General features: G+C 55.8%; 50 protein-coding genes (2 of these 50 cut by a window edge). 28 read left to right on the plus strand and 22 right to left on the minus strand.

Features of this window, described 5'->3' with window-relative positions; translation table 11 throughout:
- The 8 genes from CRO33_RS02340 to CRO33_RS02375 form a co-directional block, all read right to left on the minus strand.
- On the minus strand, positions 1–506 hold the 5' end (the start) of the coding sequence (locus CRO33_RS02340) for a serine/threonine protein kinase (RefSeq protein ID WP_097116835.1). The gene continues 916 nt to the left of window position 1, outside the view; the window shows 506 of its 1,422 coding nt (coding positions 1–506); the start codon lies at positions 504–506; the stop codon falls past the left edge of the window.
- 65 nt (positions 507–571) lie between these two features.
- Complete coding sequence (locus CRO33_RS02345) at positions 572–1,522, minus strand: hypothetical protein (RefSeq protein WP_034824256.1); 951 nt, start codon at positions 1,520–1,522, stop codon at positions 572–574.
- Positions 1,523–1,536: 14 nt separating this feature from the next.
- A complete protein-coding gene (locus tag CRO33_RS02350) occupies positions 1,537–2,313 on the minus strand; it encodes a PP2C family protein-serine/threonine phosphatase (protein ID WP_045816028.1) in 777 nt (258 codons plus the stop codon).
- Positions 2,310–3,425 (minus strand): type VI secretion system-associated FHA domain protein TagH, encoded by a 1,116-nt coding sequence (tagH, locus tag CRO33_RS02355; RefSeq protein ID WP_097116836.1) that lies wholly within the window; start codon positions 3,423–3,425, stop codon positions 2,310–2,312. Before tagH ends, CRO33_RS02350 begins: the two co-directional genes overlap by 4 nt.
- A 33-nt stretch (positions 3,426–3,458) precedes the next feature.
- Entirely contained in the window at positions 3,459–4,157 is a 699-nt protein-coding gene (gene tagF, locus CRO33_RS02360) for a type VI secretion system-associated protein TagF (RefSeq protein WP_034828605.1), read from the minus strand.
- Between the two features lie 13 nt (positions 4,158–4,170).
- Positions 4,171–6,285: a type VI secretion system membrane subunit TssM gene (gene tssM, locus CRO33_RS02365; protein WP_097116837.1), complete on the minus strand. Its 2,115-nt coding sequence runs from the start codon at positions 6,283–6,285 to the stop codon at positions 4,171–4,173.
- A complete protein-coding gene (icmH, locus tag CRO33_RS02370) occupies positions 6,285–7,499 on the minus strand; it encodes a type IVB secretion system protein IcmH/DotU (RefSeq protein ID WP_058960205.1) in 1,215 nt (404 codons plus the stop codon). The genes tssM and icmH overlap by 1 nt, the downstream gene beginning before the upstream one ends.
- A gap of 85 nt (positions 7,500–7,584) precedes the next feature.
- Entirely contained in the window at positions 7,585–8,076 is a 492-nt protein-coding gene (locus CRO33_RS02375) for an SH3 domain-containing protein (protein ID WP_176505716.1), read from the minus strand.
- A 480-nt stretch (positions 8,077–8,556) separates the two neighbouring features.
- Between CRO33_RS02375 and CRO33_RS02380 the strand changes: the two genes are divergently transcribed.
- The 10 genes from CRO33_RS02380 (at position 8,557) to flhE (ending at position 24,222) form a co-directional block, all read left to right on the plus strand.
- Positions 8,557–9,777, plus strand: a complete 1,221-nt coding sequence (locus CRO33_RS02380) for a nitrate regulatory protein (RefSeq protein ID WP_097116838.1) — start codon at positions 8,557–8,559, stop codon at positions 9,775–9,777.
- A gap of 267 nt (positions 9,778–10,044) precedes the next feature.
- Positions 10,045–11,298 (plus strand): CmpA/NrtA family ABC transporter substrate-binding protein, encoded by a 1,254-nt coding sequence (locus CRO33_RS02385; RefSeq protein WP_097116839.1) that lies wholly within the window; start codon positions 10,045–10,047, stop codon positions 11,296–11,298.
- 11 nt (positions 11,299–11,309) lie between these two features.
- The gene (gene ntrB / locus CRO33_RS02390) at positions 11,310–12,185 is read left to right on the plus strand and encodes a nitrate ABC transporter permease (RefSeq protein WP_097116840.1); all 876 of its coding nucleotides are present in this window, start codon (positions 11,310–11,312) and stop codon (positions 12,183–12,185) included.
- Positions 12,186–12,195: 10 nt separating this feature from the next.
- Positions 12,196–12,984: an ABC transporter ATP-binding protein gene (locus tag CRO33_RS02395; RefSeq protein ID WP_097116841.1), complete on the plus strand. Its 789-nt coding sequence runs from the start codon at positions 12,196–12,198 to the stop codon at positions 12,982–12,984.
- Positions 12,985–12,994: 10 nt separating this feature from the next.
- Positions 12,995–17,062, plus strand: coding sequence for a nitrite reductase large subunit NirB (gene nirB / locus CRO33_RS02400; protein WP_097116842.1), 4,068 nt, complete (start codon positions 12,995–12,997; stop codon positions 17,060–17,062).
- Positions 17,059–19,662 carry a nitrate reductase gene (locus CRO33_RS02405; protein WP_097116843.1) on the plus strand — a complete coding sequence of 868 codons (2,604 nt, stop codon included), beginning with the start codon at positions 17,059–17,061 and terminating at the stop codon, positions 19,660–19,662. The genes nirB and CRO33_RS02405 overlap by 4 nt, the downstream gene beginning before the upstream one ends.
- 11 nt (positions 19,663–19,673) lie before the next feature.
- The gene (gene cobA / locus CRO33_RS02410; protein WP_097116844.1) at positions 19,674–20,495 is read left to right on the plus strand and encodes a uroporphyrinogen-III C-methyltransferase; all 822 of its coding nucleotides are present in this window, start codon (positions 19,674–19,676) and stop codon (positions 20,493–20,495) included.
- An 87-nt stretch (positions 20,496–20,582) separates the two neighbouring features.
- Positions 20,583–21,734, plus strand: a complete 1,152-nt coding sequence (gene flhB, locus CRO33_RS02415) for a flagellar biosynthesis protein FlhB (RefSeq protein ID WP_097116845.1) — start codon at positions 20,583–20,585, stop codon at positions 21,732–21,734.
- Positions 21,727–23,814 (plus strand): flagellar biosynthesis protein FlhA, encoded by a 2,088-nt coding sequence (gene flhA / locus CRO33_RS02420; RefSeq protein ID WP_058960198.1) that lies wholly within the window; start codon positions 21,727–21,729, stop codon positions 23,812–23,814. The genes flhB and flhA overlap by 8 nt, the downstream gene beginning before the upstream one ends.
- A gap of 3 nt (positions 23,815–23,817) precedes the next feature.
- Entirely contained in the window at positions 23,818–24,222 is a 405-nt protein-coding gene (gene flhE / locus CRO33_RS02425) for a flagellar protein FlhE (RefSeq protein WP_097116846.1), read from the plus strand.
- A gap of 35 nt (positions 24,223–24,257) precedes the next feature.
- Here flhE and argS read toward each other — a convergent pair whose 3' ends face one another.
- Complete coding sequence (gene argS, locus CRO33_RS02430) at positions 24,258–25,988, minus strand: arginine--tRNA ligase (protein WP_045832925.1); 1,731 nt, start codon at positions 25,986–25,988, stop codon at positions 24,258–24,260.
- Between the two features lie 168 nt (positions 25,989–26,156).
- Positions 26,157–26,279, minus strand: a complete 123-nt coding sequence (locus CRO33_RS24710) for a hypothetical protein (RefSeq protein WP_007889544.1) — start codon at positions 26,277–26,279, stop codon at positions 26,157–26,159.
- 319 nt (positions 26,280–26,598) lie between these two features.
- Between CRO33_RS24710 and CRO33_RS02435 the strand changes: the two genes are divergently transcribed.
- The gene (locus CRO33_RS02435; RefSeq protein ID WP_337022417.1) at positions 26,599–27,153 is read left to right on the plus strand and encodes a VOC family protein; all 555 of its coding nucleotides are present in this window, start codon (positions 26,599–26,601) and stop codon (positions 27,151–27,153) included.
- On the opposite strand, the gene CRO33_RS02440 is transcribed toward CRO33_RS02435, so the two are convergent.
- On the minus strand, positions 27,150–28,289 hold the full coding sequence (locus CRO33_RS02440) for a MalY/PatB family protein (protein ID WP_097116848.1): 1,140 nt from the start codon (positions 28,287–28,289) through the stop codon (positions 27,150–27,152). The genes CRO33_RS02435 and CRO33_RS02440 overlap by 4 nt on opposite strands.
- Positions 28,290–28,374: 85 nt before the next feature.
- Here CRO33_RS02440 and cutC point away from each other — a divergent pair, with 85 nt between their 5' ends.
- Together cutC and CRO33_RS02450 are read left to right on the plus strand one after the other, a co-directional pair.
- A complete protein-coding gene (cutC, locus tag CRO33_RS02445) occupies positions 28,375–29,127 on the plus strand; it encodes a copper homeostasis protein CutC (RefSeq protein ID WP_097116849.1) in 753 nt (250 codons plus the stop codon).
- Between the two features lie 169 nt (positions 29,128–29,296).
- On the plus strand, positions 29,297–30,157 hold the full coding sequence (locus CRO33_RS02450) for a hypothetical protein (protein ID WP_034828634.1): 861 nt from the start codon (positions 29,297–29,299) through the stop codon (positions 30,155–30,157).
- A 41-nt stretch (positions 30,158–30,198) separates the two neighbouring features.
- Here the strand turns inward: CRO33_RS02450 and CRO33_RS02455 are convergent, their stop codons facing one another.
- Positions 30,199–31,296 (minus strand): glycerol dehydrogenase, encoded by a 1,098-nt coding sequence (locus tag CRO33_RS02455; protein WP_097116850.1) that lies wholly within the window; start codon positions 31,294–31,296, stop codon positions 30,199–30,201.
- A 175-nt stretch (positions 31,297–31,471) separates the two neighbouring features.
- Between CRO33_RS02455 and CRO33_RS02460 the strand changes: the two genes are divergently transcribed.
- Positions 31,472–32,092: a LysE family translocator gene (locus CRO33_RS02460; RefSeq protein ID WP_097116851.1), complete on the plus strand. Its 621-nt coding sequence runs from the start codon at positions 31,472–31,474 to the stop codon at positions 32,090–32,092.
- Between the two features lie 3 nt (positions 32,093–32,095).
- Here CRO33_RS02460 and cmoB read toward each other — a convergent pair whose 3' ends face one another.
- The 3 genes from cmoB to CRO33_RS02475 all read right to left on the minus strand — a co-directional run bounded on the left by cmoB (position 32,096) and on the right by CRO33_RS02475 (position 34,688).
- Positions 32,096–33,064, minus strand: a complete 969-nt coding sequence (cmoB, locus tag CRO33_RS02465; RefSeq protein WP_058960189.1) for a tRNA 5-methoxyuridine(34)/uridine 5-oxyacetic acid(34) synthase CmoB — start codon at positions 33,062–33,064, stop codon at positions 32,096–32,098.
- Positions 33,061–33,789: a carboxy-S-adenosyl-L-methionine synthase CmoA gene (gene cmoA, locus CRO33_RS02470; RefSeq protein ID WP_097116852.1), complete on the minus strand. Its 729-nt coding sequence runs from the start codon at positions 33,787–33,789 to the stop codon at positions 33,061–33,063. The genes cmoB and cmoA overlap by 4 nt, the downstream gene beginning before the upstream one ends.
- A 77-nt stretch (positions 33,790–33,866) precedes the next feature.
- On the minus strand, positions 33,867–34,688 hold the full coding sequence (locus tag CRO33_RS02475; protein WP_097116853.1) for a DUF72 domain-containing protein: 822 nt from the start codon (positions 34,686–34,688) through the stop codon (positions 33,867–33,869).
- Positions 34,689–34,920: 232 nt separating this feature from the next.
- Here CRO33_RS02475 and aspS point away from each other — a divergent pair, with 232 nt between their 5' ends.
- From aspS to ruvB, 6 genes are all read left to right on the plus strand, one after another.
- Positions 34,921–36,702 (plus strand): aspartate--tRNA ligase, encoded by a 1,782-nt coding sequence (gene aspS / locus CRO33_RS02480; RefSeq protein WP_097116854.1) that lies wholly within the window; start codon positions 34,921–34,923, stop codon positions 36,700–36,702.
- Complete coding sequence (gene nudB / locus CRO33_RS02485) at positions 36,702–37,133, plus strand: dihydroneopterin triphosphate diphosphatase (RefSeq protein WP_034828648.1); 432 nt, start codon at positions 36,702–36,704, stop codon at positions 37,131–37,133. The genes aspS and nudB overlap by 1 nt, the downstream gene beginning before the upstream one ends.
- Positions 37,134–37,374: 241 nt before the next feature.
- A complete protein-coding gene (locus CRO33_RS02490) occupies positions 37,375–38,118 on the plus strand; it encodes a YebC/PmpR family DNA-binding transcriptional regulator (RefSeq protein WP_034828649.1) in 744 nt (247 codons plus the stop codon).
- Positions 38,119–38,155: 37 nt separating this feature from the next.
- Complete coding sequence (ruvC, locus tag CRO33_RS02495; protein WP_038646509.1) at positions 38,156–38,683, plus strand: crossover junction endodeoxyribonuclease RuvC; 528 nt, start codon at positions 38,156–38,158, stop codon at positions 38,681–38,683.
- 207 nt (positions 38,684–38,890) lie between these two features.
- Positions 38,891–39,505 (plus strand): Holliday junction branch migration protein RuvA, encoded by a 615-nt coding sequence (ruvA, locus tag CRO33_RS02500; protein WP_034828652.1) that lies wholly within the window; start codon positions 38,891–38,893, stop codon positions 39,503–39,505.
- Positions 39,506–39,513: 8 nt separating this feature from the next.
- Positions 39,514–40,518 (plus strand): Holliday junction branch migration DNA helicase RuvB, encoded by a 1,005-nt coding sequence (ruvB, locus tag CRO33_RS02505; RefSeq protein WP_097116855.1) that lies wholly within the window; start codon positions 39,514–39,516, stop codon positions 40,516–40,518.
- Between the two features lie 70 nt (positions 40,519–40,588).
- On the opposite strand, the gene znuB is transcribed toward ruvB, so the two are convergent.
- Positions 40,589–41,374, minus strand: coding sequence for a zinc ABC transporter permease subunit ZnuB (gene znuB, locus CRO33_RS02510; RefSeq protein WP_034828656.1), 786 nt, complete (start codon positions 41,372–41,374; stop codon positions 40,589–40,591).
- Positions 41,371–42,126: a zinc ABC transporter ATP-binding protein ZnuC gene (gene znuC, locus CRO33_RS02515; RefSeq protein WP_097117250.1), complete on the minus strand. Its 756-nt coding sequence runs from the start codon at positions 42,124–42,126 to the stop codon at positions 41,371–41,373. The genes znuB and znuC overlap by 4 nt, the downstream gene beginning before the upstream one ends.
- Positions 42,127–42,203: 77 nt before the next feature.
- Here znuC and znuA point away from each other — a divergent pair, with 77 nt between their 5' ends.
- The 3 genes from znuA (at position 42,204) to lpxM (ending at position 45,623) form a co-directional block, all read left to right on the plus strand.
- Positions 42,204–43,175 carry a zinc ABC transporter substrate-binding protein ZnuA gene (gene znuA, locus CRO33_RS02520; protein WP_097116856.1) on the plus strand — a complete coding sequence of 324 codons (972 nt, stop codon included), beginning with the start codon at positions 42,204–42,206 and terminating at the stop codon, positions 43,173–43,175.
- Positions 43,176–43,189: 14 nt separating this feature from the next.
- Positions 43,190–44,518, plus strand: a complete 1,329-nt coding sequence (mepM, locus tag CRO33_RS02525; protein ID WP_097116857.1) for a murein DD-endopeptidase MepM — start codon at positions 43,190–43,192, stop codon at positions 44,516–44,518.
- A gap of 127 nt (positions 44,519–44,645) precedes the next feature.
- Positions 44,646–45,623, plus strand: coding sequence for a lauroyl-Kdo(2)-lipid IV(A) myristoyltransferase (gene lpxM, locus CRO33_RS02530; protein WP_038646521.1), 978 nt, complete (start codon positions 44,646–44,648; stop codon positions 45,621–45,623).
- A 25-nt stretch (positions 45,624–45,648) separates the two neighbouring features.
- Here lpxM and CRO33_RS02535 read toward each other — a convergent pair whose 3' ends face one another.
- The 3 genes from CRO33_RS02535 to CRO33_RS02545 form a co-directional block, all read right to left on the minus strand.
- A complete protein-coding gene (locus CRO33_RS02535) occupies positions 45,649–46,884 on the minus strand; it encodes an MFS transporter (protein ID WP_097116858.1) in 1,236 nt (411 codons plus the stop codon).
- Between the two features lie 92 nt (positions 46,885–46,976).
- Positions 46,977–48,419 carry a pyruvate kinase gene (gene pyk / locus CRO33_RS02540; protein ID WP_038646525.1) on the minus strand — a complete coding sequence of 481 codons (1,443 nt, stop codon included), beginning with the start codon at positions 48,417–48,419 and terminating at the stop codon, positions 46,977–46,979.
- A gap of 117 nt (positions 48,420–48,536) precedes the next feature.
- Positions 48,537–49,382: a MurR/RpiR family transcriptional regulator gene (locus CRO33_RS02545; protein WP_097117252.1), complete on the minus strand. Its 846-nt coding sequence runs from the start codon at positions 49,380–49,382 to the stop codon at positions 48,537–48,539.
- 373 nt (positions 49,383–49,755) lie between these two features.
- On the opposite strand from CRO33_RS02545, the gene zwf reads away from it, so the two are divergent.
- A complete protein-coding gene (gene zwf / locus CRO33_RS02550; RefSeq protein WP_034828667.1) occupies positions 49,756–51,231 on the plus strand; it encodes a glucose-6-phosphate dehydrogenase in 1,476 nt (491 codons plus the stop codon).
- Between the two features lie 185 nt (positions 51,232–51,416).
- Positions 51,417–52,055, plus strand: a complete 639-nt coding sequence (locus CRO33_RS02555; RefSeq protein WP_034828669.1) for a bifunctional 4-hydroxy-2-oxoglutarate aldolase/2-dehydro-3-deoxy-phosphogluconate aldolase — start codon at positions 51,417–51,419, stop codon at positions 52,053–52,055.
- A gap of 81 nt (positions 52,056–52,136) precedes the next feature.
- On the opposite strand, the gene purT is transcribed toward CRO33_RS02555, so the two are convergent.
- Positions 52,137–53,315 carry a formate-dependent phosphoribosylglycinamide formyltransferase gene (gene purT / locus CRO33_RS02560; protein ID WP_097116859.1) on the minus strand — a complete coding sequence of 393 codons (1,179 nt, stop codon included), beginning with the start codon at positions 53,313–53,315 and terminating at the stop codon, positions 52,137–52,139.
- 161 nt (positions 53,316–53,476) lie between these two features.
- Here purT and CRO33_RS02565 point away from each other — a divergent pair, with 161 nt between their 5' ends.
- Positions 53,477–54,118 carry a tellurite resistance TerB family protein gene (locus CRO33_RS02565; protein ID WP_097116860.1) on the plus strand — a complete coding sequence of 214 codons (642 nt, stop codon included), beginning with the start codon at positions 53,477–53,479 and terminating at the stop codon, positions 54,116–54,118.
- A 17-nt stretch (positions 54,119–54,135) separates the two neighbouring features.
- Here CRO33_RS02565 and CRO33_RS02570 read toward each other — a convergent pair whose 3' ends face one another.
- Positions 54,136–55,008: a LysR family transcriptional regulator gene (locus CRO33_RS02570; protein WP_097116861.1), complete on the minus strand. Its 873-nt coding sequence runs from the start codon at positions 55,006–55,008 to the stop codon at positions 54,136–54,138.
- A gap of 92 nt (positions 55,009–55,100) precedes the next feature.
- Here CRO33_RS02570 and CRO33_RS02575 point away from each other — a divergent pair, with 92 nt between their 5' ends.
- Positions 55,101–55,613: a phenolic acid decarboxylase gene (locus tag CRO33_RS02575; protein ID WP_176505730.1), complete on the plus strand. Its 513-nt coding sequence runs from the start codon at positions 55,101–55,103 to the stop codon at positions 55,611–55,613.
- Between the two features lie 127 nt (positions 55,614–55,740).
- Positions 55,741–57,671 carry the 5' portion of a prolyl oligopeptidase family serine peptidase gene (locus CRO33_RS02580; protein WP_097116863.1) on the plus strand. It continues 133 nt past the right edge of the window, so the window shows 1,931 of its 2,064 coding nt (coding positions 1–1,931); the start codon lies at positions 55,741–55,743; the stop codon falls past the right edge of the window.

Genomic DNA, 57,671 nt, shown 5'->3' on the forward strand with positions numbered 1-57,671 from the left:
ATGTTATCCAGCGAAATATCACGGTGCAGATAACCGGCGGTATGGATGGTATTAATTGCGCCAAACAGCGGCGGTAACAGCCGACGAATCCAGGACTCATCGATACTGTCCGGGCTGGTGACCTGCCACTCTTTCAATGTCATCCCGCTGTAGTAGAGCGTGCCCATATAGGCGGTGCCATTCTCTTCCCAGAAGCGCAACACGTGCAGCAGGCCGGGATGATTAAAACGTGCGAGCAAACGGGCTTCCTGAATGAAGCTGTTACGTCCGGCGTTGAACAGTTTCTGGAAGCGCTCGCCACGCAACTCCAGCGACAGGTCAGCGGCACGCACCGCCAGTGAAACCGGCATGTACTCTTTGATGGCGATGGTGCGTTCCAGTTGATGGTCCCAGGCACGGTAAACAATGCCAAAGCCGCCGCCGCCAATCACTTCCTTGATTTCAAATTCATTAAACCGGTAACCCGCAGGCAGGGCATTCGGTGTGTGGTTTTCGTTTGCCGACATAGTGAACTCTCTGAACACGTCCTGTAGCGCCTGCCAGTCTGTTGACGTCAGGCGACGACCGCTAATTAATTAATGTTACGCCAGGCACCAATCGCCGGATCGGCAAGATCCGCATGCAGGGTGTCAATCAGTAACACAGTCACTTTTTGCTGTGGCATAAACTGCGACGACCAAACGCCGCGTAAGGTTTCAACCCGACTCTTCACCGTGTCACTGTCTTGACCTGCTGTCTTATCCATTTTAATCAGCAGATTGCCGGTGAAGCGCCACACATGTTGCTGGCTATCGAACGGCAGCACTAACCAACTCTCTTCGGCGTCCGGACGCGTCACGATCATGCGCTGTTTGTTCACCGCCACCACTTCCAGTGCCGGGCCGCTGAGCTTGAGGTTGGCAATGGGGTAGCCCTGATAGAAATTCACCGCCAGCGAGCGGGTTTTGTCACCACTCATCAGCGTTAATTCACTCGGGCCTTCAAGCCAGCCATCCGTGGAGCAGTGCTGCTGCGGGTTATCCGGAATAAATAGCGAGTCGCCGTTTTCGTCCCAGGAGGTGCGGAAATGACAACCCGCTGGTAGGGTAAAGTGCTGCAATGGGGTGCTGTCTGCCGGGCGTGAGAGATCCAGCGGGGCGGCATTGCTGGCACTGGCACTGGCGGTCGCATCGTTAATCACGATGGGTCGCCAGTTCTGTAATTTTGCTGCGCTGCCGTTGGCCAGCACGCTGCCGTCTTTATTGGTCATCTGCCACGGGATTTCATCCAGCGTGCCGCATTGATTCGCCAGCAGCGTGCCAACGCGCGGCAGGAAGCTGGTCAGAATGCTGGAATCAGTGCTTTTGCCGGAAACAATACGCAACGGCAAGGTCTCTTTGCACCAGTCGTTGGGTGAATTGCTGGCCACATTATCGATGTAGACTTCAAGCGACAGACTCGGCGAATAGACCACACGATAATCATCAGCTTGCGCATTTAGAGCCAGCAACAGGGTCGCTAAGCCCGGCAACCACACTTTCATAAGGGTCCTTGGGATCAATAACGTGTCGGCAGAAAACGTGCCGCATCAGCCTGGGAATAAAGCAGCGTCGCTTCCTGCGGTTCGCCAATCCAGATGGCCAGAGCGCTGAGATTGTCGCTTTTTACACTGCGGTTAACGGCTTGTTCCATCAAAGTCAGCCACTCTTCGCAGGCATTGACCATGCGCAGGGCTTGTTCCATCTCGTGAGTGGTCAGATTGAGCCAGAACCCGTCGGTGCAGACGAGAAACGCATCGCCATCCGTCAATGAAATCACTTCACTAAAGGTGGCTGGACGTGCAGGCTCAACGCCGAGCGCATTATAGAGTAAATTACTGTTAATTCCGGTATTTTCATAGCCTGCTTCGCGCAGTTGCTGGGCCAGACTATGGTCACGCGTCACTTGACTCAACACCCCATGACGGAAGTGATAAACCCGGCTGTCACCAGCATGCGCCCACCATGCGCGCTGTGTCTCGCGGTCAATAAACAGCGCGGCCAGCGTGGTGCTCATGCGAGCATATTTCGGATTTTTTCCCTGCGCCTCAAGCAACACCTGCTGGCAGTGCTCAATCGCTGCACGAGTGCTCTCGGGCGTGAACGTCGGGCTGTTGTGTAACTGGGTCAGCAGCGTATCCCGCACGATTTGCGCCGCTTTGTCACCGCCAGGCAAACCGGCCACGCCATCGCAAACCAGAAAGCAGGCTTTGTGCTCATCCAGCTCGGCTCCGGTGCGATCCTGGTTTTCATCGCGCATTCCCTGCTGGCAACGGCTGGCAAACATCATTTTCATGCGTCTTCGGTCCGAGTCTGGGAATCTTTATATTGATTCACTTCCATGTCATACGCATGCAGGAACGCTTCACCAAACAGGGTATGGAAGTCATCTTCAATTTCACCGGCAGTGCGCTGGTAGTGGCGTGAAAAGTAATCCCACAAGGCCGCTTTACGCCCGCCGTTAAACGGTAGCTTAGGCAACACGCCATCTTTACGTGCTTCCTCTTCCAGCCGTTGCGGATTGAAGGATTGCAGCATCGCCGCGATGATCGCGCGTATGCCAGCGATCATACCCAGCTGATGCGCCTGCAAATCCACCAGTGCATCGCGCACTGCCGCTTCTGGCGGCATAAAACCGGGCATCTGGCTCTGATAAATCTGCATCAATACCGTCTTACCCGAAGGCAAAATTTTAAACGGATTGTTGGCCTCATTGAGGATCATCGTCATATCGGCTTTCACGCCGCGCTTGAGGATCGAACGGGAAGAGAGCAGGGCAACAGTGCCTTGCGAGAACAGGCTCAGCATGCGGCCGGTCACGCGCATCTGCTCTTCGGTGATCGTCGTGTGATGGCCATTGTTCAATCCCATGCCCTCCAGCAGCGCGGCCAGCAGCTTGTCCTGATCGGCATGCGGCAACGTGGCGGGAGCCGAAGGGGCATCACTTTGTGGATCAATACCCAGGCGTGGGTCAGTCAGGCGCTCCGGACGCGCCGCAGTGGGTTCCGGCACCCTGTCGAATGCCTGCTGCATACCGAGAGGATCGGCAGTGCTGTCCGCGAAGAACGTGAGCGGGTCATCATGCTGGATACTCTGGCAGGCAGGATCGCGCACCTCAAGGCCATAATCGCCGATTTGCAGTGCATCACCATGCTGTAATTGCACTTGTGAACCACGCTGTAGCGCCACGCCGTTCAATACCACCGAGGTCACGCTGCCCTGATTGGTCAGGCGGCATTCACCTTCCGGGGAGATATGCACCAGCGCCTGCAAGCGTGAAATGGCGCGCGATTCGTCAGGCAGCACCAGATCGTTATCCTGACTGCGGCCAATGGTTCCCCCAGGCGGTTTAAAAGCAACCGTCTTTGCTGGCACATCCGTATTGCACTGCACAATGGTAAATTGCATGAGTCATCCTGTTAACAAGGAAAACGCTGCGGCTCATTCAAACATGGGTGGATAGAGGCCGTTGCGTCCCGGCTGTGCACCTGCCGCCGGGTTAAACAGTAACGCAAAAAGTTGCGCGGTGAGCGGCCCACTGTGTTTGTGTGTGGCGTGGGCAAAACCGTCACTGCGATTACTCCACCAGTAGCTAATATGCTGCTGGGGATCAAATTTATCCGCCACTTCACGCCAGCTCAGTGTGCAGGGCAGATCATCAAAACCAATCACATCCATAATATCGCTGCGCTGATTATCCGGGACCATCAGCGGCGTGACGCGTTGCATCTGCTGCTCCAGCGCATCCGGGTTCAGCCGGTCACGCACGCCGCGCAGTAGCAGCGTCCCCAACTCCTGAAACCAGTCGCCCGACATGGCCAGCTGAGCGCTGTGCCAGTGGCTGAGCGGAAAACTTCGCAAAGCCAGCAGCGGCCAGCTGCGCCCCACGCGATCGCACGAAGGCAGCAGGCAGCCCATCTGCACCTGCTGACGTAGCGGCGACAGCGGCAGAACAAAATTCCAGACAGGTGCGCGCAGAAACAGCTGAGTGGAGGCATCGGGTTGCTGATGCCAGTGCATGAGCCCCTGTTGAAACCAATGGCTCCAGGGCGTCACGGTATTCTCACTCAGGCGCTGGCGCAGGAAATCGCCGGTGGCCGGTAATTTGCCGTACCAACCCGGCGCGGTGTGCGTCGCCATGGTTACCTCACCATTACTCACTGTGTCCGGTCAATCGCTGCGAAACCCGCTGTGGTGCAATCGCCAGCGAACTGCCATTCGCACCGGCAATTTTCAGATTTTCTGCAAGCTTGCGCATCATTAGTGCGTTATCTCGCGCATAAGGCGACGACTGAATCTGCTGATCCAGAAGCTGGCTAAGATGCCAGTCAAGCTGCTGCAAATCCCGGGCGCTGACATCATCTGGCAGATTGCGTTGAAGATTCTGCATCAGCCAGGCGCGCAGGAATTCGCCGTCATAATTGCGCGGTTGATACAACATCTGATAGGCACGCAGCGCATTGCGGCTGTATTCATTGTCGTTACCGGGGTCATCACGCAGCAAATTGGTGATTTGCTGGGCCACGCGCGGTAACAGTAGAGACTTAAGCGCATTTTGATAAAGCACCCATGCCGCATCGCTTACCTGGTTGCCACGATAGAGACCCACGCGCATGCTAAGCGGTGGATTGTCGAGGGAAAAGCGCTCCGACAACGGCAGCTTCACCAGGTTATTTAAGAAGGGTAGCAGATCAAAGATATTATCGGCTGGCTGATGAATCACCTGCTGACTCTGACGAGTCATTGGCTCAATACGCTCGGCGACCTGGTTAAGATATTGCTGGTTCTGGACATAGCTGGCCAGCCATAAACCGGAGAGCAAAAGCAATGCGCCAGTGAGCGCACCGTAGCCAATCCAGTGGAACAGGCGGTTGCGGTACTCCCAATGGCGGTTACTGCCCGCTAAGCCACTTTCGCGGAACACCAGATCGCTCAGCAGGTCGCGGATAAAGAAACTCTGGCCTTTATTGCCGGGGATGGGGTTATTACGGGTGACGCTATCCCAGGTGGCGAGGCTACTTTCACCGGTATGTGGCAATTGAAGCTTACGGTTGAGTTCGCCCATGATGCGATCAAACGGTAAGCCTTCCTGAGTCCCGCTGGTAAAGAATAAGCCGCGCGCTGACCAGGCAATCTCATCCTCATGGCGCGAGAACACCACATCCAGGTACTCATTCAGCAACGGCCTTAACGAACTGAACTCCTGTGGGAACAGGAAACAGTCAGCACGCAGGGTGAGATCGCGTTCATTCGCCATCACCGTGGGCAGTTGCTGCTGCAGGCGCTGTTCCAAACGCTGATATTGCTGGCTAAAACTGTTATGCCAGTCATCTTTGTGCGGTTTACCCGGTTCCCAGGGGAAGGTGAATCCCCAGATGGCGTCGCGCTGCGGTTTGCTCAGGCCTTCGTTAAAGCTTAAAAACCCTTTCAGCAGATCGGTCTTGGTCACCATCACATACACCGGGAAATGGATACCGGTTTGCTGGTGTAACTCCTGCATGCGGCTACGTAACGCGCTGGCCTGTGCGTGACGTGCTTCCGCGGAATCGGTGAGCAGATCGGCAACGCTAATGGTCATGATCACGCCGTTGATCGGCTGGCGGGTGCGATAGCGTTTCAGCAGGTTAATAAAACTCTGCCACTCGGCGCCGTCGCGTACACGCTGGCTCTCCTGAAGAGCATATCGCCCTGCGGTATCGATCAACACCGCGCTGTCGGTAAACCACCAGTCGCAGTGACGCGTACCGCCGACGCCGCGAATCGCCGCTTTGCCAAGGCTATCGGTCAGTGGAAACTCCAGTCCGGCATTGAGCAGGGCGGTGGTTTTGCCCGCGCCGGGCGCCCCAATCATCACATACCAGGGCAGCTGGTAGAGATAGTGGCTCTGAAAGCGGGCCAGCCAGTTCTGTTGATGACGTCGACCAAACTGTGTGCGTTTCAGGCGCAGCGCTGCTTCACTGAAGCGCTGAGCCAGCAGCGTATCAGTGGCCTGACGATCGGACAGCTCTTCGTGACTCATCTCCTGCAAACGGTTGAGGAGTTTACTGTTAAACCAGCCGCGCCAGATCGCCGGGATAAACTGGAACAGCACCCAGCAGAAGAACAGCAAACCGACCAGCAGTTGACGAGGAAACACCGGCTCAAGGGGGCGGGTGTCTCCCCAACTCCACAGCGGGCCGAGCATCCACAGCACACAGCTTAAGGCAGTGACACCAATCAGGCTCCACAGCAGGCGGTGGGTTAACAGATGTTGCAGCGATGCGCGCATCACTCACCTCCTGGATGATTGCCAAGGGTTTCCGGTGCGGCAAACAGGGTGATCTCCACACGGCGGTTGCGCGCGCGGTTTTCATTGCTGTCATTTGGCAGCAGCGGATTACTGTCGCCGCGGCCTTCCGCTTTCACACTGTGCCCTTCCGCCAGTTGCGGGTTTAGCAACTGGGTCACGGCGCGTGCGCGCGCAAAGGAAAATTCATAGCTTGAGGCAAAACGCCCATCCACCGGGCTGTTATCGGTATACACCGACACCAGTACCGTGCCTTTAACGGTTTTCATGGCGCTGGCAACGTGCGCCAGCAGCGCGCGACCAACCTGATTAACCACGGTACCGTCAGGGGAGAAGAGTTTATCGGCAGGAATGATCACTTTACTGCCAAAGGCGCCATCGCTGACTTCAAGTTGACCGGCGGCGATCACATCATTCAAACGCTGATGCAAATCCAGCAATGCCTGCGGTGAGGTAGGGCGACGGCCGGGCATAATTTGTGGCAGCGGTGTTTGATAGATGGCGCGCAGCAGCGGCTCGGCCGCATTGCCCAGCCGCCAGTTCAGGCCGCTGTAAATCAGACAGGCAATCAGGGCCGCTAACATCGCACAGGCCCATAGCGGCACCATCGGACGGGTTAAGCGACTGACCAGGGGGTGCACTTCCACCAGCGGCACGGCCGGGTTCGTGGTCGACGGGCGCGTTTCCTGGATCAGTTGAGCGAGACGTTTACGAATCCCTTCACACTGTGCACGGCCAGCATCGCTGCCGCGATAACGTCCTTCATAGCCCAGCAACAGACAGTAATGAATCAGCTCCAGCAACCACAGGTGTTGCTGCGGGCTTTGCGAGACGCGGGAAAGTAGCTGAAACACTTTTTCGCCGCCCCAGCTTTCATTATGGAAAGTGACCAGCATGCCGTTCCCTGACCACACACCGCGCGTACCCCATGGAGTTTGTGCGGCGGCTTCATCCAGTACGCTGCATAAGCAGTAGCGCGCACCAATGATCATCTCAAACGGCAAACCGGCTTGCTTGCAGCGATGTTCGAATTGGCGGATCTCTTCAATGAGTAACTGGCGTAAACCGGCGGGATCGTCATGCGTAGCAGCCTGCCGTATACGGACAACGGCATTCAATATCGGTGCTGCGGCATTAAGCAAAAGGTTATCGTTGCCCGCGACAATGCCATCGCGGACAACAGAATCCTGGGTCATTAAATATCTTTTTTCCTGGCAATGGCGCTAGGGAGCGTCCACAGAGTGCGACCTTGCTGTGGACAATCTGCGCCATATTGCATTATCAGTCTAGGATCCAGGTCGCGGTATCGTTGGTGCGGCAAGCCTTGCTGGCTCCGCCAACGGCCACGCAGACCTGTTTAGTACGGCGGGGACGTGGACGGTCGCTACGCAGGGTGGCGTCATAACGGCTACTTTCAACCCCGGCTTTCGGCGGGATGTAACCAATCAGCTGTCCATTGGGTTCATCGGCAACGGCTAACCAACTGTGTTCGACACGTCCTAGTACTTCAAATGGTTTAGCGTTATCGAGATAACGAACGACCTTGCCGCCATAATCTGGCGTGGTCATCACCGACGCCGCATACAGTGCGCGGAAACTCTCATTAACCGGCGTGAATTCGCCTGGCGCTGCCACCGCATGACGGTGAACCAGCTTGACGCCATTTACCTCACTGGTGACCAGGGTGTCATCAGTCATCGGCGGTGGTGGCGCTTTACAACCCGCCAATGTCAATACTGCCAGCAGAGTGAGCAACAGACTCTTATTCACCATGAACCTCAAATTTCATCAGATTAGCTGCAGATTAATATGTGGCACACGCATTTAAGGCGGGCAGAGTATGCAGCGGGAAAGCCATCAAAAAACAGTCAGATTACAGAAAGATAGTACTGTGCTCAGTCTACCTAAGACTTTTGAGAATTCAATCCATTGCATAGCGAGAAAACCCGTGCTAACGGGCGAAAACAGCGCATAGCAGGGGGATAAAAAACTCGTGCCTTAAGTGATAGATAAGCTGAGTTTACTTATTTACCTGCGTAAGCGTAAAACGCAAGCGATAAAGCCGAAACAACCCAGAAAGGTGCCTGATTAATAGTAAGCATTATTAATCTTTCCTTAAGGTTAAAAAAAGATTGCGCAGGTAAACAATTTTCTTACTTTCGGAATTTCCGCGCACATTTCCGCCAGCTTTAAAGTCAGTCCGGCACGGCTTTTGCTTAAAGTCGTTATGTCTATTTTGCTCAAGAGAACCTTATGAGCCGGGCTTTAGAATATTTGCGCGCCAGCCGCGCCAGCGAAATTGCCAGCCTGCGACGACTTCTGCGCACAGGCGAACAGATTCTCGCCATCAGTGAGTTAATTCACGTGCTACAACGTGAGCGCGGTGCCAGCAACATTTGGATCTGTTCCGCAGGACGGTTGTTTGGCGATGAGCTGGATGCGCGCGCACTTGAGGTAGAGCAGCGACAGGAAAATGCCCTTATGGTCCTGCCGGAAGCGGTGGCGCAGCCGGGTTACAGCCGTTTCTGTATGCTGATAGCCGCAGCGCTGCAGTCGTTACAGAGCCTGCCATCGTTACGCCAGCAAATACGGACCGGGCAGTGCAGCCATGCAGAGGCGATGGAGGGCTTTAATCACATTATCCGCACCTTACTTAATCTGGTCTTCGAAGCCACCGATACGGCCAGTGAGCCGGAGATTTCCCGCGCGCTGATTGCGCTCTTTAGCTTTATGCAGGGTAAGGAGTTGGCGGGGCAGGAGCGCGCTACCGGTTCAGCCGGGTTTGCTGCCGGGGAGTTTACCGCGGAACAGCGCCAGCGGATTCAAATGTTGATCGCTGCTCAGGAGCAAAGCTTCGCGACCTTCAGTCAGTTCGCGGATATGCACAACCAGCAGCGATGGCTAGTGATGGCGGATGCGGATAGCCAGATTGAGCGTCTGAGGCGTATTGCCTGCACCGGCGCGCAGTGCGGTGAGAATGGCGTGCTGCAGTGGTTCACGCTGCTGAGCCAACGTCTCGATCAGATGAAACAGATTGAAGATGAACTCTGCAGCACATTAATGGCGTGTTGCCAGCGCGCCATTGCGGCGAGTGAACAAGCTGAACCGCAGCACCTGACGATCAATGAGGACGCGAGTTTCTCATTGTATGTCGCTGGCGCCAGCTGGCTGGGTGAGCAGGAAACCACACTGGACAGTAACGGTCTCGCCCCCCAACTCGGCCGCTCTGTGCTGTCACTGATTCGCGAGCAGGCGCAACGCTTACAGGCACAGGCGGATGAACTAGCCACCATGCGTGCTTCTCTGGATGAGCGAAAAGTCATCGACCAGGCCAAAGGATGGCTTATGCAGCAGCATGGTTTTAGCGAGCAGGAAGCGTGGCAAGCGCTGCGCAAAAGTGCCATGAATCAGAACAAACGCATGCTGGATATTGCTCAGGCGATCCTCGCTGTAGCGGCCACGCTGAAGCCATAACCCGAAGGAGGTAGTTGCACAAAGCTTGTGCGTATTATGCGTCCTGGCAGTGCAAAGCGGAGTCAGATTCACGGCTCAATGGTGCGCTAATATTGATTTTGCAGTAAAAAATTTTCTGGCACAGGCTTTGCAATATTCCACTGACATTGCGCATTTGTTTCGCCAACGGCGGTGAAGCGAGTGCTTTGGATAAAGGCGTCCGACCCCATGTTTTTACGACATGCGGGAGGACGCCTTTTTTTATTTCTTTTTTTCAGGAAGCGCATGATGAGTAAAACGCGGTTTTCAGTCTCACGTCGTCAGTTCCTGCTGGGTAGCGCGGTGGTAGGAAGCAGTTATTTACTGCCGGGCTTACGCAATGCGGTATGGGCTGCCGGTTCAGATGCGCCCGAAAAAAGCAGCGTGCGCGTGGGCTTTATTCCACTCACTGACTGCGCTCCGGTGGTGATGGCTTCTGTAAAAGGTTTTGATAAGAAGTACGGTCTGACGCTACAGCCGAGTAAAGAAGCCAGTTGGGCGGCGGTGCGCGACAAACTCACAGCCGGAGAGCTGGATGCGGCACACGCGCTGTATGGCATGATCTACGGCTTACAGCTGGGCGTAGCAGGGCCACAACACGACATGGCTAACCTGATGACGTTGAATAACAACGGTCAGGCCATCACGCTCGCCAATCAACTAAAAGAGCAGAAGGTCACTGATGCCACCAGCTTGCAAAAGCTGATCGCCAGCCAGGCGAAAGGCACGTTCACCTTCGCGCACACCTTCCCGACCAGCACCCACGCCATGTGGCTCTATTACTGGCTGGCAAACGCCGGTATCGATCCGTTTGAGGATGTGCGCACCGTGGTGGTGCCGCCGCCGCAGATGGTGATGAACATGAAGATGGGCAACATGAGCGGCTTCTGCGTGGGCGAGCCATGGAATCAGCGCGGCATCAGCGACAACATCGGTTTTACCGCCACCACCACGCAGCAAATCTGGCCCGATCATCCGGAAAAAATCCTCGCCACTCGCGCGCAATGGGTGCAAGAGAACCCTAACACCGCGCGCGCTATGACCGCAGCGGTGCTGGAAGCCGCACGCTGGATCGATGCTTCTGATGAAAATCGCAAAGAGACCGCCGCCGTATTAGCCGGGCGCGCATGGATCAATACCAAAGTTGAAACCTTAGAAGGGCGCATGCTCGGCCAGTACGAAAACGGTCTCGGCCAGAAATGGCAGGACGCGCATGCCATGCGCTTCTTCCACGATGGCGAAGTGAGCTTCCCATGGATCTCTGATGGCATGTGGTTCCTGACGCAAATGAAGCGCTGGGGCATGGTGAAGACCGCTCCCGATTACGCTGCCGTTGCCCGTCAAATCAATCGTATCGACATCTACAAACAAGCCGCCAGCGCAGTGGGAGGCGTCTCCGTGCCGTCCAGTGAAATGCGCAGCAGCACGCTTACTGACGGCAAAGTGTGGGACGGCAGCAACCCCGCCGCTTATGCCGACAGCTTTGCCATTAAACGCAGTTAAGTGAGGTCAGCATGAAATCTGAAGCCCGCACGCTAAAACCCGCGACGCCTGTCGTCGCTCAACCGGCGCAGGTGATTGCGCTTAACGTGCCACAGAAACCGCGCGCTCGTCAGCGCTGGTTGCAACCGCTGCTACAAAGACTGATCCCGGCGAGTTGCGGTGTGATTTTGCTGCTGTTTGTCTGGCAGCTGGCATCAATGTCGAGCAAAGGCTTTCCAACGCCGTTTGCCACCTGGCAGGCAGCCATCACGCTGTTCGCTGATCCTTTCTACAACAATGGGCCAAACGACCAGGGTATTGGCTGGAACATCGTCGCCTCGCTGCAACGCGTGGCGGTGGGTTTTGGGCTGGCAGCGCTGGTGGGCGTCCCAGCCGGTTTCCTGATTGGCCGCTTCACCTTTGTGGCACGCATGTTCAACCCAATCATCGCGCTGCTGCGTCCGGTCAGCCCACTGGCGTGGTTGCCGATTGGCCTGCTGCTGTTCCAGCGTGCCGAACCCGCTTCCAGCTGGACCATTTTCATCTGCTCGATCTGGCCGATGGTGATCAACACCGCCGAGGGCGTGCAGCGCATCCCGCAGGATTACCTCAACGTCGCCCGCGTGCTGCAACTCAACGAATGGACGGTGATGCGCCGCATCCTGTTCCCGGCGGTATTGCCCGCCGCGCTCACCGGGATGCGCCTGTCGATGGGCATCGCCTGGCTGGTGATCGTCGCCGCCGAGATGCTGACCGGTGGTCTCGGGATTGGCTTCTGGATCTGGAACGAGTGGAACAACCTCAATGTGGAAAACATCCTGATCGCCATCGTAGTGATCGGCGTGATTGGGCTGTTGCTGGAGCAGGCACTGATGCTGCTGGCACGTCGTTTTAGCTGGGATAAATAAGGGGCCGATGATGAATCCGATTATTCGCGTACAGCAGGTGAGTCAGCGTTTTAACACCGCCAGCGGTGAATTTCTGGCACTCGATAACGTTAGCTTCGATATCCACGCGGGTGAAACATTGAGCCTGATTGGCCACTCCGGCTGCGGTAAATCCACTTTGCTCAACCTGATCGCCGGCTTAACTCAACCGAGCAGCGGCGTGTTGCTGTGTGAGAACCGCGAAATCAGCGGCCCCGGCCCCGAGCGTGCGGTGGTATTTCAGAACCATTCGCTGCTGCCATGGCTCACCGCCTATCAGAACGTTGAGCTGGCGGTGCAGCAGGTGTTTAAAGGGCAGATGAACAAGCGCGAGATGAGCGAGTGGATCGAACACAACCTCAATCGTGTGCAGATGAGCCACGCCATGCACAAGCGCCCCTCGGAAATCTCCGGCGGCATGAAGCAGCGCGTCGGTATTGCGCGTGCGCTGGCGATGAAACCGCGCGTGCTGCTGTTGGATGAGCCATTCGGCGCGCTCGACGCCTTAACGCGTGCCCACTTGCAAGACAGCGTGATGCGCATCCAGCAGGAGCTGAAAACCACCATTGTGCTGATCACTCATGACGTGGATGAAGCGGTATTGCTGTCGGACCGCGTGCTGATGATGACTAACGGCCCGGCGGCGCAGGTGGGCGAGATCCTTGCTATCGATCTGCCGCGCCCGCGTTCACGCGTGGCGCTGGCCGATGAGCCGCGCTATCACCAGCTACGCCAGCAGATCCTACATTTCCTCTACGAAAAACAGACGGCAGTGGCGTAAGGAGCGGGCGATGACTCAGCAGCTGGTGGTGATCGGTAACGGGATGGCGGCGATGCGCATGGTGGAAACCTTGCTGCAACGTGCGCCGGGCCGCTATGCCATCACGGTGATTGGCCGTGAAGCACAGGGCAATTACAACCGCGTGCTGCTGTCACCGGTGCTGTCTGGGGAAAAAGCCTTCGCGGACACGCTGATCCACACGCCGGAATGGTATGTCGCACATGACGTACAACTGCTGATGGGTGAAGAAGCGCTGCAGGTGGATCTCACCGCACGGACGGTGTTCACCGATCAACGCACGCTGCACTGGGACAAGCTGGTGTTTGCCTGTGGATCCCAACCCCGTATGCCGGATCTGCCGGGAGTTGAGCGCCCGCAGGTGTTGGGATTTCGCACCTTGCGCGATGTCGACACCATGCTGGCGCAGGATGGACCGGTGGTGGTGCTGGGCGGCGGGTTGATTGGGGTGGAAGCCGCTGCGGCGCTGCGTCTGCGCGGGCGCGATGTCACGCTGCTGCATCATCGTCCCTGGCTGTTGGATCGCCAGCTGGATCAACAGGCGGGCGCGCTATTGAAACAGCATCTCACTCAGCGCGGGATCCACTGCCGTCTCGGCGTGTCGCTGCAATCGATCCAGCGCACTCACGTGACGCTCACCGATGGCACGTTGCTGCCCGCGCAGCAGATGGTGATGGCGATTGGCGTGGTGCCTGAAATAGCCCTGGCGCAGCAGGCTGGCGTGCCATGCCAGCGCGGCATCATCGTTAACCGTCAGCTGCAAACCCAGGTCGCTAACGTCTATGCGCTGGGCGAATGCTGTGAAATCGACGGTGAGACCTTTGGCCTGGTAGCGCCGTGCCTGGCTCAGGCCGACGTGCTGGCGGCACAGCTGACCGGCGCGCCAGTGGCGGATTTTTACCATCAGGAGAGCGGTACGCGGCTCAAAGTCACCGGCATTGAGATGTTCAGCGCGGGCGACATCCGTGAAGGCGACTCTATTACCAGTTTTGATCCTTTCGACGGCCACTATCGCCGTCTGTTCTTACGCGATGGCGCCCTGCGCGGCGTGCTGCTGTTTGGCGACAGTCAGGGTGCCAGTTCGCTGCTAACCCAATTACAACAGGCAGAACACGTGGACATTCACGCGCTGTTTGGTCTGGAGAATCCCTTAACGCAGCCGTGTGCTGCAGGAAGCAATGTCATGAGCAAACCTCTTCTCGCCGTGGTGGGTCACGGTATGGTCAGCCACCATTTTCTTGAGCAGCTGGTGAGTCGTGAACTGCACCAGCACTATCACATCGTGGTGTATGGCGATGAGCCGCAGATGGCGTATGACCGCGTGCACCTCACCGAGTACTTCACCGGCAAAAGTGCCGACGATCTCTCGCTGGTGAGCGAGAACTTCTTCGAGCAACACGGGATAGAGTTGCGCACGGGTTGCGAAGTGCTGGCGATTGATACCGACAAGCGCAGCCTGCGCGATGCCAGCGGTGCGGAACTGGCGTGGGATAAGCTGGTGCTGGCCACCGGATCGATGCCGTTTGTGCCGCCGGTGCCAGGACGTGAAAGCCCACGCTGTTTTGTCTATCGCACTCTGGCCGATCTCGATGCGATTGCCGCTTGCGCCAAACAGGCCACGCGCGGCGTGGTGATCGGCGGAGGTTTGCTGGGTTTGGAAGCGGCCAACGCCCTGAAGCAACTCGGGCTGGAAACCCACGTGGTGGAGTTTGCCCCGCGTCTGATGGCGGTGCAGCTGGATGATGGCGGGGCGCAAATGCTGCGCGGCAAAATCAGCGCACTGGGCGTGCAGATCCACACCAGTAAACAGACCGAAGCGATTGAAAGCCAGCCGGACGGCAGCGTGCTGCTGCGCTTTGCCGATGGCAGCGTACTGGAAACCGATCTGATTGTGTTCTCCGCCGGTATCCGACCACGCGATACTTTGGCGCGTACGGCGGGGATTCAACTCGGCGATCGGGGTGGCATTGCCATCAACGATGGCTGTGAAACCAACGTGGCCGGCGTTTATGCGATTGGCGAGTGTGCACTGTGGCAAGGTCAGATTTTTGGCCTGGTGGCGCCAGGCTATCAAATGGCGCGCGTGCTGGCAGCGCAGCTGGCGCAGGAGGAGCTGGTATTCGGCGGCGCGGACATGAGCACCAAGCTTAAACTGCTCGGTGTGGAAGTGGCCTCCTTTGGTGATGCGCATGGCCGCACGGCTGACAGTCAAAGCTATCACTGGACTGACAATCCCAAAGGCATCTACAAAAAACTGGTGGTGTGCAAAGACAGCAAAACCTTGCTCGGCGGTGTGCTGGTGGGTGACAGCGGTGATTACAGCAGTCTGCTTCAGATGATGCTCAATAAGATGCCGCTGCCGAGTGAACCAGAAAGCCTGATCCTGCCGCAGCTGGCAGGGGTGCCATCCAAAGCGTTGGGGGTAGCGGCGTTGCCGGAAGCCGCGCAGATCTGCTCATGCCACAACGTCAGCAAGGGGGATATTTGTGCAGCCGTGCAGGGCGGTTGTGGCGATATGGCCGCAATCAAAAGCTGCACCAAAGCGGCCACCGGCTGTGGCGGCTGTAATGCGCTGGTGAAACAGGTGATGGAGCTCGAGCTGGCGAACCAGGGCGTGGTGGTCAAAAAGGATATCTGCGAACACTTTGCCTACTCACGCCAGGAGCTGTATCACCTGATTCGCGTCGGTAATATTACCACCTTTGATCAACTGATCCAGCAGCATGGTCGGGGTCACGGCTGTGAAGTGTGCAAGCCGCTGGCGGGCTCGCTGCTGGCCTCGTGCTGGAACGAGTACCTGCTGAAACCCCAGCATCTGCCGTTGCAGGATACTAATGACCGCTACTTTGCCAACATCCAGAAAGACGGCACCTACTCGGTGGTGCCGCGCGTGCCCGCTGGGGAGATCACGCCCAAGGGACTCATTGCCATTGGCGAAGTGGCGGCCCGTTACGATCTCTACACCAAAATCACTGGCGGCCAGCGCATCGATTTGTTTGGTGCACGGCTGGATCAGTTGCCCGACATCTGGGAAACACTGATCGCTGCTGGCTTTGAAACCGGCCACGCCTACGGCAAATCGCTGCGCACCGTGAAGTCATGTGTCGGCTCGACCTGGTGTCGGTATGGCGTGCAGGACTCCACCGCTTTCGCTATCGCGCTGGAGAATCGCTACAAGGGGCTGCGTGCGCCACACAAAATCAAAATGGCGGTGTCGGGCTGTACCCGAGAGTGTGCTGAAGCGCAGAGCAAGGACATTGGGGTGATCGCCACCGACAAAGGCTGGAACCTCTATGTCTGTGGCAATGGGGGGATGAAGCCGCGTCACGCTGACCTGTTCGCCAGCGATCTGGATGATGAAACGCTGTTGCGCTATGTGGATCGCATTCTGATGTTTTATGTGCGCACCGCTGACCGTCTGCAGCGCACCAGCGTGTGGATGGACAACATGGAGGGCGGACTGGATTACCTGCGCAGCGTGATCATCGAGGATGCCCTCGGTATCGGCGACATGCTGGAGCAGGAGATGCAATTGGTGGTGGATCGCTACCAGTGCGAGTGGCAAAGCACGCTGCAGGATCCTTCACGCCGCGCATTGTTCAGTGCAACAGTCAACAGTGAGCAAGCGGATGAAACCCTCAACTATGTGCGCGTGCGCGACCAGCGACAACCCGCGGCCATGGAAATCATTCCAGTGACCACGCTGCCTGCTGAACCCTGGAGTGCGATTTGTGATGTGTCCTCGATTCCTGAGGCAGCAGGGATGGGCGCGCGACTGGGTGGCCAGCGTGTGGCGCTTTTCCGCTTAGGTGAGGCGGTCTACGCGCTGGAGGATATTGAGCCGGGCACGCAGGCCAGCGTATTGTCGCGCGGGATTCTCGGCGATGTGGCGGGCGAACCGGTGGTGATTTCTCCGCTTTATAAGCAGCGGATTCGTTTGCGCGATGGGCAGAGTCTGGACAATACCGAGCACCAGCTGCGTTGCTGGCCAGTGCGGGTGGATGGCGGCAAAGTGTGGCTCGGCCATCAGCCCATTCTCGCGCTTGCGGCAGCATCATGAAAACTACCTGTCCTTACTGCGGCGTGGGGTGTGGCGTAGAAGTCAACGCGCCCGATCAGCCGGTGAGCGGGGACCGCCAGCATCCGGCTAACTTTGGCCGCTTGTGCGTGAAAGGCTCAGCGCTGGGTGAAACCCTGTCTCATGGAGGACGTCTGTTGTGGCCGCAGATCCACGGTGAACGCGTCAGCATGGATCGGGCGCTGGATCATGTCGCACAAGGATTGCGCCGTATCATCGATCAGCATGGTCCTCAGGCAGTGGCGTTTTATGGCTCTGGCCAACTTCTGACCGAGGACTACTATACCGCCAACAAGCTGATGAAGGGCTTTATTGGCGCCGCCAATATCGATACCAACTCGCGGCTATGTATGGCGTCGGCAGTGGTGGGCTACAAACGCGCATTCGGTGCCGATGCCGTGCCCTGCTGTTATGAAGATATCGAACAGGCGGATATGGTGGTGCTGGTCGGTTCAAACGCGGCGTGGGCGCATCCGGTGGCGTGGCAGCGGCTGGTGCAGGCGAAAACCGATCGACCAGAAATGCAGTTGGTGGTAATCGACCCACGTCGCACCGCCAGCTGTGATATCGCCGATCTGCATCTGGCCCTGCAGCCGGGGTCGGACAGTGCTCTGTTCGCCGGGCTGCTTAACTGGCTGAGCGACAATGATGCGGTGGATGCAAGCATGCTGCCCCATCTGTCCAACGTCGAAGCCACGCTGGCGGCCTGCAAGGCCTGGGATCTGGCCACAGTCGCCGCCGCCTGCCAGCTCAGCGAGCAAGATATTGTGGCTTTCTGGCAACGGTTTGCCCAGCAACCCCGCGTGGTGACGTTGTGGTGCATGGGAATCAACCAGTCGCAAACCGGCAGTGACAACAATAACGCCATCATCAATGCCCATCTGCTCAGCGGAAAAATCGGCTATGCAGGCGCGGGTCCCTTTTCATTAACCGGACAGCCGAACGCCATGGGCGGGCGTGAGGTCGGTGGCCTCGCCAATCAGCTGGCGGCGCATATGGGGTTCAGCGAAGAGGAAGTGGACCGCGTGAGTCGCTTCTGGAACAGCCCGCAGGTGGCGCGCCAGCCCGGTTTAACGGCGGTTAATCTGTTCAATGCGATTGATCGTGGCGAGGTCAAAGCAGTGTGGATTATGGGCACCAATCCGGCAGTGTCGATGCCTGAGGGGAATCGTGTCGCTCAGGCGTTGGCAAAGTGCGAACTCGTGGTGGTGTCGGAAGTGAGCGCGCGCAGTGATACCGCTGATTTAGCGCACGTCTTGCTGCCCGCGCAAGGGTGGGGCGAGAAAAACGGTACGGTGACCAACTCCGAGCGGCGCATTTCACGCCAGCGAAGTTTTATTGCCCCAGCTGGCGAAGCGAAACCTGACTGGTGGTTACTGGCGCAGGTGGCTCAACGTCTGGGATATACCAAAGCCTTTGCCTGGCAGCATCCCAGCGAAATTTTTGCTGAACATGCGGCGCTGTCTGGCTTCGAAAATCATGGCCGCCGCGCTTTCGACATCAGTGCACTGGCGCATATCACCCGTGAGCAATATGACCAGCTGGCACCCGTGCAGTGGCCGCTTAACGACCGCGCACCGAGTGGCACCGCACGGCTGTTTGCCAATCGTCGTTTCTTCCACGCGGATGGCAAAGCACGTTTGCTGCCGCCCGCCATTCCGGTTAAGACGCTCACCAGTGCGCGTTACCCCTTATTGATGAACACCGGACGCATTCGTGACCAATGGCACACCATGACGCGCACCGGCAACGTGCCGCGCCTGATGCAGCATTACGATGAGCCTTTTGTCGCGCTGCACCCGCACGATGCGGCGGCACATGGCCTAAGTCAGGGCGATCTCACTCGCATGCAGTCGGCATTGGGCTGGTGGAGTGGTCGTGTGGTGATCGACAGTGGCTTAACCCGCGGCCAGCTGTTTGTCCCGATGCACTGGACGCGTCAGTTTAGTGCGCAGGCGAATGTCGACGGATTAATAGCGGCTCAATGCTGTCCCGACTCGGGGCAACCTGCGTTGAAGCAGACCGCAGTGCGTTTGCAACCGCTGCGTCCGTTGTGGCAGGGATGGTTGTTCATGCCTGAGGTGATAACACCATCGAAACTGCTGTATTGGTCGCGTGCGCCGCAACAGGGAGCACAGCGTTATGTGCTGGCGGGTGAGGCGCAGGCAGCAGATTGGTTGATGCAGTTACCCGCTATGCAGGAAGTGCAGTGGCAACAGGCGCAGGCGGGACAGCAGTTACACATGCTGGGCTGGCGCAGCGGACGTTTGGTGTGTGCGTTTTATGCCGCGCCCTGGTTGCCAGAGATTGATCATGGCTTCGTGGCGCGAGCCTTCACGGAGACGCCAACGTCTCCTCAGCTGCGTCATGCGCTATTGGGTGGGCGTCCGGCTCAGGGGGAAAGCCAGGGCCGGACAATTTGCAGCTGTTTCGGCGTGGGAGAAGTGGCGATCCGTCGGGCGATCGAGCAGGGCTGCGGCTCGCCAGCGGCACTGGGGGCAGCGTTAAAGTGCGGCACCAACTGTGGCTCCTGTATTCCGGAACTTAAAAACTTACTGGCAACCCTGCGCGTGGCGCAGTAGCGGAGAACATCATGACTCAGGCCATTGAGCGACTTGAAAAACTGTTCAATTTCCAAAGTGGGGACTCGGCGCCGGGCTGCGTGTGGCTGGTGGGCGCAGGGCCGGGTGATGTCGAATTACTGACGCTGAAAGCACTACGCCTGATTAAAAGCGCTGATGTGGTGGTGTATGACCGCCTGGTAAGCGACGAGATCATGGCTGAAGTGCCGTCCTCGACGCTGTCGATCGATGTCGGTAAAAAGCCCGGTAGCCATGGCCTGAAGCAGGCGCAGATCAATCAGCTATTGGCCGATCTGGCGGCCAGTGGGCGGCGAGTGGTGAGGTTGAAGGGCGGCGATCCCTCTATTTTTGGGCGCGGCGGAGAAGAGATGCTGTTTCTGCAGCAGGCGGGTATTACCTGCCAGATAGTGCCCGGCATCACTGCCGCAGCAGGTTGTGCGGCAGCCAGCGGCATTCCGCTGACGCATCGCGACTGTGCGCAGTCTTTACGGCTAATCACCGGGCACGGCAAAAGCGGTGAGCCACAGCTGGATGATGCCAGTTTAGCCGCCAGCAATCAGACGCTGGTGTTTTACATGGGATTGAAATGGAGCGCCAGCATCAGCGCCCAGTTGCAGGCGCACGGTCGCGCTGCCGATACGCCGGTGGCGATCATTGAAAATGGCACGCGCCCTGACCAGCGCGTGATGGTGACCACTCTGGCGGATCTGACCGTCACCATTGCGCGTGAGCAGGCGCAATCCCCGGCACTGTTGCTGGTGGGTGAAGTGGTACGCTTTTATCGGCAGCCACAAAGCGCCGGTCTCAACGCAATTTCACTTATGGCTAAATAAACTCGTATTTTCCCCCCTTAATCCACGCTTTAGCCTTGGCGGGTTTTGGCATCCTATGCTCAGAATTCCTGCCAGCTGAGGTATGTCGTGGCTGAAGAGAGCGACGAGGACAAAACAGAATCGCCCACGGCGCACCGACTAGAGAAGGCGCGAGAAGAGGGGCAGATTCCGCGATCGCGCGAGCTGACATCGGTACTGATGCTGCTGGCGGGCTTGCTGATCCTGTGGCTCGGCGGCGAACTGATGGCTGAACAGCTGGCCAGCATGTTGGCCACTGGCTTTCGTTTCGATCATGCCATGGTGACCGATGACAAAATGATCATCGCCCACATTAGCAACCTGATCGGCCAGGCAGTGATGGCGCTGCTGCCGTTGATGGCAGGCCTGGTGATTGTGGCGATAGCTGCACCGATGCTGCTGGGTGGGATCAATATCAGCGGTAAATCGATCAAGCTGGATTTCAGCAAGCTGAACCCGTTGAGTGGTCTTAAACGCATGGTTTCCTCACAGACCTGGGCGGAACTGCTAAAAGCCATTTTGAAGGCGGTGCTGGTGGGTCTGGTGGGTGGCTGGTACATCTGGTCGCACTGGCAGGAGATGCTGCGGTTAATCAGTGAATCACCCACCAACGCGCTCCATCACGGTTTAACCATGATCGCCATTAGCTGTGCGTTGATCATGCTGGGCCTGGTGCCCATGGTCGGTTTCGACGTGTTCTGGCAGCTCTACAGCCATTTCAAAAAGCTGAAAATGTCCCGCCAGGAAATCCGCGACGAACACAAACAAAACGAAGGTGACCCGCACGTCAAAGGGCGCATTCGTCAGGCGATGCGTGCGGCGGCCCGTCGTCGCATGATGGCAGATGTACCGAAAGCCGACGTTATCGTCACCAACCCAACGCACTACTCGGTGGCGTTGCAGTATCAGGAAGGCAAGATGAGCGCGCCAAAGGTGATTGCGAAAGGGGCCGGGGATATTGCGCTAAAAATTCGTGAGCTGGCAAAAGAACATCGCATTCCGATTTTAGAAGCACCGCCGCTGGCGCGTGCGCTGTATCGACACACGGAAATTGGTCAGTTCATCCCCGGCGCGCTTTACGGTGCCGTGGCGGAAGTGCTGGCCTGGGTATGGCAACTGCGTCGCTGGAAACGCGAAGGTGGCTTGATCCCAACTAAACCAAAACAGCTGCCGGTTCCGGCAGACATGGACTTTGCAGGAGAGAACAGAAACGATGGCTAATCTGGCCGAAAAGCTGCGTTTACCGGGCAACTTTAAAGACACGCAGTGGAAGGTGCTGGCTGGACCGATACTGATCATGTTGATCCTGTCGATGATGGTGCTGCCGTTACCTGCCTTCATTCTCGACCTGCTGTTCACCTTCAACATTGCCTTATCGATCATGGTGTTGTTGGTGGCAATGTTTACCCAACGTACGCTGGAATTCGCGGCATTCCCGACCATTCTGCTGTTCTCAACGTTGCTGCGCCTGGCGCTGAACGTCGCCTCAACCCGTATTATCCTGCTCGAGGGCCATACGGGTGCCGATGCCGCCGGACGCGTGGTTGAAGCTTTCGGCCACTTCCTCGTGGGCGGTAACTTTGCCATCGGTATCGTGGTGTTCATCATCCTCGTTATCATCAACTTTATGGTTATCACCAAAGGTGCCGGACGTATCGCCGAAGTGGGTGCGCGTTTTGTGCTGGATGGAATGCCCGGTAAGCAGATGGCGATCGATGCTGACCTTAACGCCGGTTTAATCGGGGAAGAGGAAGCCAAACGTCGTCGTAGCGAAGTGACCCAGGAAGCCGATTTCTACGGCTCAATGGACGGTGCGAGTAAATTCGTACGTGGTGACGCCATAGCCGGTATTTTGATTATGGTGATTAACGTCATCGGCGGTCTGCTGGTGGGCGTAGTGCAGCACGGCATGGATCTGGGGCACGCAGGTGAAACCTATACACTGCTGACCATCGGTGATGGATTGGTGGCACAGATCCCGGCGCTGGTCATCTCTACCGCTGCGGGTGTTATCGTGACGCGCGTCAGCACCGATCAGGATGTGGGCGATCAGATGGTCTCCCAGCTGTTTAGCAATCCGCGCGTGTTGATGCTGAGTGGTGGTGTTATCGGTCTGCTCGGCCTGGTGCCGGGTATGCCCAACTTTGTCTTCCTGCTGTTTACCGCCGCGTTGCTCGGTCTGGCCTGGTGGCTGCGCGGTCGAGAGATGAAACCGAAGACTACCTCTGAACCTTCTAGTCTGGTCAAAACGCAGGAGACACCCGCCACGGTGGAAGCTTCCTGGAAAGACGTGCAGCTGGAAGATTCGCTGGGTCTCGAAGTGGGTTATCGCCTGATTCCCATGGTTGACCATTTGCAAAACGGTGAGCTGCTGGGTCGCATCCGCAGTATCCGTAAAAAAGTCGCACAGGAGGTGGGCTTCCTGCCGCCGGTGGTGCACATCCGTGACAACATGGAGTTGCCGCCTGCGCGTTACCGCATCCTGATGAAAGGCGTGGAAATTGGCAGCGGTGATGCCTATCCTGGGCGCTGGATGGCGATCAACCCTGGTACTGCAGCCGGTTCTTTGCCGGGTGAACCGACCGTCGATCCTGCCTTCGGTTTAGCGGCAATCTGGATCGATAGTGCGCTGAAAGAGCAGGCGCAGATTCAGGGCTTTACCGTGGTAGAAGCCAGTACCGTGGTGGCAACGCATCTTAACCACCTGATTGGTCAATACGCCAGTGAACTGTTTGGTCGTCAGGAAGCGCAACAGCTGCTGGATCGCGTGACCCAGGAGATGCCGAAGCTGACGGAAGATCTGGTGCCGGGCGTTATCACCCTGACCACCCTGCACAAAGTGCTGCAGAACCTGCTGATTGAGCGTGTTTCGATCCGCGATATGCGCACCATCATCGAAACCCTGGCGGAACATGCGCCGGTCCAGACCGATCCACAAGAGCTGACCAGCGTGGTACGTGTGGCGCTGGGCCGTGCGATTACTCAGCAGTGGTTCCCAGGTAACGGTGAAGTGCAGGTGATTGGACTGGATGCCACCTTAGAGCGTCTGCTGCTGCAAGCGTTACAGGGCGGTGGGGGGTTAGAGCCCGGCCTGGCCGATCGTCTGCTAGTGCAGACGCAGGGTGCATTGCAACAGCAAGAGATGACGGGGGCACCACCAGTGCTGCTGGTGAACCATCCGCTGCGTGCCTTGCTGGCGCGCTTCCTGCGCCGCAATCTGCCACAGTTGGTGGTGCTGTCAAATATGGAGCTGACCGACAATCGCCAGATCCGAATGACCGCCACCATTGGGGGCAAATAACCGATGCGCCGTTGGTGTTGGACTCTAATGATGTTGCCGATGATGGCGCTACCGCTCTATGTGGATGCAGCAGGATCCTGGCATGACAGTGCCAGTGGTCCGAGCCTCGGCGTGCGCGGCAACTGGCACACGACGCCAGCTTTAAAAGCACCTTCGCCCGCAGTGGGCACTATTACGGTGGTGAACTGGCGTTACCAGTTGAGCCGTCCAGCCCCCTCGGGGCTGATCGTACGTTTGTGTGCGACTCAGCGTTGCGTAGAGATTGAGGGCGGCAGTGGTTCAACGCGTAGCCTGGCGAATATTCCGGCTGACGAGACGCTGCATCTGGCGTTCGGTTTTCAGGGGAAGGGCGCGTTACCGCCGGGATTGCGAGTGGTGAGCAGTGAAGTGACGGTGAATTACCAATAGCCAATAAAAAACCCGCCGAGGCGGGTTTTTTGTTACTACATACGCTCGACGGTTTTGATACCCAGCGTATCCAGACCTTGTTTGAGCGTTTTAGCGGTCAATGCAGCCAGTTGCAGACGGCTGTTACGCACCTGCTCATCCTCGGCGGAGAGGATTGGACAGTGCTCGTAGAAGCCTGAAAACAGGCCTGCCAGATCGTACAGGTAAGCACACATCACATGCGGCGTGCCATCACGCGCAACCTGGGTGATCACTTCTTCAAACTGCAACAGGCGAGTTGCCAGTTGCGCTTCACGCTCTTCGGTCAGCACGATGTCGCCGCTCAGGCTGTCAGCTTCAATGCCGGCTTTACGGAACACAGAAAGCACGCGCGTGTAGGCATATTGCATGTATGGTGCAGTGTTGCCCTCAAACGCCAGCATGTTATCCCAGTCGAAGATGTAATCGGTGGTGCGGCTTTTTGACAGATCGGCATATTTCACCGCGCCGATACCCACCACTTCCGCCAGATCTTTCAGCTCCTGCGCTGACATTTCCGGGTTTTTCTCGCTGACCAGCGCATGCGCACGCTCAACGGCTTCATCCAGCAGATCGGCCAGCTTAATGGTGCCACCGCTACGGGTTTTAAATGGACGGCCATCTTTGCCCAGCATCATGCCAAACGCATGGTGCTCCAACGGCACAGACTCGGGCACGTATCCGGCTTTACGCACAATGGTCCACGCCTGTTGCAGATGTTGATGCTGGCGCGAATCGATGTAGTAAAGCACGCGGTCGGCATGCAACGTCTCATAGCGGTATTTGGCGCAGGCGATATCGGTGGTGGTGTAGAGGTAGCCGCCATCCTTTTTCTGGATGATCACGCCCATCGCTTCGCCTTCCTTGTTTTTGAACTCATCAAGGAACACCACGGTTGCGCCTTCGCTGGTTACGGCCAGCCCTTTTTCACGCAAATCGCTTACGATGCCAGGCAACATATCGTTGTACAGGCTTTCACCCATCACATCTTTACGCGTCAGCGTCACGTTCAGGCGGTCATAGACTTCCTGATTCTGGCTCATGGTGATATCCACCAGTTTTTTCCACATTGCACGGCAATATTCGTCGCCGCCTTGCAGTTTCACCACATAACCACGGGCGCGTTCGGCGAAGGCTTCGTCCGCATCATAGGTGACCTTGGCTTCCCGGTAGAACTCTTCCAGATCCGCCAGCGCGATATCTTCGTGGTGCTCATTCTGTTGCTTTTCCAGATAGGCAATCAGCATACCGAACTGAGTACCCCAATCGCCGACGTGGTTGGCGCGGATCACGTTGTGGCCGAGAAATTCCAGCGTACGTACCGCAGCGTCACCGATGATAGTGGAACGGACGTGACCGACGTGCATCTGCTTGGCGACGTTGGGTGCCGAGTAGTCAATGACAACGGTTTGTGGCTTGAGGCTGCTGACGCCAAGGCGCGGCAATTGCAGGGCCTGCGCGGCCTGGGTAGCCAACCAGTTGCGATCGAGGAAGATATTAATGAAGCCGGGGCCGGCGATTTCGACTTTGCTGGCGATGCCGGCGAGATCCAGATGCTGAATCACCTGTTCAGCCAGCTGGCGCGGAGCCTGACCGAGCTTTTTCGCCACAGCCATGATACCGTTCGCCTGATAATCGCCGAACTGCACTTTAGCCGACTGACGAACCTGAGGTTCACAATCTGCTGGCGCACCCGCCGCTACCATTGCCTGACCGACTTTATCGGATAGAAGAGCCTGAATATTCACCGCGTTACCTTCATATGCTGAAAAGGCTCGCCAGTGGCGGCGAGCCGATGCCTTCATCCCGCAACAGCGCGGCGGGACGGAAAAATAAGAGGGGAAGTATACGTGAAATGTTAAAGTGCGTCAGCTTTTAGCATGCGCAATGGCGGGTAACAGCAACCCGCGCGCCGGTTAACGGCGACGCGGGTGACGACGAGGATTTTTAACGCTTTTGTCTTCACGCACCTTCCAGTGGCGGGAAATTGCAAATCCCATCAATGCAATCAGGACCGCGACAACAATGAGCATAGACATAGAGCCATTCCTTGTAGTTGTGAAACACAAATTTATAAGAAAGGGTATCAAGCTGCAATTGTTTGCAACTGAAATAAGACTTATCTCATTGTATTAATTATCGTTAATATTAACAGTGATTTAAGGTGTTTTCATAAAGTAACCGCTGGACCTATTTAGGCGAATAATCCTAAAGAGAGGGCCTATTTATGCGGTTTCAGGTCTTTTTCATGATGAAATCGGAGGAATCCGACGATTTTGTCAAGCGGATTCTGAAGCGCTGCTGTTTTTAAATTGATTAAAATAATTGAATTGATATTGATGTGTCTGGAGTATTGAGATGAATTTTCCTGCTGAACTGAGTGATTTAGAACAAGACCTGGCTCGATTTGAGCACTCCTTGCAGCAATTTGCTGAAAGATTAGGGCTGCGGTTATCCGAACATGAGGCCGATCACCTGGCGGTGCGCTGCCATCAGTTCGCCACGGCGGAGCGCTGGAAGGCGGGATTGCAGCAGATGGGCAGTCAGTTTTCCGAAGCCATGATCAACGGACGCCCAATCTGCTTGTTCAAATTGCATCAGCCGTTAACGATCGCTGGATGGCAGGTCGATGTGATTGAGTTACCCTGGCCGGGTGAGAAATTGTATCGCCATGAAGGCTGGGAACATGTGGAAATCGTGTTGCGCGGTGAGCCCGAAACATTGGGTGTGCGCGCGATGGCATTGCTCTCCGATCATGCACTGACGCAACCCGGCATTTCGTTCAAAACCAGCGCGCCAAAAGGTGAGCATGAGCGTTTGCCCAACCCGACACTGGCGGTGACGGACGGGCAAACCACCATCAAGTTTCATCCCTGGCGACTGGAAGACATTGTCGCCAGTGAACAAGGCTAACGCCGTGCCATGACTGCGCTATGCAATCGGCTCACCGCCTGTTCCAGTAAGACGCGAGTACAGCCGAAGTTAAAGCGCACGAAGTTGTCATCACCAAAATCGCGGCCGGGTGAAAAACCGAGGCCGTGTTTTTCAAAATAGAGCGCGGGGCTGGCCACATCCAGCTGGCTGGCATCAATCCAGCCAAGATAGGTCGCTTCGGGCGAATTCATGTGCAATTCGGGGAGTGCATTCACCTGCGCCACCAGCCAGTCGCGATTCGCCCGCAGGTATTGGATTTGCGCCTCCAGCCATGCATCACCTTCACGCCAGGCTGCTTCTGCTGCCACCAGTGCGAGAATATCGACCCCTGGCACAATACCTTCGCGTACCTGTTTAAACCGTTTGCGTAATTCAGGGTTGGGGATAATCGCCATTGATGCGCCGAGACCAGCGATGTTGAAGGTTTTCGAGGGCGATATCAGCGTAATGCTGCGCTGTGCAGCATCATCACTCAATGCTGCAAAAGGAATATGGCGGGCATCGGGCGACAAAATCAAATCACAGTGAATTTCATCAGAACAAACGATTAAATCGTGTTGCTGAGCAAACGCCAGTTGCGCCTCCAGTTCCTCGCGACGATACACGGTGCCGCCGGGGTTTTGCGGATTGCACAGCATCAGCAGGCGTTCATTGCCCTGCATCGCAGCCGTATCGAGATCGACGACCCAGCGGCCATGCTGTAAATGCAGCGGCAAGTTGATCTGTTCACGCTCGGCGAGTTTTGAGGCTGCGCGGAACGGTGGATAAATCGGCGTTGGCGCGACTGTGCGTTGCCCAGCCTCGGTAAACGCGCGGACCGAAAGGTTCAGACCACTGACGACGCCAGGCAGCATAACGATCCATTCCGGCTGAATATGCCAGTTGTAGCGCTGCGCCAGGCGGGAAACAGTGATATCAATCAATCCTGTGGGTGTGCCGCCATAGCCAAAAACACCGTGATCGGCGCGTTTTTTAATGGCCTCAATAATGCAGGGCGGCGAGCGAAAATCCGTGTCTGCAACCCATAAAGGCAGCACATCACGATCGCCATATTTGTGCCACTTCAAACTATCGCTGTGACGACGGTCTATCCATTGATCAAAATCGAATGCCATAGTGAGGTTTCCACGTAAACTGTCCAATTAAGCAGACTAACTCAAGCCATCCTCTCGAGCCAGAAGTCATGAAAAGGAGCAAGCTATGACGAAACTGGAAATTTGTTGCTACGGCATCGACTGTGCAATGACTGCACAGCAGTCCGGTGCCGATCGCGTGGAACTGTGCAGTTCCCCACGCGAAGGCGGGCTGACGCCGTCAGCTGGCGTGCTGGAAGCCGCACAACGTGAACTGTCCATACCGGTTCACCCGATTGTTCGCCCGCGTGGCGGCGATTTTTGTTACACCGCACAGGAATTTGAGGTGATGAAATCCGATGTTGCACTGATGCGTGAACTCGGTTTCCCTGGCGTGGTGATCGGCATGCTGGATGAAGATGCCCATGTTGATATTGCGCGCATGCGGCAGATCATGGCGCTCAGTGATGGCATGGCGGTGACCTTCCACCGCGCTTTTGATTTGTGCCACAGCCCCAAACGTTCGCTGGACGTACTGACGGATTTAGGCGTTGCGCGTATTTTGACTTCCGGCCAGCAGCAGAGCGCAGAAACTGGAATTGCATTGTTGCGGGAACTAAATGAACTGAGCACGGGTCCAATTATTATGGCCGGTGCGGGTGTTCGTTTGAGCAATTTGCAGAAATTTATCGATAGTGGTCTGCAGGAAGTTCACAGCTCCGCCAGCCGACTGGTTGCTTCGCCGATGCGCTACCGTAAAGCCGGTGTCTCCATGTGCTCCGAAGCAGAAGTCGACGAATTCAGCCGAACTTGTGTCGACGGCGATGTGGTCGAAGCGATGAAAAGCATGCTGGAAATGACCGCAGTTCGTGTCGCCTGAGTTCGCACCCCTTTTGCCGCGCAGCACGCCAAAACTCTGACGTGATGTTTGCAAGTACCAAACCCCAGTGAGTTTTGCTGGGGTTCTTTTTGTCTGCTGTACAGCCGTTGATAGCGCATTGTTAAAAAAGATGCTTTGATTACTTTATGGCTTAGCGCGGATAACATTCATGAAATCCTACTCTTGTGCTGTTTTAGTGCTGTTGTTTCCCTTGTCTGGTTCAGCGCTGGCGGTGAGCACTGCCTGTCCGCCTCTGAGCAAAAATATTACCAGCAGCAACAACTGGATCATGCTGGGTGGTGATGCCAAAGGCGCGGTACGTCAGGTCGTAGCCGGTGAGTTTGGTAAAGATGTCGATTCGCAAAAACGCGTGCTGGGGCAGTTCGATCAGTGCGGGGATTTGATGGTTGCCGACATTACGTATGACAAGAACGAAGGCAACGTGGTGCTGACCATGGAACAGCACATCGCCCGCGTGCAGCGAGGTTGGGTGGCGGAATATGCCTACCTGGTCAAAGTGGTAAAAGCGGGCAAAGAGGAAGTGGTGGATAACCGTCAGGGCACCATCAGCTGGCAAATGGGTCAACATGGCAACATCATCAGTTCTTCCGACAAATTTACCAGCATGGGCAAGGATGGCTTCACCGATACCACTTACCGCTACGACAAACATTTTCGTCTGGAGAAAAGCGTCGCGCGCGGCAGTGATGTGATGACCAACGGAGAGAGCACCTGGCGCTGGAATCCACAAGGGCTGGTCACCTCATCGTCCAGTGCACGCGGTAAAGACACCTACAGTTATGATAAGCAGTGGCGAGAGCTGCGGCTTAATGGCTTCGCTACCACGCCTGTCAGTACCTTAAGTTCAGTTGACGAGTGTCAGTTATGGGATGAGGTGGGCAACTGTACGCTAAGTTATCTGCATGAAACCGAAGTGTTTGCTAAAGGCACCATCGAGCGCCACCTGAGTTCTGCGTACAAATATCAGTACTGGGATCGCCCGCCAGCCGTAGCGGATGACGGGGAGTAAACGCGGTTGGTCCGGGCGCACCGTGGTGCGCCCAACCTCTTTTACTGCACGGTTTTACTGAAGGCATCCACTGCGACAATCGCGTTGGCAATGTCTTCTGGCGACAAGTTCGGGTTGAGGTTCTTCAATGTATCCCCCTTGCTGTTTGCCAGCGCCCCGACGCGCAGCAGATTCTCCCAGGATTCATTCTCCAGATGCAGCTCTTTCAACGTGGTCGGCATCTTGATTGAGCGGTAGAAGCGGATATAGCGCGCAATCTCCTCATCCGGACGCTGCTCCAGCACCATTTGCGTCAGCGTGCCGTAAGCGACTTTCTCGCCGTGCGTCAGATGATGGATATCGCCATCAATCGCGGTAAAGCCATTATGAATGGCGTGCGCACCCGCCAACCCGGCATTCTCGAATCCGAGTCCTGAAAGCAGGGTATTGGCTTCCACCACGGCTTCGACGGCAGGCGTCACGCGCTTCTCACTCACCGCCGTATAAGCACTGTAGCCCCATGTCAGGAGCGTCTCTTCACAGGCGCGCGCAATCGCGGTGCCTGCAATGGTTGGATCGCCGTTGACCATCGATTTGGCGTGCGAGCGCAGGACGGCCTGTGCTTCAACCCAGGTGGCCAGACCATCGGCAATGCCGGAGGCGAACAAGCGGGCTGGCGCACCGGCACAAACCGCGGTATCCACTAGCACCAGATCCGGGTTTTTGCTGTAGAAGCGATAGCTCTCAAATACGCCGCTGTCGGAATAAATCACGGATAGCGCGCTGCAGGGCGCATCCGTCGAGGCCACGGTCGGTACTATGGCGACCGGCTGCTTAAGCTCATCCGCAATCGCTTTTACGGTATCCAGCGTTTTACCGCCGCCAAGGCCCACCACCACATTGCTGCCTTGTGATTTCGCCAGTTGCGTTAAACGATTGATCTCGTTGCTGGAGGCTTCACCGTTAAACTGCTGCCAGCTGAACTCAATGCCCGCCGCTTTTAACGTTTTCTGTGTGCGTTCACCAATCAGTTTCCAGACGATGTCATCGGCGACCAAAAATGCATGCTGGCCCAGCTCGGCCACATAGGTCCCCAATTCATCCAGCACACCTGCACCCTGAACATACTTACGCGGAGAAGAAAAAATGAATTTACTCATAGCGACAACTCCTTGATGTGAGAAAAGCCGTTAACGATAAAGTGACACAGATAAATGACGGAGATTTAACCATTACTGGCAAGTTGAGAATTATTATCAATTACTGACGGAGGGTAACTATCGTCAAGATGTTGCGGCAAGGTTAAGATAGCGGCGAACTGACAGGGAGCTCGCCATGACACTGATATTTTCATTTCTTTTTGCCATTACTATTCTGACGTTAACGCCAGGCTTTGATACCGCGCTGGTGCTGCGTTCCGCAGCCGCGCAAGGCTGGAAACGGGCATCAGCCACCGCATTGGGTGTCACCATGGGTTGTCTGGTGTGGGGCGTAGCAGTGGGGCTGGGTCTTGGCGCGCTGCTGCTGGCTTCCGAAATGGCGTATAACCTGCTGAAGTGGGTTGGCGCCGCCTATCTGCTCTATCTCGGCGTCAAACTGCTGCTGAATCCCCGCACTCAGGCGGAAGAGAGTCAGAGTGTGCAGGGTAAAGAGCAGAGCTATTTCGCCTGCTTCTCGCGAGGATTATTCGGCAATCTGTTAAATCCGAAAGTCGGTGTGTTTTATGTCACGTTCCTGCCACAGTTTATTCCGGCCGGGGCGTCAGTGGCGCTGTGGTGTACCTTGATGGCGTTAACCCACATGCTGATTGGATTAGTGTGGAATGCGGTGCTGATTGGCGGCAGCCAGTACTTCGCGGCGCATCTGCGTCGTCCAACGGTGCTGAAAGTGATGGATCGTTTGACCGGCTGCGTGTTTATCGGTTTCGCCGCGAAGCTGGCGCTGTCGCGGCGTTAATCATTACGGCTTGCGTGCTACCAGCACCGCGCGCAGCGGTGCTGGATAACCTTCAATGGTTTTGCTGCTGTCGTTAGGATCAAGGAACTCGGCCAGTGATTCGCTGGTCATCCAGCTGGTGCGACGTTGCTCCTCCACTGACGTCACCGCGTAATCCGCGATGCGCACATCGACAAAACCACACTTCTCCAGCCAGCCTTTCAGCGCTGCAGCAGACGGAATAAAGTAAACGTTGCGCATCTGCGCATAGCGTTCACCCGGCACCAGAACGGTGTTTTCATCGCCCTCAACGACCAGCGTTTCCAGCACCAGCTCTCCCTCGCTGACCAGCTGGTTTTTCAACTGCAATAAATGATCGAGCGGCGAGCGGCGGTGATACAGCACACCCATCGAAAACACCGTGTCGAAAGCCTGCAAGGCGGGCAGTTGTTCGATGCCAAGTGGCAGCAGATGGGCGCGACGATCGTCTCCCAGCAGCTTACGCACCGCTTCGAACTGACACAGGAACAGCTGCATCGGATCGATGCCGACCACCAGCTTCGCGCCTGCGCCGATCATGCGCCACATGTGATAGCCGCTACCGCAGCCGACATCCAGCACCGTGCGGTGGGTTAATGGCGAGATATGCGGCAGCACGCGATCCCATTTCCAGTCCGAGCGCCATTCGGTATCAATCTCGGTGCCGTAAAGGGAATAAGGACCTTTGCGCCAGGGCATCAGGTTGCGCAACAGGTTTTCAATACCAAGACGTTGGCGATCGGTGAGATCGTCAGCCGTGGCCGTGACGCTGTTGACCAGATCCAGCGTTTGCGGGTTCAGCAGCGGCAGGTAATCCACTGACTTTTCCCAGTCGCGGAATTTACCGTGCAGATTCTCGCGCTGCCAGGCTGCGACTTGTGCGGGTAAAACTTCCAGCCAGCTCGCCAATGGGCCGGTGGCGATTTGCTGATAAAAACGGCCAAAATCAATCATTTCAACGCTACCAAAGAACCAAAGTTAAAGCACTGGAACCACAATTCCGCATGGGCAAAACCGGCGTCTTTCAGACGCGCTTTATGCGCTTCTACACTGTCGGTGAGCATGACGTTTTCTAGCATGCTGCGTTTCTGGCTGATTTCCAGTTCGCTATAACCGTTAGCACGCTTGAAGTCGTGATGCATGTTGAACAGCAGTTCGCCCACTTCGCCATCTTCAAAGCTGAATTTCTCAGACAGCACCAGCGCACCGCCGGGGTTCAGGCCTTTAGCGATCTTTTTCAGCAGTTCCAGGCGCGCAGGCGGCTCAAGAAATTGCAGAGTAAAGTTCAGCACCACCATTGAAGCATTCTCAATATGGATATCCTGAATATCCGCTTCAATCACCTGCACCGACGTATCTGCGCGGAAGGCATCAATATGGCGGCGGCAACGCTCCACCATCGCCGGAGAGTTATCCACGGCAATAATCTGGCAGCCCGGCACATGAATATTACGGCGCACTGAGAGCGTGGCGGCACCCAGCGAGCACCCGAGATCGTAAACCTGGCTATCAGGCTTCACAAAGCGTTCTGCCAGCATGCCAATCATCGAAATGATGTTGGAATAACCCGGCACCGAGCGCTGAATCATATCGGGAAAGACTTCAGCCACGCGCTCGTCAAAGGTCCAGTCACCCAGCTTATCGATGGGTGCGGAAAATAGCGTATCGCGGTCAGACATAATGAAAAGTCCGGAGAGAGGAATCGGAAAGGGCGCTATTCTGTCAGAAAGTCCCGCAGGCTGCACCCGCTTTGAGTTTAGAACAAGCTGCTTTGTTGCGGCCAGTCGGGCAGATTGCGCAGCGAAGGCTCAAGTTGCAGCAACTGAGGCCACAGCGCCTGCAGTAAGGGGAACACTTCGCCCATATCCGGCGTATGGATAAACAGCATCGGATCGCTGTCCGCCTGCCATTCTGCCAGTTTGTTTTGCCACGGCTGAAACAGCGGCACGCTCTCTTCCACGCTGTCACTGCCGATAAAGCGCACCATCGGTTGCGAACCGCTGCGCACGGCATGCGGTGGCACGCGCGGTTTTTTCGCCCGGGCGTCCACGGCGGCGGCGCTTTGCGAAGTCGAGGCGTGCACCGGACGGCTATCGAGGATCACGCGATTCACGCCGCGTTCCAGCAGGCCACGGTTGAACGCGCGCTCAGCCTCGCCTTTGGCAAAAAACTGCTCGTGGCGCACTTCAACGCCGTAACTAAACCCGCGCGGCAGGCTATCGAGGAACAGCCACAAGTCTTTCAGTTGCGTGGGTGAGAAGGTCGCCGGCAGTTGCAGCCAATACTGCCCGATGCGCTGGCTCAACGGATCGAGCAAGCGGAAGAATTCGTTCAGCAGTTCATCGCAGTTCCGAAGCGCGGCTTTGTGGCTGATGCTGTTGGGAAATTTAAAGCAGAAGCGAAAGTCATCGTGAGTCATATCGCGCCAGCGCATCACTGCTTCCGGCGAGGGCAGCGCATACAGCGTGGTGTTGCCTTCCACGCAGTCAAACAGCTGGGCGTAATCCGCCAGGGTTTCCAGCCCATACTGCTTCCAGCGGGGATGCTGCCATTGTGGTAATCCAATGCGAAGTGTCAAACGCGGCTCCTGATCCTTTTACGGGCGGGAATAGGCCGGGTAATGTACCCTGTTTTGGTGTCGGCAGGAAAATCCGCGCGATAAACCGCAATGTTTTGCCCGCTTTGATCTGGCTCTACTTATCCTGCCTGGGTTTTTCCATTATAATAGCCGCCTTTTTTGCGACAGCATCTCAGAAGGTTACGCGGCCTGATGCTGTCTGGCAGCAGCGGCGAAGTTAAAAGGATACGTTATGCGTACAGAATATTGCGGACAGCTCAATCTGTCTCACGTGGGTCAGCAAGTCACTCTCTGCGGTTGGGTTAACCGCCGTCGCGATCTGGGCAGCCTGATTTTTATCGATATGCGCGACCGTGAAGGTATCGCTCAGGTATTCTTCGACGCAGATCATCAGGACGCTTTCCAGCTGGCCTCTGAGCTGCGTAACGAATTCTGTATCCAGATCACCGGCACCGTGCGTGCGCGTGAAGAGAAAAACCGCAACAGCGATATGGCCACCGGCGATGTCGAAGTGTTTGCCCATGCGCTGAACATCATCAACCGCGCTGAACCTCTGCCGCTGGACTCTAACCAGACCAACAGCGAAGAAGCGCGTCTGACCTATCGCTATCTGGACCTGCGTCGTCCGGAAATGGCACAGCGTCTGAAAACCCGTGCGAAAATCACCAGCTTCGTGCGTCGCTTTATGGATAACGAGGGCTTCCTCGATATCGAAACCCCGATGCTGACCAAAGCCACGCCAGAAGGTGCGCGTGACTATCTGGTGCCAAGCCGCGTGCACAAAGGCAAATTTTACGCGCTGCCGCAGTCCCCACAGCTGTTCAAACAGTTGCTGATGATGTCCGGCTTCGATCGCTATTATCAGATCGTTAAATGCTTCCGTGATGAAGACTTGCGTGCAGACCGTCAGCCAGAATTCACCCAAATCGACGTGGAAACCTCTTTCATGACCGCCGAGGAGGTGCGTGAAAAGATGGAGCGTCTGATTCGTGAACTGTGGATCGACGTGAAAGGCGTGGATCTCGGTGACTTCCCGCAAATGACTTTTGCTGAAGCTATGAACCGTTACGGTTCTGACAAACCCGATCTGCGCAACCCAATGGAGCTGGTGGACGTGGCTGACCTGCTGAAAAGCGTGGAATTCCAGGTGTTTGCAGGCCCGGCTAACGATCCGAAAGGTCGTGTTGCCGCGCTGCGTGTGCCGGGTGGCGCAGCGCTGACGCGTAAGCAGATTGATGAGTACACCAAATTTGTTGAGATCTATGGCGCCAAAGGTTTGGCGTGGATGAAGATCAACGAGCGTGCAAAAGGCTTCGAGGGTGTACAGAGCCCGGTGGCGAAGTTCCTGACGCCTGAAATCGTTGAAGCGATTCTGAACCGCACCACTGCACAAGATGGCGATCTGATCTTCTTTGGCGCTGACCGTGCCAAAATCGTCACTGATGCGCTGGGTGCACTGCGTCTGAAAGTGGGCCGTGATCTGAAGATTACTGACGAAAGCATGTGGGCACCGCTGTGGGTCATCGACTTCCCAATGTTTGAAGCGGATGAAGAGGGCGGTCTGGCTGCGATGCACCACCCGTTCACTTCACCGAAAGAGCTGACCGCAGAACAGCTGGCGGTCGACCCGACGCAGGCCGTGGCGAACGCTTACGATATGGTGATCAATGGCTACGAAGTGGGTGGCGGTTCCGTGCGTATCCACAACGGCAACATGCAGCAGACCGTATTCAGCATTCTCGGTATCACCGAAGAAGAGCAGCGCGAGAAGTTTGGCTTCCTGTTGGATGCCCTGAAATACGGCACACCACCGCACGCGGGCCTGGCCTTTGGGCTGGACCGTCTGACGATGCTGCTGACCGGCACCGACAACATCCGTGATGTTATCGCGTTCCCGAAAACCACTGCAGCGGCGTGCCTGATGACCGAAGCGCCAAGCGAAGCCAACCCGGCAGCGTTGTTGGATCTCGGCATTCTGGTGGCTCCGAATAAAGAAAAGTCAGAGAACAAGTAATGGGCTATAAACATCCGGTTTCAGTGCTGGTGGTGATTTTTGCGCGAGATACTGGCCGGGTGTTAATGCTGCAGCGACGGGATGATGAAAGTTTCTGGCAATCCGTAACGGGCAGCCTCGAAGCGGGTGAGAGCCCGCGTCAGGCGGCACAGCGCGAAGTGTCAGAAGAGCTGGGTATCGACGTTGCGGGCGAACAGCTGGTGCTGGACGATTGCCACAAACACATTGAGTTTGAAATCTTCCCGCACTATCGCCATCGCTACGCACCTGGCATCACGCACAACCGCGAACATTGGTTCCGGCTGGCACTCCCGCAAGAGCGTGACCTGCTGCTCACCGAGCATCTCGCCGCGCGCTGGCTCGATCCTGCCGCTGCCGCAGCCCTGACCAAGTCCTGGAGTAATCGCCAGGCAATCGAAGAATTTACCTGAATGCCCGCCGCCGCGCGTTTTTCCGGCGACGAATCAGCTAGATTTCATTTATCCTGCGCAGAGTTTCAACCCTGCGCCCTAATATTGAACAGTCGAGCGTAATCGGCGCAGCGAGGTCGGTTACCGCCAGCGCGCAGCAACCGGAGCGTACTTTTGTACGTGAGGATTGCGAGCACTGCCGGGAATCGAGATCGCAAGTAAGATAGCTCGTGCGAAATAAAAGATCGGAGAAATACTCAAGATGGCTGGACATAGTAAGTGGGCAAATACCAAGCACCGCAAGGCGGCGCAGGACGCTAAGCGCGGCAAAATCTTCACCAAGATCATCCGTGAGCTGGTGACCGCAGCGAAACTGGGCGGCGGCGATGCCGGCTCGAACCCGCGTCTGCGCGCAGCAATGGACAAAGCCCTGTCCAACAACATGACCCGTGACACCATGAACCGTGCGATTGCACGCGGCGTGGGCGGCGAAGATGATTCCAACATGGAAACCATCATCTATGAAGGTTACGGTCCAGGCGGCTCAGCGGTGATGATCGAGTGTCTGAGTGACAACCGTAACCGTACCGTGGGCGAAGTGCGTCACGCCTTCACCAAAACCGGTGGCAACCTCGGCACCGACGGTTCCGTTTCTTACCTGTTCAGCAAAAAGGGTGTGATCTCCTTTGCGCCAGGCCAGGATGAAGATGCGGTCATGGAAGCGGCGCTGGAAGCCGGTGCGGAAGACGTGGTGAGTTACGACGACGGTGCGATTGATGTGTTCACCGCGTGGGAAGAGCTGGGTGCGGTGCGTGATGCGCTGGAAGCCGGCGGCCTGAAGGCGGATACCGCTGAAGTCTCAATGATCCCTTCCACCAAAGCGGAAATGGATGCGGAAACCGCACCGAAACTGCTGCGTCTGATCGACATGCTGGAAGATTGCGACGATGTGCAGGAAGTTTATCATAATGGTGAAATTTCTGATGAGGTCGCGGAAACGCTGTAATGGCGTTTTCCATTAACCTCACAGCCGGAGGCGCGTAGTGGCGATCATTCTCGGGATTGACCCCGGCTCGCGCGTCACCGGTTACGGTGTGATTCGTCAGGTTGGCCGCCAGCTCAGCTATCTGGGCAGCGGCTGCATCCGCACCAACGTCACCGATCTACCCTCTCGCCTCAAATTGATTTACGCCGGGGTGACAGAAATCATCACCCAATTCTCGCCAGACTATTTTGCTATCGAGCAGGTATTTATGGCGAAGAATGCGGACTCAGCGCTTAAGCTGGGCCAGGCGCGTGGCGCAGCGATTGTCGCGGCGGTGAATCTCGATTTGCCGGTGTTCGAATATGCAGCGCGTCAGGTCAAACAAACGGTAACCGGCACCGGTGGGGCAGAAAAAAGTCAGGTTCAGCACATGGTGCGCACCTTGCTGAAACTGCCCGCTAACCCACAAGCTGATGCCGCTGATGCGCTGGCGATTGCCATCACCCATTGTCACCTGAGCCAAAACACCACGCGATTGAGTGACGCTAAGCTGGTGATGACGCGTGGGCGATTGCGGTCCGGCTGACGAAAACCCAAACATTGAAGGCTGGATATTGATCCAGCCTTTTTTATGATATAAATACCCGTCATATTTCCACTGGCTGATGCGCGAGCTACCCTTGTTCACCTGAATCACTGACCTCAGTGCGTTCATCGTCATGCGCTCGCTTGCCGCTTTAACGTCAGCGGAAATCAATCAGGTATTTTTAGGATTACATAAGGAACTGCTCAGGTGATTGGTCGCTTACGAGGCAATATTCTGGAAAAACAGCCGCCGCTGGTGTTGATTGAGGCGCACGGTGTGGGTTATGAAGTGCACATGCCAATGACCTGCTTCTACGAGCTGCCGGAGATCAATCAGGAAGCGATTATCTTCACCCAGTTTGTGGTGCGTGAAGATGCGCAGCTGCTGTTCGGCTTCAATAACAAACAAGAGCGTGCGCTGTTCCGTGAACTGGTGAAAGTCAATGGCGTGGGGCCAAAACTGGCACTGGCAATCCTTTCTGGCATGTCAGCACAACAGTTTGTGACCGCCGTTGAGCGTGAAGAGATCGCGTCATTGATCAAGTTGCCTGGCGTCGGCAAGAAAACCGCCGAGCGTCTGGTGGTGGAGATGAAAGACCGCTTTAAAGGCATGCACGGCGATCTGTTTGGCAGTGACTCGACCTTCACATTGACCACGCCGTCTGAAGCGCCAGCCGCGAATGATGCTGAGGCCGAAGCGGTTGCTGCACTGGTGGCGCTGGGTTATAAACCGCAAGAAGCCAGCCGCATGATCAGTAAAGTCGGCAAACCTGATGCGGATTGCGAAACCCTGATCCGTGAAGCTCTGCGCGCAGCTATTTGAGGTAATGCATGATTGAAGCCGATCGCCTGGTCTCGGGCGTCTCTATAAATGAAGAAGAGAGCCTCGACCGTGCCATTCGTCCTAAGCTCCTGGCGGAATACGTGGGGCAACCGCAGGTGCGCGAGCAGATGGAGATTTTCATCAAAGCAGCGCAACTTCGTGGCGATGCGCTGGACCATCTGCTGATTTTCGGCCCGCCGGGATTAGGTAAAACCACGCTGGCTAACATTGTGGCGAATGAGATGGGCGTGAATTTACGTACCACTTCTGGTCCGGTGCTGGAGAAGGCAGGCGATCTGGCTGCGATGCTGACCAACCTCGAACCTCATGACGTGCTGTTTATCGATGAGATTCACCGCTTATCACCGGTGGTGGAAGAGGTGCTCTATCCGGCGATGGAAGACTATCAGCTGGATATTATGATTGGCGAAGGCCCAGCGGCGCGCTCAATCAAACTTGATTTGCCCCCCTTTACCCTGATTGGCGCCACCACGCGCGCGGGCTCGCTGACCTCGCCGCTGCGCGATCGCTTTGGTATTGTGCAACGCCTTGAATTTTACAACGTACCGGATCTGCAACACATCGTCAGCCGCAGTGCAGCGTGCTTAGGATTGGCATTGAGTGAAGAGGGCGCGTTAGAAGTGGCGCGCCGTGCCCGTGGTACACCTCGCATCGCCAACCGTTTATTGCGTCGCGTACGCGATTACGCCGAAGTTCGCGCCAACGGTGTGATGAGTGGTGAAGTCTCTGCCAGCGCACTCGATATGCTCAACGTCGATAATCAGGGCTTCGATTACATGGACCGCAAGCTGTTGCTGGCGATCATCGACAAGTTCTCGGGTGGTCCGGTGGGGTTGGATAACCTGGCGGCGGCGATTGGTGAAGAACGGGAAACCATTGAAGATGTGATTGAACCCTTCCTGATTCAACAAGGATTCATTCAGCGCACGCCGCGCGGCCGTCTGGCCACGCAGCATGCCTACAAGCATTTCGGCATCAGCCGCGACGAGTAATGCTGGCGTTCGTCCGGCTGCGCGATTTCACGATCGGGCATTCGCTAAGGGGCCATTAATGGCCCCTTTATTACGCTGCCGGCTTTTTAGCCATACTGAAGATGAACAGCACAGCGGCGCACAGCACCACGGAAGGGCCGGCGGGTGTATCGTAAGTGGCGGAGAATGTCAGTCCACCGGTGACCGCCAGAATACCGATAATCACCGCAAAACCGGCCATCTGTTCCGGTGAACGGGAGAAACGACGTGCGGTGGCAGCGGGAATAATCAACAGTGAGGTGATAATCAGTGCACCGACAAACTTCATTGCCACACCAATGGTCAAGGCGGTGACCAGCATCAGCATCAGGCGCGTGCGTTGAATGTTGACGCCATCCACTTGAGCCAATTCCGGGCTGATGGTCATCGACAGCAGTGAGCGCCACTGCCATGCCATCACCGCCAGTACAATGGCCACGCCAGCGCCCATCATCCACAAATCATCCGGTGTCACCGCCAGCAGATCGCCAAACAGATACGCCATTAAATCGACGCGTACACCCTGCATCAGGCTGACTACCACCAAACCCAGCGACAGCGCGCTGTGCGCCATAATACCGAGTAACGTATCAATGGCCAGATGCGGACGACGCTCCAGCCACACTAAGCCCAGAGCCAGAAATACAGTCACCAGAATCACTGCATAATAGGGATTCACATTGAGCAGCAGACCAAAGGCCACGCCGAGCAGCGAAGCGTGCGCGAGGGTATCGCCGAAATAAGACATGCGGCGCCAGACCACAAACGAGCCAAGCGGACCCGCCGCCAGCGCCAGCAGCACGCCACCGAGCCAGCCGGGTAATAACAATTCAATCATGACGGACCATTTCCTTTGCGCAGCACAATGCGTCCCTGTAAATCGTGACGGTGATTATGATGATGGCGATAAATAGCCAATTGCTGCGCGCCACGTGGGCCGAACATGGCGATAAATTCTGGATGCTGCGACACCGCTTCTGGCGTACCGGAACAGCAGATGTGGTGGTTGAGGCACAGTACCTCGTCAGTTTTTGCCATCACCAGATGTAGATCGTGCGAAACCATTAGCACGCCACAGTTGAGCTCCTGACGAAGCTGATCGATCAAATCGTAGAGCGCCACTTGCCCATTTACGTCAACCCCTTGCGTAGGTTCATCTAACACCAGTAACTGGGGTTGATTGAGCAGGGCACGCGCCAGCAGTACGCGCTGGGTTTCACCACCTGAGAGTTTTTGCAGAGGCGCATTCAGCAGATGTCCGGCCTGCACGCGTTTCAAAGCCGGGAGAATAGCATCTCGCTTGCTGCCACGCGTCAGACGCATAAAACGTTCAACGGTGATCGGCAACGTCGGGTCAATGTGCAACTTCTGAGGCACGTAGCCAATGCGTAAACCGGGGGTGCGTTTGACGCTACCCCCTGTAGGCGTAAGAAGGCCGAGCACCGTCCGGACCAGCGTCGATTTGCCCGCGCCGTTCGGCCCAAGCAGCGTAAGTATTTTCCCTGGCTCCAGTGTCAGGCTAATACCTGCTAGCACAGGGCGCTGGGAAAACTTGACGGAGATGTTTTCAAGTGTAACAAGTGACGACATATTATTTACGGGTTGCATTGAATTTCGAATGTTATAATATCACATTCCATCAACAGGTCACGATGGAATGACGCATTATGTTACACATTAAGCAGCGCTTCGCTTTCACTCTTCCTGCTGCGGCTCTCGCCGCCGCCTGCGCGATGCCCGCGCACTCAGCCGTAGTGGCTTCAATCAAACCAATCGGATTTATCGCAGCGGCCATTGCAGATGGCGTGACGCCAGTGGAAGTGCTGTTGCCCGATGGCGCTTCAGAGCACGATTATGCTTTACGTCCTTCTGATGTAAAACGTATTAAAAACGCGGACTTAGTGGTATGGGTTGGACCAGAAATGGAGGCGTTTCTGACCAAGTCAGCGGCAGAGTTACCTGAGGCTAAAAATCTCGAAATAGCGGCGATGCCAGGGGTGAAACCGCTACTGATTCGTGGTGGTGAAGACGAGGACGAACATGAGCACGGTCACGATCATGAGCATGACTCAGATAAGTCTGATGACCATGAGCCGTCTCATACACACCACCACCATGGTGAGTTTAATATGCACCTGTGGATGTCACCTGAGATTGCGCGACAATCTGCGGTTGCAATCCATGGAAAATTATTGGAACTTATGCCGCAAAGCAGAGCCAAACTTGACGCGAACCTGCAGCAGTTTGAAGCAGAATTAGCAGATGCGGATAAGCATATTGGCGCGCAGCTTGCCCCCGTTAAGAGTAAGGGTTATTTCGTTTTTCACGATGCGTACAGCTACTTTGAAAAACACTACGGTTTGTCCCCTGCTGGACATTTCACCGTCAACCCTGAGATTCAACCGGGCGCCCAGCGTTTACATCAAATACGAACACAGTTGGTTGAGCAAAAAGCCGTATGCGTTTTTGCTGAACCACAATTCAGGCCGGCCGTCATCGATGCCGTGTCTCGCGGAACCAACGTGCGCAAAGGCACACTTGACCCGCTGGGCATGGGAATCAGCTTAACCAAAGACAGCTATGTGAAATTCCTCTCACAGTTGTCGAGCCAGTATGCGAGCTGCCTGAATGGAGCATAGAGGAATAAGTAAAAGTGCAGCAGATAGCCCGCTCTGTCGCCCTCGCATTTAATAATTTGCCGCGTCCCCACCGCGTTATGCTGGGATCATTAACCGTTATCACGTTGGCCGTCGCTGTCTGGCGGCCTTACGTTTATCATCCCCATGATGTTGCCCCCATCGTGAAAGACATCACGCTGGACAAAAACGAACTGCGCACGCTGTTACCCGAAGCCAGTGAGCCGATTGATCAGACCACGGTTGAACCGGAAGAAGAGATTCCGGCCGATGACATCGATAAAGATGTGCAGGACAACCCGAATCAACACGATTACACCGTTTCCTCTGGCGATACCCTGAGCAGCGCACTGAATCAGTACGGTATTGATCTCAGTGATATCAATGCGTTAGTCAATAGCGATAAAGACTTCCGTAACCTGCGCGTCGGTCAGCAACTCAGTTGGACGTTGGATGCGGATGGTCAACTGCAAAACTTTACCTGGGAAGTGGATCGCCGTGAAACCCGCACTTACGAGCGCCAGCCGAATGGCAGCTTTAAGATGCAGCAGGAGATGCAAAAGGGCGAGTGGCAAAATAGTGTGCTGAAAGGTGAAGTGCGTGGCAGCTTTGGTGCCAGCGCCCAGCGTGCAGGCTTGACCAGTGCTGAAACCAGCAATGTTATCAAAGCCATGCAGTGGCAGATGGATTTCCGCAAACTGCGCGCCGGTGACGATTTCAGCGTGCTGATGTCCCGCGAGATGCTGGATGGCAAAAGTGCGCAGAGCCAGCTGCTCGGCGTGCGTCTGCGTACCGGTGGCAAAGATTACTACGCGTTCCGCGCGGAAGATGGCAAATTCTACGATCGTAACGGCTCAGGCCTTGCCCGTAGTTTTATGCGCTTCCCGACGGTGAAACAGTATCGCGTTTCCTCCAACTTTAATCCGCGCCGTCTTAACCCGGTAACGGGCCGCATAGCACCACATAAGGGTGTCGATTTCGCGCTGCCGATCGGTACACCGGTATTGGCCGTGGGTGATGGTGAAGTGGTGATGGTCAAAAATGGCGGGGCGGCGGGTAACTATGTGGCCATTCGTCACGGTCGTCAGTATATGACCCGTTATATGCACCTGAGTAAGGCGCTGGTGAAACCAGGACAGAAAGTGAAGCGCGGTGACCGTATTGCGCTGTCAGGCAACACCGGGCGCTCTACGGGGCCACATCTGCATTACGAAGTGTGGATCAACAATCAGGCCGTCAACCCACTCACGGCGAAACTGCCGCGTATGGAAGGGCTGACTGGTAAAGATCGCAGCAACTATCTGGCGGACGTGAAGAGTTATCTGCCACAGCTGGCACTGAAATAACCCATTTCTGTAGCCAATAGTGAAAAAACCGACGAATTATTCGTCGGTTTTTTGCTATCTGACGCATGATGATTGCAAAATTAACCACCGTCACTATCATTGTCCCGTCATTGTCAGAGGCGAGTGCATGGAAACCCGAAAGAAAAATAACAGTGAATTTATTCCCGTTTTTCAACGTTCTTTTTTAAAACCGAAATACTGGGGCAATTGGCTGGCGATTGGTGCGCTGGCGGGCATGGCAATGCTGCCTGCCAAAGTGCGCGACCCGATTTTGGGTGGATTGGGGCGGTTTGCCGGTAAGCTGGCAAAAAGTGCGCGTCGTCGTGCGTTGATCAATCTCTATTATTGCCTGCCGGAGTTAAGCGAAGCACAGCGCGAAGAGATTGCTGATCGTATGTTTGCCACCGCGCCACAGGCGATGGTGATGATGGCTGAGTTGGGGATGCGCGATCCGGCTCGTGTGCGCCAACGCGTTGACTGGCACGGCCGTGAAATTATCGAAGCCCTGCAGGCCAACAAAGAGAACGTGATTTTTCTGGTGCCGCATGGTTGGGCCGTGGATATCCCGGCGATGCTGCTGGCGTCAGAGGGCCAGATGATGGCGGCCATGTTCCATAATCAGAGCGATCCGCTGCTGGATTATGTGTGGAACACCGTACGGCGTCGCTTTGGTGGCCGCATGCATGCACGTAATGACGGCATTAAGCCATTTATCGCCTCGGTGCGTCAGGGCTATTACGGTTACTATCTGCCGGACCAGGATCACGGCCCGGAGCACAGTGAATTTGTGGATTTCTTTGCCACCTACAAAGCAACACTGCCAGCGGTCGGCCGATTGATGAAAGTGTGTCGAGCGCGCGTGGTGCCACTGTTTCCGGTGTACAACAGCGAGACCCATCGTCTGGAAATCTATGTGCGTCCGCCGATGGACGATTTGCTGGATGCCGACGATAACACCCTGGCGCGGCGAATGAATGAGGAAGTTGAGATATTTGTGCGGCCGCATCCAGAGCAATACACCTGGATTTTAAAGCTGCTGAAAACGCGTAAAGAAGGGGATATTGAACCTTATGCGCGTAAGGAGCTTTATCCTCGCAAGAAATAACGAAGGGGCCGATTGGCCCCTTTGATTATTCTACCGCTTCGACGTGGCTGCGCCGGATACGTTCACGCAGGAACAGTGTGACCAGGCCAAACCACAGCACACCCGCCGCAAAGTTGATGCCGCTGAACCATGGCGTGCCACCACTGAAGTAGCCTGCTTTCGCCAGTTCAATCCCGATGGCCAATGTCAGAATACTGATCATTCCCAGCATGGCTGCCACGCTGCCTTTACCTTCGCTGCTGGAATACAGCGTCAGACGATAAAGACCGGCGTTGACCATGCCCGCACCAAAGGCATACAGACTTAATCCTGCGGTCAGCAGCAGGTAGGTATGGCTGTCGAGCAGGTTAGCCAGCAACGAGATGCTTAAACCCAGCAGAATCGGCCACGCCGCGAATTTGACCGGCTGCTCGATGGGAACGCGACCCGCCAGTTTACCCAGCGTCAGGTTGCCAGCAATCATGGCAAGGAACACTGGCAGTTGCAGCAACGCATACTCCATGCGCGATAAGCCCTCGTCATGCATCAGAATCACGGGCGACAGGGCAACCCAGGTCAGAATCGGAATAAACACCAGGCCAATAGCGAAAGATCCATACATCACCTGACGATCGCGTGCCAGACGGACATAGGCGCGTGCCAGATTCGGCAGGGCAATGGAGTGGCTACGATCGCCAGCGGTTTCCGGCATGATGCGCCACAGCACCACAAAAGCCACCACGCTACAAATCGCAAACAGCCAGAACATGCTGCGCCATTCACCCACGGTCAACCAGGCGGCACCCGCCAGCGGACCGGCCAGCGGGGCTAAGATGGCCACGTTGGCCATTAGCGCCATCATGCGCACCGCTAAAGCCTCATCAAACGCTTCCTGCACGGCGGCATAACTGACTGCACCGATAAAGCACAGGCTGATGCCCTGAATAAAGCGCAGGGTGACAAACTGTTCGATGTTCGTGATCCAGGTGGTCAGAATGCAGGCCGCAGCAAAGAACAGAATGCCGAACAGCAGGACTGGACGGCGACCATATTTGTCCGAGAGCGGGCCGAGCAGCCACTGCAGCACCACGCCGCCCATCAGATAAGCAGTAAGAGAAGTCGACACCCATTCCGGGCCGACGTTGAATTCAGAAGTGACCAGCAGCATGCCGGGCTGAATCATGTCATGGGCGATGTAAGTCGCGAACTCAAACAACACCAGCGCGAGCGGGAACAGCAGCACCCGTCCGGTGAGTTGGGTAATCGGTTGATAGCGGGCCATCTGGCCTCCTTGTCAGAAAAAATAAAAACGCGACTGCCAGGCAGTCGCGTTTATCCATGTTGTTACAGCCGCTGTGAGTGGTGCGTGAGCGTTTAGTCTACGCGCAGAACACGGCTGGTGTTGGTGGTGCCGGTGGTTGCCATCACGTCGCCCTGGGTGACAATCACCAGGTCGCCCGAGACGAGGAAACCTTTGTCGCGCAGCAGGTTCACTGCATCATGCGCGGCGGCTACACCATCATTGTTGCTGTCGAAGTAAACCGGTGTCACGCCGCGATACAGCGCAGTCAGGTTCAATGTACGTTCGTGACGTGACATAGCGAAGATCGGCAGGCCAGAAGTGATACGTGACGTCATCAGCGCAGTACGGCCCGATTCGGTCATGGTGATGATGGCAGAAACCCCCTGCAGGTGGTTGGCTGCATACATCGCGGACATCGCAATCGCTTCTTCCACGTTGTCGAACTGCACTTCAAGACGGTGCTTAGACACGTTGACGCTTGGGATTTTTTCCGCACCGAGACACACTTTCGCCATCGCAGACACGGTCTCCGCTGGATACTGACCGGCAGCGGTTTCTGCTGACAGCATCACGGCATCGGTACCATCCAGCACGGCGTTCGCCACGTCCATCACTTCAGCGCGGGTTGGCATCGGGTTGGTGATCATCGACTCCATCATCTGCGTGGCGGTGATGATGGTACGGTTCAGCTGACGCGCACGACGAATCAACGCCTTCTGGATCCCTACCAGTTCTGGATCGCCAATTTCAACGCCGAGGTCGCCACGCGCGACCATCACCACGTCAGAGGCGAGAATGATATCATCCATCGCTTCCTGAGACGCAACGGCTTCTGCACGTTCGACTTTGGCCACCAGTTTGGCATCACAACCTGCATCGCGCGCCAGTCGGCGAGCGTAGTTCATGTCTTCACCATTTCGCGGGAATGACACGGCCAGGTAATCCACGCCGATTTTCGCGGCGGTAATGATATCGACTTTATCTTTCTCCGTCAGCGCTTCGGCAGACAAACCGCCGCCGAGTTTATTGATGCCTTTATTGTTGGAGAGCGGGCCGCCGACGGTGACTTCGGTGAAGACTTTCACACCCTGAACTTCCAGCACCTTCAACTGTACACGACCATCATCCAGCAGCAGGATGTCGCCCGGCACCACGTCTTCTGGCAGGCCTTTGTAGTCGATACCGACTTTCTCTTTATCACCTTCGCCTTTGCCCATATCCGCATCCAGCAGGAAGCGATCGCCAACATTCAGGAAGACTTTGCCTTCTTTGAAGGTGGAAACACGAATTTTTGGACCTTGCAGGTCGCCCAGAATCGCCACGTGACGGCCAAGCTTAGCGGCAATCTCACGCACCTTGTTGGCGCGCATCTGGTGGTCTTCCGGGGTACCGTGGGAGAAATTGAGTCGCACCACGTTCGCGCCCGCCGCGATGATTTTTTCGAGGTTATTGTCGCGATCGGTGGCTGGGCCGAGGGTAGTTACGATCTTGGTTCTTCTGAGACGTCTTGACATGAAGGACTCCGTTGACAAAGGTTCGTGTCACTCTCAAGGGGACACGGTGTAATCGCATATTCTATATGATCGATGGGCTGTGATTCGACTCACATTGTGAATGTGATGTTAATTATTTTACTGCACCCGCTTTTCCAGGCGCGAATCTTTGAGCGCTTCTTTCACCCGTTTCAGGTTTTCGCGGAAAGCCGCGCCACGCTCAAGGGTAAAACCTGTCGCCAAAACATCAACCACGGTTAATTGCGCAAGGCGGGAAACCATCGGCAGGTAGATATCCGTATCTTCAGGTACATCGAGCGTCAGTGCGAGGGTTGCTTCTGCCGCAAGGGGTGAACCCGGAGAGGTGATAGCCAGTACTGTGGAAGCGTTTACACGCGCCAGGCGAGCCAGTTCTATCATATTTTTGGTTCGACCAGTATGTGATATGAGAACAAAAACGTCATTTGGTCCACTATTTATGCAACTCATGCGCTGGATCACAATATCCTCTGACCAGATGACCGGCAGATTAAAGCGCAGGAATTTATTGGTCGCGTCGTGCGCCACAACCGCAGAGGCGCCGAGACCAAAAAAGGCGATTTTTTGGGCCTGAGTCAGGGCTAGAACCGCTTGATCAATGACCTGAAGATCCAGTTGTTGGCGCACATGACTTAAGCCGGCGAGGGCGGAATCAAAAATCTTGTGGCTGTAACTTTCAACGCTGTCATTTTCTTCCACATCGCGGCTGACCCAGTTCGGGGTCTTCGCCAGACTTTGCGCCAGGCGTAACTTGAAGTCGGGGAAGCCGCGCGTGCCCATACGATGGCAGAAGCGATTCACTGTCGGTTCGCTAACGTCGGCGGCGCGGGCGAGGGTGGCGATGCTGGAGTGCATTGCCTGCTGCGGAGCGGCCAGAATCTGTTCTGCCACTTTCCGTTCTGATTTGCTCAGCGCGTTAAGTTGCGCCTGAATATGTTCCAGCATGTCGTTAACCCGATGCGCCTCAATCACTTTCGTCGCGTTCATCACCTGATAAAACGCTGCCAATTCACAACAATATACCGTGTAATACACCCTCGCACGCAGCAGCGGACAAATGTAAGCGCGTTTTTTTTGTCATACTTTGATCGTTGCCGGGTTTTATCCCGACAAACATCGAAACTGAAAAAGCGTGAAAAGCGCACACCACAACACACCTTTGTTCGCCATCATGTTCAAAGTAATGGCTAATGCCACACCGCGTCTGGGTTGTTCCGATGCGGGGAAAAAAGTACATTGTGCTGTAAGAAAATTACAATAAGGACCTGGGATGATGAGGACGCTCAAACCGGGTATATCCTGCAACGAGGAGAGGAAAATGGCGGTAACACAAACAGCCCAGGCATGCGATCTGGTTATTTTCGGTGCCAAAGGCGATCTTGCTCGCCGGAAACTGTTGCCTTCACTGTATCAGCTGGAGAAAGCCGGTCAGATTCACGACACCACACGCATCATCGGCGTGGGGCGCGCGGAGTGGGACAAAGACGCGTACACCAAAGTGGTGCGTGAAGCGCTGGAAACCTTCATGAAGGAGAAAATCGACGAAGCGCTGTGGGATAAACTCAGCAGCCGTCTCGATTTCTGCAACCTCGACGTTAACGACACCTCGCATTTCACCAAACTGGGCAAGATGCTTGACCAGAAAGATCGTGTCACCATCAACTACTTCGCCATGCCGCCGAGCACCTTTGGCGCCATTTGCGATGGACTGGGCGCCGCCAAGCTGAATGCTAAACCGGCGCGTGTGGTGATGGAGAAGCCGCTCGGCACCTCGCTCGAGACCTCGCAAGAGATCAATGACAGCGTTGGCAAGTACTTTGAAGAGAGCCAGGTGTTCCGTATTGACCACTATCTCGGTAAAGAAACGGTACTGAACCTGCTGGCTCTGCGTTTCGCCAACTCTATCTTCGTGAATAACTGGGATAACCGTACCATCGATCACGTGCAGATTACCGTGGCGGAAGAGGTGGGTATCGAAGGTCGTTGGGGTTACTTCGATAAAGCTGGCCAGATGCGCGACATGATCCAGAACCACCTGTTGCAGATCCTCACCATGATCGCCATGTCACCGCCATCCGATCTCAGTGCGGATGCCATCCGTGATGAGAAAGTGAAGGTGCTGCGTTCGCTGCGTCGTATTGACCAGACCAACGTGCGTGAAAAAACCGTGCGTGGCCAGTACACCGCCGGCTTCGTGCAGGGCAAAAAAGTACCAGGCTATCTGGAAGAAGAGGGCGCGAACAAGCAGAGCGCCACCGAGAGCTTCGTGGCGATCCGTGTTGATATCGACAACTGGCGCTGGGCGGGCGTGCCGTTCTACCTGCGCACCGGTAAGCGCTTGCCGACCAAATGCTCTGAGGTTGTGGTGTACTTTAAGAACCCAGAGATGAACCTGTTCAAAGACTCTTATGCTGAACTGCCGCAGAACAAGTTGACCATTCGTTTGCAGCCGGACGAAGGGGTGGATATCGAGATCCTGAACAAAGTGCCGGGTCTGGATCACAAGCACAAACTGCAGACTACCAAGCTGGATCTGAGCTACTCCGAGACCTTCAACCAGTCGCATTTGGCGGATGCCTATGAGCGTCTGCTGCTGGAGACCATGCGCGGTATTCAGGCGCTGTTCGTACGTCGTGACGAAGTGGAAGCTGCCTGGGGCTGGGTAGATTCCATCATTGATGCATGGAACGCCGATGCTGAAGCGCCTAAGCCATACCAGGCTGGCACCTGGGGTCCGGTGGCGTCCGTCGCGATGATTACGCGTGATGGCCGTTCGTGGAATGAGTTTGAATAAGCCTTGAAATTTAAGCCCGCCAATGAGCGGGCTTTTTTATGCCCAAAATTCATTTTTCTTAAAATTGAACCAGAGTTTCAATAATTTTTGATATCCGATAGACGCCGCTCCAGCCAATCTTGTATGGTAGAGCCCAAACATTGACAGCCGGATGCGAGTCGGGCTGATGCCACTAAGGAAACCTGATGAAGAACTGGAAAACCACTGCTGAACAGATCATGACTACGGGCCCGGTTGTGCCGGTGATCGTGGTGAATAAACTGGAACACGCCGTGCCGATGGCCAAAGCGTTGGTGGCCGGCGGTGTGCGTGTGCTGGAAGTGACGCTGCGTACGCCGGTGGCGATGGACGCGCTGCGTGCGATGATCAAAGAAGTGCCAGAAGCGATTGTCGGTGCGGGCACAGTGATTAACACCCAGCAGCTGAAAGAGGTGACTGATGCCGGTGCGCAGTTCGTGATCAGCCCAGGTCTGACCGAGCCGTTACTAAAAGCCGCAGTTGAAGGTCCGGTACCACTGATTCCGGGCATCAGCACCGTTTCTGAACTGATGTTGGGTATGGATTATGGCCTGCGTGAGTTTAAGTTCTTCCCGGCTGAGGCGAATGGTGGTGTTAAAGCGCTGTCAGCGATTGGCGGTCCTTTCCCACAGGTGCGCTTCTGCCCAACCGGCGGTATCTCACCGGCCAACTATCGTGACTACCTGGCGCTGAAAAGCGTGCTCTGTATTGGTGGTTCGTGGTTGGTGCCGAACGATGCGCTGGAAAGCGGCGACTGGGATCGCATTACGCGTCTGGCTCGCGAAGCCGTTGAAGGCGCGAAGTAACGCATCTGGCAGGGTGCGAATCATTGGAACTGAAAGGGCGGCCTGGTGGCCGCCCTTTTTCGCTGTCAGCAGCTGAGGGAATTAGCCCTCTACTTTCACGGCTGCGGCACTCGCCACGGCACGTGCAATCGCCTGATCGGTATTGTCACCGGTAGCCAGCGCTACGCCCAGACGACGTTGACCAGCAATCTCTGGCTTGCCGAACAGACGCAACTGCAGTCCCGCACCCAATGCCGCTTCGATGTTCACGAACTGCACATTGTTGCTATCCAGCTGTGGCAGAATCACCGCCGAAGCCGCCGGGCCATACTGGCGAATGCCACCGATTGGCAAGCCGAGGAACGCGCGCACATGCAGAGCAAACTCGGACAGATCCTGAGAAATCAGCGTCACCATGCCGGTATCGTGTGGGCGTGGCGAGACTTCGCTAAACACCACCTCATCACCGCAGACAAACAGCTCAACGCCAAACAGACCATATCCACCTAATGCTTTCACCACTTTTGCGGCGATATCTTGTGCACGCTGCAGAGCCAGGTCGGTCATCTGCTGTGGCTGCCAGGATTCACGGTAATCGCCATCTTCCTGACGATGACCAATCGGCGCGCAGAAATGGATGCCATCCACTGCGCTGATGGTCAGCAGGGTGATTTCGAAATCAAATTTCACCACACCTTCGACGATCACGCGACCGGCACCGGCACGTCCGCCTTGCTGCGCGTAATCCCAGGCTTTATCCAGCTGGCTCGCTTCGCGGATGAAACTCTGACCTTTGCCCGATGAGCTCATTACTGGTTTAACGATGCACGGAAAACCAATTTCATTGGCGGCTGCGACGAAATTCTCTTTGCTGTCAGCGAACTGATAGGTTGAAGTCGGTAACGACAACTCTTCTGCCGCCAGACGGCGAATACCTTCGCGGTTCATGGTCAGGCGCGCAGCACGCGCGGTAGGTACCACTTTCTGGCCTTGTGCTTCCAGTTCCAGCAGTTTTTCAGTGGCAATAGCTTCAATTTCTGGCACCACAAAGTGCGGCTTCTCCAGCGCAATTAACGCAGCCAGCGCATCACCGTCCAGCATATTGATCACATGGCTACGGTGTGCAACGTGCATCGCAGGGGCATCGGCATAACGATCCACGGCAATCACTTCCACACCCAGACGCTGACACTCCAGCGCCACTTCTTTGCCCAATTCGCCTGAACCTAACAGCATCACACGCGTTGCGGCAGGGCGCAGCGCGGTTCCGAGAGTCGTCATAATTTCACCTTAGCAGTCAAAATGCGCGCGCAGTATATACGAAAACGTTTGCGTACTCACGCATTCGCCTCCATCAGGTTTGCCATACTTTTCCCGCTCTGACGTTACCTGACACTCGCTACGGCAGCATGGAACGCGGAAACTTAAACAGGAGTTAAACGATGAGCAATTGGTTGCAGCAAATCCAGTCGGTGCTGGCGAAGAAGGGCGGCGACGGCAAAGCCGGTGGTTTGAGCGATATGCTGGCACCCGGCGCGCTGGGTGGTTTAGCGGGATTGCTGGTGGCCAGCAAGTCCACGCGAAGCCTGTTGACCAAATACGGCGGTAAAGCCTTGCTGGTCGGCGGCGGTGCGGCAGCGGGCGCCGTGCTATGGAACAAATACAAACAGCGTGTGCGTGAAACGCACCAGGATGAGCCGGAATTTGGTCAGTTGCATACACCTGTGGATCAGCGCGCTGAACGTTTGGTGACGGCGTTAGTGTTCGCCGCCAAAAGCGATGGTCATATTGACGATCGCGAACGTGCCGCTATTGAGCAGAATATCCATCAGGCGGGTTATGGTTCACAGGCGGAAACGCTGATCCAGCAGGCGATGAACCGTCCACTCGATCCACAGTGGCTGGCGGCCGATGTGAAAAACGAAGAAGAGGCGCTGGAACTGTACTTCCTCAGTTGTGCCGCCATCGATGTGGATCACTTTATGGAGCGCAGCTATCTCTCTGCACTGGGTGATGCCCTGAAGATCCCACAAGATGTGCGCGACGGCATTCAGCGCGATATTCAGGCGGAGAAAGCGGCGTAATGATGCTGAAGCCTGGATCATATCCAGGCTTTATTGCGCATCAGATCGAGCAGTGTTTGCAACTGTGCATCAATAACAATGATCTCGTTATTGATCAGTAAATGCAGCGCTGTTACGCGACGAACGCCCTGTTGCAGCGGCAGCATCTTCAATGTTCCTGCCGCCAGGGCGGACTGAATACGGGTCTCCGGTAACCAACCATAACCAACCTGATGCATTACCGCCTCAATTGCGGCCTCGATGGTGGAACAAGCCCAGATCTCTCCCTGATGGTGCTCCTGCAGTACGCTAAAATGCTGATGATCGGCAATGCGGATCAGCGGATATTCCGCTAACTGCTCAGCACTAACCGCACCATTCAATTGATGTAACGCATGCTGATGGTGCGCAACAGCCACGAAATCCACATTCATCATCCATTCGCCCCGGCCTGTCCCGGGCTGGCGCTGGCTCAATACCATTACATCCGCCTGGCTGTTATCCGGTATCTGCGTTTCCAACACCTCGGTGACGTTAACCTGCGTACCTGGATAGAGACGCTGGAATTCACTCAGCACACTGAACAAATGCTCGCGCGGCAAGATGCTATCCACCATCAGTTCGATGCGGCTGCGCTCTCCGTTGCGCATAGCGCTGGCGGTGCTTTCCAGCGCGTAGAAAGCTTTCAACAGTGGCCTGACCTGCGTCAGAAGCTTTTCGCCTGCAGGCGTCAGCACGGTGCGCCTTCCTTTGGTCTCCAGCAAGGTGACTTCAAGGCGTTCTTGCAGCATGGCGAGGTTATAGCTTACCGAAGACTGGCTGCGATGTGTCGACTCAGCCGCGCTGGCGAAACTGCCGCGCAGCACCACCTCATTTAACAAGCTCCACTGTTCCAACGTTGATTTATGCATATCATCTAAATTTTGAATGAATTTTATCGAAAAATAGCGTTATTCATCAGGTAAGTGAAGGCGTAATCTGGCTTCAAACCAAAGGAGAGCACATTATGAGTACCTTCGATAAAAATGATTTGGCTGGATTTGTTGGCAAACACCTGATCTATACCTATGACAATGGCTGGAACTATGAGCTGTATATTAAAAATGCCAGCACCGTTGATTATCGTATTCATAGCGGGATGGTGGGTAATCGTTGGGTTAAGGACCAGCGCGCCTATATTGTGCGAGTCGCGCAAGAGGTCTACAAAGTTTCCTGGACTGAACCCACCGGCACTGACGTCAGTTTGATCGCGAATCTGGGAGACAGATTGTTTCACGGTACGATCTTCTTCCCCCGCTGGGTGATGAACAACCCGCAGCAGACGGTTTGCTTCCAGAATGAACATCTCAACGAAATGAATCGTTATCGCGAAGCGGGTCCAGCTTATCCCACTGAAGTGATCGACGAATTTGCCACCATCACACTGGTGCGAGATTGTGGTGCCGATAATGATGAGGTCATCGCCTGTGCGGCCAGTGAATTGCCCGCTGATTTTCCAGCTAATTTGTTGCGTTAACCACCCTTGACGAGGGGGCGCATGAAAAAGCGCTCCTTTCGTTACACTTCCTGTGCGCTGCTGCTTGGCTTCCCGCGTGATAAGTGCCACGCTTGCTGAATGTTGTCTTTCAGGGAAAGGAGCCAGAATGCATCAGCCACAAGCGAAAAAAATCCCCCACGTCATGAATCTGCACGGCGAATCGCGCACCGATAACTACTATTGGCTGCGCGATGACGAGCGTGAAAACCCAGAAATTCTGGCACATCTGCACGCCGAGAATGCGTACGGTAAAGCGATGATGGCGTCGCAAGATCCTTTGCAGGAACGGGTATTAAAAGAGATTGTCGACCGCATTCCACCGCAGGACCACTCCGTCCCCTACGTAAAAAACGGTTATCGCTATCAAAGTCGCTATGAGGTGGGGAACGAGTATCCGCTCTATTTTCGTCAGCCGATTAGCGCACCAGAGAATGAACCCTGGCAATTGCTGATCGACGGTAATCAACGAGCTTCTCACAGTGATTTCTACACCATGGGCGCACTGGCGATCTCACCCGACAACCAGGTGATGGCGCTGGCGGAAGATTTTCTGTCGCGCCGCCAGTATGGCATCCGTTTCCGTAACCTGGAGAGTGGCAGTTGGTATCCGGAAGTGCTAAGCAATGCTTCTTCCAGCGTGGCGTGGGCCAATGATTCGCGCACGCTGTACTACGTGCGTAAGCATCCGAAAACGCTGCTCGCCTATCAGGTGTGGCGCCATGAGTTAGGTCATCCGCAATCAGACGATCAGCTGGTGTATGAAGAGCAGGATGAGAGCTTCCATCTCAGCGTGCACAAAACCACCTCCGAGCACTTCATCCTGATTGCGATGTACAGCACCACCACCAGTGAGATCCAGCTGATTGATGCCGAGTATCCGGATGCGCAGCCGCAGGTGTTCTGTCCACGTCGCCGTGATCACGAATACAGCATCGATCACTACAATCACCAGTTCTATATTCGCTCGAATCGCGACGGCAAAAACTTTGGCCTGTATCGCAGCGCATGGCTGGCCGATAACCGCTGGCAGGCGTTGATTCCGGCACGCGATAACGTGGTGCTGGAGGATTTCCAGCTGTTCCGCCACTGGCTGGTGGTGGAAGAGCGCCAGCGCGGCGTCAACACGCTGCGCCAGATCAACTGGGAAAGCGGTGAAAGCATCGGGATCGCCTTTGACGATCCGGCTTACGTCACCTGGCTGGCATACAATCCTTCGCCGGAAAGTGACACGCTGCGTTATGGCTATTCATCCATGACTACGCCAACCACGTTGTTTGAGCTCAATATGGAGACGGGCGATCGCCGCGTGTTGAAACAGACGCCGGTGCCGGGCTTCAACTCAGATGACTACAAAAGCGAACATCACTGGATCACCGTGCGTGATGGCACTGAAGTGCCGGTGTCGCTGGTCTATCACCGTAAGCATTTCAAATCGGGCAGTAATCCACTGCTGGCTTACGGCTATGGTGCCTACGGCAGTAGCATGGACGCCAGTTTCGGCACCAGTCGCATTAGCTTGCTGGAACGCGGTTTTGTTTACGCCATTATCCATGTGCGCGGCGGTGGCGAACTGGGGCAGCAGTGGTACGACGATGGTCGCCTGAAGAAGAAGATGAATAGCTTCACCGACTTCATTGATGTGACGCAGGCGCTGGTGGCGAAAGGCTACGGCAATCCACAGCAGCTGTATGCGATGGGCGGCAGTGCGGGCGGCTTGTTGATGGGCGGTGTGATGAACCTTGCCCCCGAACTGTTCCACGGTGTTGTGGCGCAAGTGCCGTTTGTCGATGTGGTGACGACCATGCTGGACCCGTCGATCCCACTAACCACCGGCGAATATGACGAGTGGGGCAACCCGGAGCAAGAAGAGTTTTACCACATCATTCGCCAGTACAGCCCGTATGACAACATCGAAGCGAAAGCCTACCCGCATCTGTTAGTGACGACAGGATTGCACGATTCCCAGGTGCAGTATTGGGAACCGGCGAAGTGGGTAGCAAAACTGCGTGAGCTGAAAACCAACGATACACTGCTGCT

Source organism: Pantoea sp. GL120224-02, from assembly GCF_900215395.1.
Classification (GTDB): Bacteria; Pseudomonadota; Gammaproteobacteria; order Enterobacterales; family Enterobacteriaceae; genus Pantoea; species Pantoea communis.

Coding starts and splice junctions, on each gene's coding strand:
- CRO33_RS02380 (WP_097116838.1), top strand. CDS start 8,557: ATGAGCCGGGCTTTAGAATATTTGCGCGCCAGCCGCGCCAGCGAAATT.
- CRO33_RS02490 (WP_034828649.1), top strand. CDS start 37,375: ATGGCTGGACATAGTAAGTGGGCAAATACCAAGCACCGCAAGGCGGCG.
- CRO33_RS02350 (WP_045816028.1), bottom strand. CDS start 2,313: ATGAAAATGATGTTTGCCAGCCGTTGCCAGCAGGGAATGCGCGATGAA.
- CRO33_RS24710 (WP_007889544.1), bottom strand. CDS start 26,279: ATGTCTATGCTCATTGTTGTCGCGGTCCTGATTGCATTGATGGGATTT.
- tagH (WP_097116836.1), bottom strand. CDS start 3,425: ATGCAATTTACCATTGTGCAGTGCAATACGGATGTGCCAGCAAAGACG.
- CRO33_RS02545 (WP_097117252.1), bottom strand. CDS start 49,382: ATGCTGGAACATATTCAGGCGCAACTTAACGCGCTGAGCAAATCAGAA.
- cmoA (WP_097116852.1), bottom strand. CDS start 33,789: ATGTCTGACCGCGATACGCTATTTTCCGCACCCATCGATAAGCTGGGT.
- ruvB (WP_097116855.1), top strand. CDS start 39,514: ATGATTGAAGCCGATCGCCTGGTCTCGGGCGTCTCTATAAATGAAGAA.
- CRO33_RS02565 (WP_097116860.1), top strand. CDS start 53,477: ATGAGCAATTGGTTGCAGCAAATCCAGTCGGTGCTGGCGAAGAAGGGC.
- nirB (WP_097116842.1), top strand. CDS start 12,995: ATGACTCAGCAGCTGGTGGTGATCGGTAACGGGATGGCGGCGATGCGC.
- CRO33_RS02385 (WP_097116839.1), top strand. CDS start 10,045: ATGAGTAAAACGCGGTTTTCAGTCTCACGTCGTCAGTTCCTGCTGGGT.
- zwf (WP_034828667.1), top strand. CDS start 49,756: ATGGCGGTAACACAAACAGCCCAGGCATGCGATCTGGTTATTTTCGGT.
- CRO33_RS02405 (WP_097116843.1), top strand. CDS start 17,059: ATGAAAACTACCTGTCCTTACTGCGGCGTGGGGTGTGGCGTAGAAGTC.
- CRO33_RS02455 (WP_097116850.1), bottom strand. CDS start 31,296: ATGAGTAAATTCATTTTTTCTTCTCCGCGTAAGTATGTTCAGGGTGCA.
- icmH (WP_058960205.1), bottom strand. CDS start 7,499: ATGACCCAGGATTCTGTTGTCCGCGATGGCATTGTCGCGGGCAACGAT.
- cutC (WP_097116849.1), top strand. CDS start 28,375: ATGACGAAACTGGAAATTTGTTGCTACGGCATCGACTGTGCAATGACT.
- flhA (WP_058960198.1), top strand. CDS start 21,727: ATGGCTAATCTGGCCGAAAAGCTGCGTTTACCGGGCAACTTTAAAGAC.
- CRO33_RS02460 (WP_097116851.1), top strand. CDS start 31,472: ATGACACTGATATTTTCATTTCTTTTTGCCATTACTATTCTGACGTTA.
- CRO33_RS02395 (WP_097116841.1), top strand. CDS start 12,196: ATGAATCCGATTATTCGCGTACAGCAGGTGAGTCAGCGTTTTAACACC.
- CRO33_RS02535 (WP_097116858.1), bottom strand. CDS start 46,884: ATGGCCCGCTATCAACCGATTACCCAACTCACCGGACGGGTGCTGCTG.
- znuB (WP_034828656.1), bottom strand. CDS start 41,374: ATGATTGAATTGTTATTACCCGGCTGGCTCGGTGGCGTGCTGCTGGCG.
- purT (WP_097116859.1), bottom strand. CDS start 53,315: ATGACGACTCTCGGAACCGCGCTGCGCCCTGCCGCAACGCGTGTGATG.
- lpxM (WP_038646521.1), top strand. CDS start 44,646: ATGGAAACCCGAAAGAAAAATAACAGTGAATTTATTCCCGTTTTTCAA.
- tssM (WP_097116837.1), bottom strand. CDS start 6,285: ATGCGCGCATCGCTGCAACATCTGTTAACCCACCGCCTGCTGTGGAGC.
- tagF (WP_034828605.1), bottom strand. CDS start 4,157: ATGGCGACGCACACCGCGCCGGGTTGGTACGGCAAATTACCGGCCACC.
- cmoB (WP_058960189.1), bottom strand. CDS start 33,064: ATGATTGATTTTGGCCGTTTTTATCAGCAAATCGCCACCGGCCCATTG.
- CRO33_RS02345 (WP_034824256.1), bottom strand. CDS start 1,522: ATGAAAGTGTGGTTGCCGGGCTTAGCGACCCTGTTGCTGGCTCTAAAT.
- CRO33_RS02375 (WP_176505716.1), bottom strand. CDS start 8,076: ATGGTGAATAAGAGTCTGTTGCTCACTCTGCTGGCAGTATTGACATTG.
- CRO33_RS02570 (WP_097116861.1), bottom strand. CDS start 55,008: ATGCATAAATCAACGTTGGAACAGTGGAGCTTGTTAAATGAGGTGGTG.
- aspS (WP_097116854.1), top strand. CDS start 34,921: ATGCGTACAGAATATTGCGGACAGCTCAATCTGTCTCACGTGGGTCAG.
- cobA (WP_097116844.1), top strand. CDS start 19,674: ATGACTCAGGCCATTGAGCGACTTGAAAAACTGTTCAATTTCCAAAGT.
- nudB (WP_034828648.1), top strand. CDS start 36,702: ATGGGCTATAAACATCCGGTTTCAGTGCTGGTGGTGATTTTTGCGCGA.
- ntrB (WP_097116840.1), top strand. CDS start 11,310: ATGAAATCTGAAGCCCGCACGCTAAAACCCGCGACGCCTGTCGTCGCT.
- pyk (WP_038646525.1), bottom strand. CDS start 48,419: ATGTCAAGACGTCTCAGAAGAACCAAGATCGTAACTACCCTCGGCCCA.
- znuA (WP_097116856.1), top strand. CDS start 42,204: ATGTTACACATTAAGCAGCGCTTCGCTTTCACTCTTCCTGCTGCGGCT.
- CRO33_RS02435 (WP_337022417.1), top strand. CDS start 26,599: ATGAATTTTCCTGCTGAACTGAGTGATTTAGAACAAGACCTGGCTCGA.
- flhE (WP_097116846.1), top strand. CDS start 23,818: ATGCGCCGTTGGTGTTGGACTCTAATGATGTTGCCGATGATGGCGCTA.
- CRO33_RS02450 (WP_034828634.1), top strand. CDS start 29,297: ATGAAATCCTACTCTTGTGCTGTTTTAGTGCTGTTGTTTCCCTTGTCT.
- CRO33_RS02555 (WP_034828669.1), top strand. CDS start 51,417: ATGAAGAACTGGAAAACCACTGCTGAACAGATCATGACTACGGGCCCG.
- CRO33_RS02440 (WP_097116848.1), bottom strand. CDS start 28,289: ATGGCATTCGATTTTGATCAATGGATAGACCGTCGTCACAGCGATAGT.
- znuC (WP_097117250.1), bottom strand. CDS start 42,126: ATGTCGTCACTTGTTACACTTGAAAACATCTCCGTCAAGTTTTCCCAG.